Raw genomic sequence first — 52410 nt, 5'->3', positions numbered from 1 at the left:
AGCAAGTAACTTGGACCAGTGTTGATCATTTAGCATTGTTCGAGGCATAGCGAGTGTAAAATTGGGTTTGGCGATTTAATTTTACTATCTCGCTATTTTTTTAATCAACAAATGTCAACAGACCCTACTATTAATGTTGAAAATATTAAAAATCATGCAGATGTTATTGCTTCTTGCGGTACTAAAGTCGGTGAAGTTGACCACTTGCAAGGTTCGGATCAAATTAAACTGACTAAACATGGTGACGGCCATCACCACTTAATTCCAGTTTCATGGGTTGGTGAAATTACAGACAATAAAATTGTACTGACTAAAGACTCTCAAGAAGTTAAAGATACTTGGTTGAAGCTTAAAAGCTCAATCCTAAAAAAACCCTCTTAGTGAGGGTTTTTTTAATGTCTTCTGAGAATTGTCATTGGAGGAAGTTAGTCTTTATCTAATGTATGAGGTGTTGTTGTCTCCTCATTTTCATCACTATCTTTTTGCTGGCAACCTACCAGCCCCAATACTAGTACCACGCTTATAATTGCTAACGCTTTCATACTTAGGCCTATATATGTGTTAAAGCTCTACACTAACAAAGCATGAAGGTTACTGTGTATTGAATTAAAAATAAGAAAGCCCTCAATTGAGAGCTTTCTTAAATAGAATGAATTTAGGTGCATCTATAAATATTTAAATCCAAAAACCTATTTTGTACGCTCAATATGAATTACATCAATATCAGTAGGTTTAATACGATGAGTATCAACCTCCCCGACTACATGCACTTGATCACCCACTTTGAGTTTAAGCGGTTTCCATAAATCATCATCAACGTCTATATTGATCGCACCTGTTGAATCACTTAACTCAAAATCATCACCTGCAATATGTTTAGTGATTTTTCCTTTTAGCGTTACACCAGATTCATCTGATAATTTTTTTGCTTGGGCAATTGTTACAACATTTTTTTCAGCTTCTTTTAATAACGCTGCTTGGTTTTAAATCATATCCTCGTTTAAGGTTACCAAACGTGCCTCAAGAATACTTTCAGGCTATCAGCTTCATCGACCATATTCCTACTGGTGAGGTTCACTATCATGAAGCCTTTAATGCAACTGAGTAAAAAATGTCTATATTTTTCCTATATTTTCATGCATAAAAGCCGCTCATTTGGGCGGCTTAGTTTTAAGGGAAATAACAAAAGGCTATATTTTCAGCATAAACATTGTGAGTAAATTCATATTTATCCACTACAATTTATCATTTTCAAATCAAAAAAATAAAATCAACTTCGAACTTTATTTTATGCATATTAGTCACTATATTAAAAATTCATAGAATAAATGAAACAACGTGAAAACTTGAAATTAACCTTTTGAAAAGAAGACGGCGCCCATAATGGAAACAAAGCATTATATTCTCAAATTGGTTGCTAGCTGTATTTGTCTAGCTTCAACATACACATCTGCATCTCCTGTACCTTCCAAGATAAATGAAGGTCAAATCGCCAATATAACAGCCCTTACACCCGGTACAATACTATCTTTACAAGTCCAAACGCATGATCTTTTTAGTAATGCAGCAGAACGATATATCATCAGTTATAGAAGCCGAGGTGTTCATTCAGAACCGATTGTTGCTTCTGGATATGTCCTATTACCTAAGGGTAAAGCCCCTAAGGGCGGCTGGCCAGTTTTGGCTTGGGCACATGGTACAACTGGTGTAGCTGATACCTGCGCTCCTTCGGGTGATTATGCAGATGGACCCGTTCACATATACCAACAAATTGCAGCCAAAGCTTTAAACGCTTGGCTTGCTCGTGGCTATGCAGTCGTTGCGCCGGATTATCAAGGTTTAGGTACACCAGGCGGCCACCCCTATATGAATGCTCAAAGTCAGTTACACACTGTCGTTGATGCAGTCCGTGCGATGCATCAATTAAAATCAGTAAAATTGAGTAAAAACTGGTATGTCATGGGCCACAGTCAAGGCGGTGCCGCGTCCCTAACCGTGGCCGCGTTTGGACAAAAGGATGCTCCTGAACTCAATTTACGCGGAGCAATTGCATTGGCACCGGGCGGCTACCAATATGAAGGGATTGCTGAATATGTCGCAAATCAGTCTAATATTGATCCGAGCGTTGCAGCATTTTTACCTATCGTCCTATTAGGTGCTGAAGCTGCAGAGCCTACACTTTCAGCAAAAGATTTTGTCAGCCCAGAAATGCAGAAAATCCTCAATCAAGCTCGCAATCGCTGCTTATCAGAACTACAAAATGAACTAAAAGTATCGCCAAAAACTGTTTTTAAACCCAATGTAGATTTAACGCCATTGACCCGTTATTTAAAAAAACAGTCGATCGAATTTATGACACCTCAGGTACCTTTACTGTTAGTACAAGGTGATCAAGATCAATTGGTAGATTATCGGGGTGTCCATGCTTATTACCAAAAAGTCTGCAAGGAAAATAAACCCATAGCCTTTCACCCAATTAAAAATGGTGACCATCGTGATTCACTCAAACAAAGCGAATATTTAATCGACAACTTTATTCACTCAATTGAGAATAAGACGTATTTAAATACCTGCCCAATAAACTAATACTTAAAATTTTATATCAATATTTTTGATAGAAAATTCATTATGTAATTTTATTTATTAAGTTTTTTATTCAAACCTAAAGATGTTGGCTGTCAGCCTAGATCAATTTGGATTAATAAAATAAAAATACACAACTAAACAAATCAAAGAAATAGTTGAAATGAATAAATAAGTACCCGTTGTATTAAAGCTTTTTAGAAATTTAAATAAATCCATTATTTCTTCCCCCCATGAAAAAATAAATAAATTATACTCAATAATATCTCGGGGATTAAATAGCCGTTGGTCGAATAGCTAGAGCTATGGATCAAGTGATCATTAAAAAATACATATCCATTTTGAATCTAGACTTATCTAAAGTTTGAATCAGGCAAATACAAAAATACAGTTCCCAACTCAATGAGAACTGTATTATTAATACTACAAATTGATCGAAATTAAACAGCAAGTACTTTCACAATAATGGTTTGCATGTCTTCATTTTCTTCAGCCAAATAAACACGCTTTAACTCTTTACTTTTCACTTTGAATTGATGATTTTGATACTGAATTACAGCCGGAATTTGATCAAAATACAGGCTATCTGCGTCTAATTCTTCTTGAAAAAGTGGCGTGCCCAATTGATAGTCTAGGCTTTTTAATACTACATATTTAACAGTCGTTTTCATTGAAATAAACCTACTTTTGTTACGCTCTTTATTTTAAGTTTTAACATCGTTTTCCTTCCGAAGAAACCTTTATTTCATATTTTCGTACAGCTTCTAAGCAATCACGCTATTTTTTTGAATTCCACAACACCCACAGTACCAACTTAGACTTTAAGTGAAATTACAGGCGAGCGGAATCAATGCTAAAATTTTAAGAATACTAATGATCATTCACCATTCTACTTTGGGGTAAGCACATGCTTAAACAGTGTTGCGATGCTTTAGAACAAAAATCCATGACCATCGCGTTTATCGAGAGTGCAAGCTCTGGTTATTTATGTAGCCAATTTTCAATTTATAAGAATAGTGGTGCAGATATCTTGTTAGGTGGTCTTGTGAGCTATGATCCATCGATCAAACGTGAAATTTTAAAAGTAGATCCTCTACTAATAGAAAAATTTACGGCCGAATCCGCAGAAGTGACTCAAGCGATGGCTGAGCAAGGACAACAACTATTTTTACATGCGGACTTTGTGGTGGCCTGCACTGGATTACTCAAACCCGGTGGCAGTGCAACCGTAGAAAAACCCGAAGGAACATTTTATATTTCAATCTTATATGATGGTCGTATCTATAATTATCATTATTTTATTTTGGGTACGGCTTTAGAACGCTTAGATCAGTTAACTGAAAATGTTGCTCACAGTGTATTAGACATCTTAAATGCAGAATAAAACATACATAATCTTCATATTTAAATATCATTTTGCATCGCATACTGTATTGAGGAATTTACTTATCAGGACAAGAAAATGCAGCTACGTCATTTCAATGCATTCGCAATTAGCACCCTAATTTCCTGCTCTGCTTTCGCGACGGTAGGCGGCCCTCAAACCATTGAGGTTTTAGGTTTTGATAAAAAAGACCAAAAAATCTATTTAATGCGTCATTTTGAAGATGGTCGTGGTCGTTTACCACAATTATATTATTATCAATTAAATAGCCAAAAACCGACGCAATTAATTACAGTGAGATCTTTATATATTAATCCCAAGACAAAACGGATTGATTACGATCAAGACAGCACCCAGTTTGATAAAGAAATCGCGAAAATAAAAAAACGTTTAGTCAAATTAACACCAGTAAATAACAATAATGCTCGAATACAGTTATTAACAACCATGAATGGCACTGCTAAATCATGGTATGACCCCACCGAAACCATTGATAAATGGACCTATCAATATCGTGTTAAAAATTCGCAGTATAAAAGTGCTGTACAAAAGGCTGAGACCTATAAAGAAGGTTTAAAAATCTCTAAAACTTATCGTGTAGTGCAAAAACCTTTTTATTTAGTGACTGTTAAATATTTAGGGATTCCATTTGAAACGGGATATAGCGTTGAAGATCCGGTTTTACTAACCAAATAGATTGTTAACACAAATAACAAATAATAAAAAAGCCTCTTTTGAGGCTTTTTTATTTCACTTTAAAATTATGCCGCAGAACGCTCTGCAATCGGCACCACTTTACGTAATTCAGGGCCCGTATAGTCCGCACTTGGGCGAATAATACGGTTATCCGCACGTTGTTCCATCACATGCGCTGCCCAGCCTGTTACACGTGACATTACAAAGATTGGCGTGAACAATTTGGTTGCAATATCCATGAAGTGATAAGCCGATGCATGGAAGAAGTCTGCATTACAGAACAATTTCTTCTCGCGCCACATCACTTCTTCACAGCGTACTGATACTGGATAAAGCACAGTATCACCGACGTCTTTTGCTAGGCGTTCAGACCAAATTTTGATGATGCCATTACGTGGATCATTGTCTTTATAGATCGCATGACCAAAGCCCATGATCTTTTCTTTACGCTCAAGTTTGCCGAGCATTTCACGTTCAGCTTCTTCTGGAGACGTCCAGTTTTCAATCATTTCCATCGCAGCTTCGTTCGCACCGCCATGTAATGGGCCACGTAGTGAACCAATTGCACCTGTGATGCATGAATGCATATCTGACAATGTTGATGCACATACACGCGCTGTGAATGTAGATGCGTTAAACTCATGCTCTGCATACAAAATCAGTGATACGTTCATCACTTGCTCGTGCAATTCATTTGGTTTTTCGCCACGCAGTAAATGTAGGAATTGAGCGCCGATTGAATCATCATCGGTGTTTTCTTCTACACGTACACCATCATGGCTGAAACGGTACCAGTAGCAAATGATCGCAGGAAGCGTTGCCAAAATACGATCTGCAACATCTTGTTGTTCATCGAATGATTTTTCAGTTTCAAGGTTACCTAACATTGAAACGCCTGTACGCATCACATCCATTGGGTGTGAGTCAGCAGGAATACGTTCTAATACTTCTTTCAATGCTTGCGGCAATTGACGCAATGATTTGAGTTTGGCTTTGTATGCTGCTAGTTGTTCTGTTGTTGGCAATTCACCAAAGAAAATCAGGTACGCAACTTCTTCAAACTGACAGTTTTCTGCCAAGTCTTGAACGTCATAACCACGATAGGTTAAGCCCGCACCACTTTTGCCTACAGTTGACAATGCAGTTTTACCAGCTACTTGTCCGCGCAGTCCTGCGCCCGTGAGTACTTTTCCTTCAGCCATTTTTTATTTTCCTTCAGTGAACAATTTATCTAATGTGTTTTCAAAAGTATGATAATCGAGGAATTGATAGAGTTCTTTTCGTTGTTGCATTTTATCCAGTACATTGACTTGTGTACCGTCATTGCGGATCGCATGCATCACTTCGAGTGCCGCTTTTTGCATTGCACGTGTTGGTGATAATGGGTAGAGCACCATTGAAATGCCTTGCTCACCTAATTCTTCTTTGGTGTAGTAAGGGGTATCACCAAACTCTGTAATGTTTGCCAGTACAGGTACACCCACAGCATCGCAGACTGTTTTATACATGGTAATGTCAGTCATTGCTTCAGCAAAGATCGCATCTGCGCCTGCTTCCACACATGCACATGCACGGTCAATTACAGCTTGTAGACCTTCTTTTTGCAATGCGTCTGTACGTGCCATCACAACAAAGTTTGAATCGGTTTTTGCATCAACAGCCGCTTTAATACGGTCAACCATTTCTTGTTGTGACACGATTTCTTTGTTCGGACGGTGACCACAACGTTTTTGTGCCACTTGGTCTTCGATATGAACCGCTGCTGCACCCGCAGCAATCATTTGTTTCACAGTACGAGCAATGTTAAATGCACCGCCCCAACCTGTATCGATATCGACAAGTAATGGCGTATCTACACGTTCAGTAATACGACGAACATCTTCCAAAACATTGTCTAAACTGGTCATGCCTAAGTCAGGTAAACCATATGAATAGTTCGCAACACCTGCACCAGATAAATATATGGCTTTATAGCCAACTTCTTTTGCCATCATTGCTGCATAGGCATTTACTGTGCCAATGATTTGTAATGGTTTTTCGATTTCCAATGCTTGTCTAAATCTTAAGCCTGCAGACGTTTGTTGTGTCATATTCCTTTCCACGGCATTTACTTTAATTTTCGAAGTTTGAGTATATCCATATTTTTTTCCAACTCTATGGCTTTGTAGAATATTAACTCTAAAACTTTAGTCAAATATTTCACTTGTCACCTATCTGTTGTTATTCTTTAGTCAAAGATCTCTTATTTATGAGCAAAGCAGAAAAGAACTGAATTTTTTGCTATAATTATCGTCAGCTCAGATCTTTTTTTGTTAAATATTATCACTTTATGCAAGATTTAATACACATTGAACCTTTAACGCATGACCAGCCACAAACGCGGCGCGGACATGAACGATGTGTTGCGCTTTTAGAAAGTGCTACGGAGCTTTTTTTAAAACGTGGTTTTGATGCGGTTTCATTAGATGACATCGTGAATCATGCTGGTGGTTCCAAAGCGTCAATCTATAAATATTTTGGTAATAAAGACGGATTATTTAAGGCTATTTGTGACTATCGTCGCTGCTTATTTTTCAAAGATATTTGCCTACCATTTACGGTGAGCCCTGACACCGATATTCGTGCTTATCTTATCAATACTTTAAGTGACTTTCATCAGCATATTGTGATGCCTGAAAATGCTGCATTTATGCGGTTAGTCTTAGAACAAACAGGACGTAATCCTGAAATAGCACGTTATATTCATGAGCAAGGCCCAAAACAAATTCAGAACACCGTTGCAGAAATTTTGTATCAAGCACATCAACACGGTTTGCTGTATTGTGAAAACCCACTGTTTTCGGCTCAATTTTATTTTGGAATTTTGCGAAATTTAGAATGGCGCGTTCTCATGGGCATCAGCATTGACGAAAATGATCAAGAAACCATCAATTATATCAGTTATTGCGTCGATCGTTTCCTAGACGGTCACCAAAAGCGCTAGATTTTTTGCAATTTACCTCTCTTATAGTATATTAATCGATTACTTTTTCTCTAACCAACCAACAACTAATTGTTGTTTTGTTCTTTGATTCAGCAATTATTGTGGAGTAACAATGGCTCTACGTCACTTTCTAACTTTACGCGATTTATCGACTTTAGAACTTAACCAAATTGTACAGCGCGGTATCGAACTCAAGCGCAAACAGCATAACAATGAAGTTTTCCAGCCTTTCGTTGGTAAAGTCATGGGCATGATTTTTGAGAAATCGAGCACCCGTACACGTGTATCGTTTGAAGCAGGAATGAGCCAATTTGGTGGTAGCGCAATTTTCCTTTCATCTCGTGACTCTCAATTAGGTCGTGGTGAGCCAGTAGAAGATTCTGCACGTGTGATTTCAAGCATGCTTGATATTGTGATGATTCGTACTTTTGGTCATGACATTGTTGAACGTTTTGCTTCTTATTCAAAAGTTCCTGTCATCAATGCATTAACAGATGATCACCACCCTTGCCAATTACTTGCCGATGTTCAAACATTCGTTGAACACCGTGGTTCTATTGAAGGTAAAACGGTTGCTTGGATTGGTGATGGCAACAATATGTGTAACTCATATATTGAAGCTGCTCATATGTGGGGCTTTAAATTAAAAATCGCTGCACCTAAGGGCTATGAACCTAAAGCTGAATTTTTATCTGAATTTGCACACTGTGTGGAACTTGTTGATTCTGCCGAAGATGCTGCGGTTAATGCAGATTTAATCGTGACAGATGTTTGGGCAAGTATGGGCCAAGAAGAAGAACAAAAAATTCGTGAAAAAGCGTTTGCTGATTATCAAGTGAATGAACGCCTGATGGATCTTGCTCACGCTGACTGCCTATTTATGCACTGCTTACCTGCGCATCGTGGCGAAGAAATTTCTGAAAATATGCTTGACCACAAAAATGCTGTGGTTTGGGATGAAGCTGAAAATCGCTTACATGCACAAAAAGCACTTGTTGAATTCTTAATTAACGAAAATCTTAAAAAAGACTAAGGTTTTACTTAGATAAATGAAGCACCTTCGGGTGCTTTTTTTGTTTTTGCATGCTTTAATAAAACCATAACTTTTATAAGTGATTAAGATTATGCGTTTAAGAAATATTTGCTTATTGGCTCTTGGATTGAGCTTATCTACTTTTAGCTTTGCTGGTGAACCAAGTGAATTAGATCAATACTTGGTGAAAAATCAGATTTTAGATAGCAATTTTAAAATTAAAAATAAAACAGGTTTAAACGAAATACTGGCTGCCATTAGTGATGAAGATTCACGCACTCTTCCCTATCAAGTTGATCAGAATATGTTGATGGAAAAAATGGAAGTTTCAGCAGATAAAATAGAAATCGAAGGAATTATCACCACACCTGACTTTACACAATTTGCAGAATCGGTCGGCCAACAGCAAGTCAAGCAACTGATCAAAAAGAATTCTCTACAAAATTGTGAATTGCTATTTGAGCATCAATTTCAACGTGTAAATCCATATGTGTTAGAAATGGACTTATCTTCACCTCAACAGAAATACGAAATCAAAATCCACAACGCTGAATGCAAATTTAAATAAACATCTGATGTTACGCACGCCAAAGTAATTTCGTATTTTAAAATGATTTTTAAGTTCATTCGACGGAGTCTTACATCTAGGGTTTGAATGAATGGATTGGCCTTCGGCTGGAGGTACTTTTGTTTCGACAAAAGTACCCAAAACCATTGCCATCCGCAAAACTCGTTCACTAGCACCTACTTATTCAAGGTATCGCAAAAACATTTTTGATTAAAAGTAGTCCTGTCTCAAACAATTGCGGATGACCTTTCCGCGTATTGTTCTTTTTATTTGAATCAGATTGCGCTTCTGATTTCTTACAGTTCTTGGTTTAACTTCTGCAATGTTTACTTAACGAATTAAACCTTGAGGCTGTAATACAATCACAGCTGCGCCCACCAACACAATGACGCCACCTAGCATATCCCAACGTGTTAGAACTACGTGATCGACAAAACGCAACCACAGCAATGCAGAGAAAATGTAGATTCCGCCATAGGCTGCATAGATACGACCCGAAGCTGCTGGATGCAACGTCAATAACCAAACAAATGCAGCCAATGCAAGCGCTGTTGGAATCCATAACCACTGCGATTTTTGCTGATTTAAAATCAAATATGGGAAGTAACAGCCTAAAATTTCCATCAGTGCTGTCAGTGCAAATAAACCAAATGTGGTCAGCACTTTTGTTAATGGTATGTCCATCATTGAGAAACCCAAATCTAGCGTCGAATAAATATAAAAAACCCGTGCAAGCACGGGTTTTTCGTTAATTAAATTACTTAAGCAGGTTCAGCGGTTTGGTCTTCAAACACTTCGAGTTTTAAGCCCACAGCTTTGCCATTTTCTTTCTTCACTGAAACACCAACATTACCGCCATGTTCCGCAAGCTCGCCAAACAAAATCATTTCAGCAAGCGGTTTCTTCAAATGCTCTTGAATTAAACGCTGCATTGGACGAGCGCCCATCAAGCGATCGTATCCTTGCTCTGCCATCCATTCGCGTGCATCTTGGTCAACCTCAAGAACCACTTTTTTGTCATCTAACTGTGCCTGAAGCTCTGTTAAAAACTTATCAACCACACTTTCAATGACAGTTGTTGGCAATGCTTTAAATTGAATAACACCATCTAAGCGGTTACGGAACTCCGGAGAGAAGGCTTTTTTCATCGCGTCTTGGTTATCATTACTGTTATCTTGATCCATGAAACCAATGCTCACACGTGAAATTGATTCTGCACCAATATTGGTAGTCAGCACTAACACGACGTTACGGAAGTCAGACTTACGACCATTGTTATCCGTTAATGAACCATGATCCATAATTTGTAATAACAAATTAAAGACATCTGGATGCGCTTTCTCAATTTCGTCTAGTAAAAGTACGCAATGCGGATTTTTATGAATCGCGTCGGTCAACAAACCACCTTGATCAAAACCTACATAACCCGGAGGCGCACCAATTAAACGAGATACGGCATGACGTTCCATGTATTCCGACATATCGAAACGTACAAGTTCAACACCTAACAATTTCGCCAATTGCTTAGTGACTTCAGTTTTACCCACACCTGTAGGACCCGCAAAGACAAAATTACCCACTGGCTTATCTGGTGCTTTTAGACCTGCACGAGATAATTTAATCGCAGATGCAAGCGCTTCAATCGCTTCATCCTGACCGAACACCACACGTTTCAGATCACGCTCAAGATTTTCAAGGACGCTCTTGTCATCTTTAGACACAGTTTTCGGTGGAATACGGGCAATTTTCGAAACGATATCTTCAATGTTTTCAACTGAAATGACCGTATCATCTTGCTCAGCTTTTAAACGACGCTGCGCACCAGCTTCATCAATCACATCAATGGCTTTATCAGGCAAGAAACGATCATTGATAAATTTTGCAGATAGTTCTACCGCAGAAACCAACGCTTGATCTTCGTATTTCACATGATGGAATTCTTCAAATTTGCCTTTTAAGCCACGCAGAATATCAACCGTTTCTGAAATAGATGGTTCATTGACATCAATTTTTTGGAAACGACGAGATAATGCATGATCTTTTTCAAAAACTTGACGATATTCTTGGAAAGTCGTTGAACCGATACAACGTAAAGTACCATTCGCCAAAGCTGGCTTGATGAGGTTCGATGCATCCATCGTGCTGCCCATACTTGAGCCTGCACCGATGATCATGTGAATTTCATCAATAAATAAAATAGCTTCAGGCTTTTTCTTCAAGGCATTTAGCAGTTGTTTTAAACGCTTTTCAAAATCACCACGGTATTTAGTTCCTGCAACTAAAGCACCAATGTCTAAACTAAATACTTCTGCATTTTCAAGCGGTTTAGGTGCTTTGCCATTTACAATGAGCCAAGCCAAACCTTCAGCAATCGAAGTTTTACCCACACCCGGATCACCCACCAAAAGTGGGTTGTTTTTACGGCGACGGCATAGAATTTGAGCTGTACGTTCAATCTCTTTTTCACGACCAATCAGTGGATCTGTTTTGCCTTTTTGAGCTTCAACATTGAGATTGGTCGTATATAGTTCTAATGGGCCAGAATTTGAAGACGTGGTGCTTTCACCATCGAGCTCTTCGATTTCTTCTTCGGCTTGGACTTCATCTTTACGTGTGCCATGAGACAAATACTGCGTTAATGTCAAACGGTTGATTTGATGGCGTTTAAGTAAATACACCGCAAATGAATCACGCTCTGAATACATCGCAACTAAAATGTCTGCACCTTCTACAGTGCGGTCATTACCACTCGATTGCACATGGAAAATTGCACGCTGCAAAATACGATCAAAACTTTCTGTAGGATGTGGCGCTTGATCGCTATTTTCGCCAAGCTTAGGGGTATGTTGTTCTACGTATTCTTCAAGTTCTTTGCGAAGAACAATAATGTCTGCGCCACATGCTTTCAATGCATTAACAGCGGAATCATTATCCAGTAAAGCCAATAATAAATGTTCTACCGTCAAAAATTCATGTCTCTTTTGACGAGCCATGCTGACAGCCAAACGTAGTGATACTTCTAATTGACGACTGAGCATGTAATCCCCTTATTAATCTTTTGGCTCAATCTGACAAAGTAATGGATGACTTTGCGACCGAGCGTAATTATTGACCTGATTTGCTTTAGTCTCTGCGATGTCTCGCGGATAAACCCCTGCAACACCCTTTCCTTCATAATGTACAGTTAGCATTACTTGAGTGGCTTGGTCAAGATTCAAAGCAAAGTATTGTTGTAAAATTTCAATTACAAAGTCCATTGGAGTGTAATCATCGTTCATTAAAACGACAGCATACATAGGAGGACGCTTTAACTCAGGTGGCGCAGTCAATACTTGAATGTCTGAATCACCATCATCCTGCATACCTTGGCTGAGAGTCGGGTTTAGATGCCAGTCCACTAAACCAGATTGGTAAAATGAATTTTTAATGTCAGATAAACACGTTTGACGCTTATTGGTTCGCATAGGATTTAGGTTTCACACTTAGTTTGCACTTGCTTCAGTTTGAGGAATTTCTGAAAGGAAGGCAGATTGATTTTCAACAGGCTGACCTTTCGACCAGCTAAAACGGCGAATAACGGGTTTAGAACCGCTTAAACGCACTTCAATAAAGTCTGGACTAAAGCCTTTTGGCATGGTCCAACGTCCAGTGAGTCGCTCACTTTCGCTAAAGTTAAAGTTTTTGTCTTCTAAAGGCACTACAAGTACTTCTGTACCCTTAATTAAACGCAGCTCAACACTTCCAGACACATTACTTTTTGACGGACTTACTTGAACGAGATCAAGTTGGTATTCATACGCATTTTCAGGTAACGGTTTAATCGCTAAATGTTGTACTGCAAGCGGCATACCACCACGTTGACGCAATACTTCACGATACAAAACACCCAAATTACCGGTTAATTCTTGATCATTACGTGCTTTTTTAACAGCCAAATATAAATCATTTGAATTACTTACAGCGACATCACGCTCTTGAATTGCCGCATTTAAACTTTTATTCAGGCCTGCTAATTCAGTTTTTTGCTTTTGCACCACATCAACAAGTTGCTCTGCATCTGCATCATAACCGACCACAGTTAAGCCCTGACGATGACCGATACTATATCCGAGCAAACCGCTGCTCAATGCAAGTACAACTGCACCAATCGCCAGTGGCATATTCGTCTTCATAAAAGGCGTTTTTTCACTGTTTTCAGGTTCTGACTTGAAATTAGATTCTGTATTCGACATCGTCATCTCTTATTTTTAGTTCACTCAAGGCACACATTTAAATCCAGTTTTAAATGTGTGTGAAGTTTTAAATCGTTTCTTATGGTAATAAACCAATGCCTTGAAGTCCTGCATTTTCAGCAAAACTAAACATCAAGTTCATATTTTGTACGGCTTGACCTGCAGCACCTTTCACCAAGTTGTCTTGAGCCACCAAAATCACTAATTTTTTCGGTTGAGGTTTGCAAATCGCAATACGTAATTGGTTCGCACCACGCACAGTACGTGTTTCAGGTGAGCTACCTGCAGGCATCACATCTACAAACTGCTCATTGGCATAGAACTGTTCATATATGCTTTGTAAATCCGCAGAAGCACCTGCGTCAGTCAAATCAATGTAGATTGTGCTGAGCATGCCACGAATCATTGGCACCAAATGAGGTACAAATAAAATTTCGTTAAATACACCTTTTTGACCTGAAATATTTTCGAGTGCTTCTACAATTTCAGGGTGATGACGATGACCCGCTACACCGTATGCTTTAAAGTTATCTGCATTTTCAGAATAGATCATGCCAAGGCTTGCTTTACGACCTGCACCTGAAACCCCAGATTTTGCATCAATAATAATACTTTCAGGTTTCACTAATCCTTCAGCCTTGAGCACAGGTGCTAAACCCAATTGCACTGTAGTTGGATAGCAACCTGGGTTACCAATCACTGAAGCTTGTTGAATTTTTTCACGGTTTAATTCAGACAAACCGTAAACTGAATCTTTTAATAATTCTGGGCAAGCATGGTCGAGGCCATACCATTTCTCAAATTGAGCTAAGTCTTGCAAGCGGAAGTCAGCAGCAAGGTCAATCACTTTAGTATTTGCAGCAACTAACTCTTCTGCGTGTTTCATTGCAACACCGTGCGGCGTCGCAAAGAATACAACGTCACATTGTTTTAGTTCTTCAATATTTAGATCTGAATAGCAAAGGTCTGTATGTGCACGCAAGCTTGGGAACATATCATCCACACGGCGGCCATTTTCAGTACGCGAAGTTAAAACTTTCACTTCTGCATTTGGGTGTCGCAGTAAAATACGCAGTAATTCAACACCTGTGTAACCTGTACCGCCGACAATACCTACTGAAATCACGCTCTTTACCTCTATTCAAAGTATCCATTTGATGACTGCGTAGTATGACAGGAAGTTGAGGATTTCTGAACTGTTTTGCTTGGGTTTAGCTGTTTTTTTAACGTCTTAGAGCATCAGCGCTTTTAATTCTAAAATTATCTGCCACTGGTCTTTAATCATTTGATTTCTTGCATTGATTTGCTATTTTTCATCACAAATAACAAAAAAGATCCCCCTTATGCAAAACGAAATTGATGAAACTTCAACACTTAATGCGCTTAATAGAATGTCTGATGCAGGACTTGATTTAACCCAGCCTCGTCTGTTTGATTTTCTACTTTGGCTGCCTACTCAAGGGGCAGCAATTCAAATCTCACAAGAAATTTTTAATATGGGCTTTAAAGCATCGATATATCAAGATGATGAAGATAGGAGTTGGACATGTGAATGTTCCAAAGTCATTGTTCCATCTTTTGAAAATGTAATAGAAATTGAAAGAAAACTGCATTTTTTGGCGCAAAGTTATGACGGCTATAGTGATGGCTTTGGAACAATGGGTTAAGTTTGTTTATATTTTAAATAAATGATATACTTAGGCTATTTCATCTAAATGTAATTAAACATCTTAATTTGAGGTTAGGAAACACTCCACCACCATGGCATCGGTGTACTTTTTAAAGTTTTCCGATGCTTTTTATAGTTTGCATCATGCTTTTCCACCTCCACCCAAAAATTCAGACTATGATCAAAATGCTTGGTATGCGCCAACTCGTGTACAGCCACATAACGCGTGATTCCCAGTGGGAACAACACCAATCCGCTATTCAGCATAATGTCATGCTTGGCAGAACAGCTCCCCCAGCGAGTTTTGGGCTGACGAATTGAGCAATCACCATATTTCAAGCCTGTTTCACTGCTCACTTGCTTTAAATAAATTGGTAAATACTCTTTGGCATAAGCAATCACAAAGCTTTTTAAATATTGCTCAGGCTGCCGATCACTGATAAATAGCTGATGATTTTCTTCATCTAAGATAAATGAAAGTTTTTGAACTTTATAAACAATGCTTAGAGGCTGTTCTAAATTGAATAGTTTTAATTCTACTGGTAGCGTTTTATCAATCTGCCCTGTTTTTTCCTGCTGCTTCTGCCATGTCTCAATCATCCATTGTTCTGATTGTTTCAGAAAATCTTGAACTTGGCGCTGTGTACAAAACTGGGGAACCGTTAATTTGATTTGAGTTGGTTCTACACGGAGTCTTAGGCGTGTGGCACGTAATTTCCGAGTGATTTGAATTTCAGGAAGGTTTGGTGTCATTTATTCTTTTTAAAAGCTTATTAATAATGCATAAAATTGAATTTTAAATATTTTCAAAAATATATTAGGAGTCCCTTCTCCCTTAGGGAGAAGGTTAGGATGAGGGGACTTTTAAATTGACCTCTCCCTAACCCTCTCCTCAAAGGAGAGGGAACTTCCATTAGAAATTTAATATAAATCGAAACTCAATTTACAATTAAATTTTCTATAGATTAAACCGCAGTACGCTCTTCAATACCATTATCAGTTGCTACAACAGCAATATCTGCTTTGTTCAAAGCAAAAATGCCGTTACACACTACACCCGGAATGTCATTCAATGTCTTTTCAAGCTCTAATGCATTTAAGATATTTAAGTTGTGTACGTCTAAAATTACATTACCGTTATCTGTTACTACGCCTTCACGGTATACAGGGTCGCCGCCTAAAGAAACGATTTTACGTGCCACAGCAGAACGTGCCATTGGAATCACTTCTATAGGAAGCGGAAATTCACGTGCTAACTGATCAACCCATTTAGAATCATCTACGATACATACGAATTTTTTTGCAATTGAAGCAACGATTTTTTCACGAGTCAACGCAGCACCGCCGCCTTTAATCATGTGCATATGACGGTCGATTTCATCAGCGCCATCTACATAGGCATCTAAACCGCCAACGTGGTTCATATCAACCACTTCAATGCCTAATTTTTTCAAACGTTGTGCAGTTGCTTCAGAACTCGCAACCGCAGCTTCGAGTTGAAGCTCTGGCAATAATTCGATGAGGAAGTTCACAGTACTTCCTGTACCAACACCCAAAATACCGCCCTTTGGCAAATGCTTTAACGCAGCTTTTGCAGCAGCTTGTTTCTTTTCATCTTGGGTTGCATACAGACTCATAACTTGGCTCAACTATTTTTTGACATTAGACGCTGATTTTTCAGCCCAAATGTACAGGGGTTTGTTACAATAAACCCCTATTTTAAACTGTTAGATGGAAAATTAACATGCTGTCTCGTTTGGTTCGACAAATATTACAGGCAACGGTCTATGACGTTGCAATCGAAACCCCACTCGAAGCAGCGCCACGAATTAGTGAAAAACTAAACAATAACATTCGCTTTAAACGCGAAGATTTACAACCTGTCTTTTCTTTCAAGCTACGCGGTGCCTACAACCGTATTAGTCAATTACCGAAATCTCAGTTGGAACGTGGCGTTATTACTGCTTCTGCAGGTAACCATGCTCAAGGCGTGGCGTTATCTGGTAAAAAGTTAGGTATTCGCGCCATTATTGTTATGCCTAAAACCACACCAGACATTAAAGTACAAGCGGTTAAACGCTTAGGCGGTGAAGTGGTTCTGCATGGTGATTCTTTTGACGTAGCCAATAAATATGCAATCCAATGTGCAAAAGATGAAGGTATGACCTTTATTCCACCTTATGACGACGAACTCGTTATGGCCGGTCAAGGAACCATTGCCAACGAAATTTTGCGTCAATGGCGCGATGTTGACTACGTATTCGTTGCTGTAGGCGGTGGCGGTCTCATTGCCGGTGTAGCCGCTTATTTAGGCGATGTGGCACCGCATGTTAAAGTCATTCCAGTTGAATATGACGAATCTGCATGTTTAAAAGCAGCCTTTGAAGCCAATGAACGTGTCATTCTTCCATCTGTAGGTTTATTTGCCGACGGTACAGCAGTTGCACAAATTGGTGAAAAACCATTTGAAGTGATTCAGCTACAAAAATCAGATAACTCAGGCCCAATTGTTGAGCGTGAAGTTGTACTGGTAAATACCGATGAAATCTGTGCAGCGATTAAAGATACCTTTGATGAATGCCGCAGCATTGTAGAACCGTCAGGTGCAATGGCGCTTGCAGGTATTAAGAAGTATGTTGCTGAGCATGGTCTAGAAGGCAAAAATATGGTGTCAATTGTATGCGGCGCCAATATGAACTTTGACCGTCTGCGCTACATTGCAGAACGTACCGAACTGGGTGAACGTAAAGAAGCGATCTTTGCTGTGACCATTCCAGAAGAAAAAGGTTCTTTCCTTAAATTCTGCCGTGCACTACAAGGCCGTAACATCACTGAGTTTAACTACCGCGCAAGCTACTCAAGTGCCGCTCAAGTGTTTGTGGGTATTAGTCTCAAAAATGGCGAAAAAGAACGTCAGGAAATTTTTGAAACTTTGAAATTCCAATACGATGTAGACGATCTTTCAGATGATGAAGTGGCTAAACTCCATATCCGTTATTTAATTGGCGGACATGCAGACATTGAAAATGAACGCCTATTCCGCGTGGAATTCCCAGAACGTCCGGGCGCACTACTGACTTTCTTAGAACGTCTAGGCCCAACGCATAACATCACCCTATTCCACTACCGTAACCACGGTGCTGCTGAAGGTCGTGTATTGGTGGGTATGGAAGCAACGGATGCGAAACAAAACCCAGATGGTTTAATTGAAACATTGGAAAATATTACCTATCCATATGTTGAGATTACCAATAACCTCGGTTATCAACGTTTCTTGAAATAAATAAGACTTTTATTCTAAAGCTGGGATCTAGGTTCCAGCTTTTTTATTTGCATCAATTCTTTTCTGCATCAAAATAAATATATTCATCAATTTAATTCATCAACGCTGTCATTGTTGTTAAATTCACCACACCCTATAATCCATTGAAAATAAAACAAAATGGATTTTTAAAATTGAATATTTATGCCTTATTTATGATCGCTATTGTAGGTTTAGGTGGATATTTTTATGCATATCCGGCTTATCAACTTAAGCAAGAGGAAGATAAGATTCGTCAAAGTATGAAACAAATTCCAAATCAGTCCCGTACGCAAAATCTAGAAAATATTTACGGCTATACCGCGCAAGCTGAAATGTTGAATCAATATCCAAATTACATTGTATATATTCGCTTTGATGAGCTAAGTGATCAAACCGCTCCCGAATCTGTTCAAGCCATTATCCGTGAATTTTCATGCGATGGCTTAAACCGTTTAAAGAACAATTCCGAGCTCGTTCGTAAAGCTACCCTAAATGTCATTAAAGAAGATCAGCATCAATTTCAATATATTCTAAAAAACAAACTAGGCTATGAAATTTTTAAATATCAACAAGTTATGGATAATTGCCCCAATATTGCTGAACTTTATGCCTATCAAAACACTGAAGAAATTAAAAATTAGAGCTTTTCGGTTTAGATGGATTATGTAAATTTTCATAGCCGCTCTAGGCTGAACAAGCTAACATCAACATATTCAATAACTTTAGAATAATTTAGGAATACGGCATGGCTCAATTCGCTGTGATTGGCTTAGGAAGTTTTGGCGCAACTGTAGCCACTGAACTCATGGGTTTAAAACACGATGTCATTGGAATCGATAGCAACAAAAAGTATGTTGAAAGTATTTCGGACCAACTGACCCATGCAGTGATTGCTGATGCAACAGATGAGCACGTTTTACAGGAACTCAATATTCAAAACTGTGAAGCCGTCGTTGTTGCGATTGGAGAAGATATTGAAGCCAGCATCTTGTGTGTGCTCCATCTTAAAAACATGGGGATCAACAAAATTTGGGCCAAAGCCAAGTCCAAAGCGCATCACATGATTTTAACCCATTTAGGCATCAGCAAAATCATCCATCCTGAAGAAGATATGGGTGTCCGTGTTGCCCAGTCACTGAGTTATCCAATGGTGAGCCGCTACATGGTGCTCGAAGATGATCATTATTTGGTGAAAGTTGAAATTAAAGAATCACAACAAGGCACGCGTCTAAATCAAATTATGGATCATGTCCCTGAAGTGAAGACGATTCTGCATAAACGTGGCACCGAGCTTCAATATAGTTTAGATCCGAACCTGATTTTACAAACAGGCGATATTTTAGTGGTTGAAGGTTTACTCGAACATTTACGTCGACTGGCTAAACACTTTAAAGCAACTTTGTAATCAGCGTCGAGCTGCTTTTGCACATAATCACGCAAGATGACAGTAAAAAACATGAAACTGCACAATAAACAGCGTAATACCATTAATCTCAGCCCACCCAGTATTTTGGCATTGGGTTTTCTTGGGCTAATTATCATTGGCACCTTGCTGTTAAAGCTCCCATATTCACATCATGGCGATTTAAGTTGGATCAATGCCCTCTTTACAGCGACCTCTGCCGTAACCATTACAGGACTTTCAGTTGTAAATGTCGGCGAAGCCTATACGGTGTTTGGTAAAGTCGTGATTATGGGTTTACTACAATGCGGTGGTCTCGGTTTTATGACCTTTGCGATATTGGCCGCTATGAGTTTGTCCCCTAAAATTGGGCTAAAACAACAGATTATGGCTCAAGAAACCATTGGACAAACCAGTCTTGCCAAAGTGACCATGACTATTAAAGGCGTACTGCTTTATTCGCTATTTTTTGAAATGGTGGGAACGGTTATTTTGACCATCGCTTGGATGCAAGAATACAATTTTAACCAGGCCCTGTTTTATGCTGCCTTTTATAGTGTTTCAGCATTTAATAATGGTGGATTTTCATTATTTCCCAATAGTTTAATGAGCTTCGCTGACCGTTATTTCATTACGTTTACCATCAGTATGCTTTACATTATTGGGGGTATCGGCTTTTTGGTACTGATGGACATTAAGCGCAATAAAAGTTGGAAAAAACTCAGTACCAATAGCAAGCTGATTTTATCGACTATTGCGGGTTTAAATGTCTTTGCCTTCATCACCATTTGGTTATTAGAAGCCAATAATGCTGCTACCTTAGCTACGATGTCACTTGGTGACCAAGCCCTCAACGCGTGGTTCCATGCAACGGTTCCGCGCTCTTCGGGTTTTAACAGCTTACCTATGGAAAGCATGAGCGATGCATCATCACTCGTCACGATGTTACTGATGTTTATTGGAGGTGGTTCTCTCAGTACAGCTGGTGGCATCAAAGTCGGGACGTTTATTATTGTTGTACTCAGTGTGGTCAGTTTTTTAAGACGTGAAGATGAACTGCGTGTGTTTAACCACTCTGTTTCAGAAAAAACCACCTTTAAAGCATTAGCGGTAATTTTCATTACAGTAACGTTGATTTTCATTGGCTTTTTCAGTCTATTGCTTCTCGAACCTGATAAACGCTTTTTAGATTTGTTGTTCGAAGCGGTATCCGCTGCTTGCACCGTTGGTCTATCTCGTGGCATCACCAGCGACTTACAACCCGCCAGTTTAGTTGCCCTGATGTTATTAATGTTCGCAGGTCGACTTGGCCCCTTAACACTGGCCTATCTGATTGCCACACCGAAGAAGAGTCGGTTAAAACACCCACCTTCTGAGATTCAGATTGGTTGATTTGTACATTGTCTCACAGTTATAAAAAAACCACGCCATAGCATGGTTTTTTTATTTACTGATGTTACATAGTAACATCAGTAGCGTAATTTGATTCAAATGAAAGAACGATACGCGGTAAGGTCATCCGCAAGTGTTTGAGACAGGATGACTTCTAATCAAAAATGTTTTTGCGATACTTTAAGTAAATAGACGCTAGAGAGCGAGTTTTGCGGATGACAATGGTTTTGGGTACTTTTGCCTAAACAAAAGTACCTCCAGCCGAAGGCTAATCCCTTTATTCAATCCCTAGATATAAGACTCCGTCGATTAGACTTAAAAGCATCTTAAAAATGCGAAATTACTTTTACGTCCGTAAATTAATTATTGAGCAATCATTAAAACCAATTCATTAATGACACACCGACACCGACATAGGTTGCCCGATGGTTATAGTCAATCAGGCTTTCACCATAGCCATCAAACAATTGAACTGTGCCGCGCAATTTACCATTGATTGGGAAAGTCCAATCAAACTGCACAGCACCATGTGAATCATCACCACCTTTCAATGAATGACGTAACATCAAACTAAAGTCATGATCTTTATGACGATAAAATGCTGTTAAATCCCCACGTCCCACATAATCGGTAATATCTGGGTTGTTATCATCTTTGGTATCTTCTTCGAAACGATACCAAGGACGTAACATCAGTGCAAAATTGTCACGTTCAAATCCTAGATTTAACATAACACGGTTCCAACTCCGCGATAAGGGATCAGAACGCCCATTAGACTGATGGTTAAAAGTTAAGCCCAGCATACGCCAGTTCAAACCCAAGAGTTCATAGTTGGTACGAAAAACCAGACTGGCTTCAGGCTCATAGTTGGTTTCACGGAATGGTCGAGATTCATCTTCGTTGTAGACTTGCCAACGAGAAGACTGGGTATAGCCCAACCAGATATCACCATTATCACCAAATAAGTTTTCAACAGCTTTGGTTTTTAATGACAATTGGAACTTGGCTTCCATCGATTTCAGGTTTTGTTCCTGATCGGCTTGTACCGTGTTGTTTTCATTCGGGCTTGATGGACGTTCATTTTTATCTGAAGTCCAGTATCCCGGCATTAAATACACAGGTTGATAGCCACGAATATTCCACGTCCCTAATTTACTTTCTGGAGAAAGCTCCCAACGACTATCCAATAATGAAAGGTTTGGATTAAGGTTCGGTGCTTCTACAGCGAATAAACGGTCCGTAAACGCATGACTGACTTTTTCTTTGAATGTCAACTTTTCAGTCGGTTCAGGTTTAATTTCTTGTGCGGCTTGACGCTCAGAAACCAACATTTCTTTTTCAGCAGGTTGCACTTTAAACAAAGCGTCATAACACGATAATCGCTCTGCATTTGACTCAAGTGCCACACATGCTTCAGCGGTAGCTGGTTTAACAGCCACTTCCGCATTTTGTGCATTTACAGTACTGACATACATTGAACTGAGCGCAATGAGGCTCAGTTGCAATGTCGTACGCTCAAGAGATTTGAACGCCATAAAAACCCCTTTTTTGTTTTAATTCACTTGTTTTATTTCGAAACCAAGCTCAACCAAAGCCTCTCGCTTCGCCACCGGTGCAACCACAGCTTTTGTCGGTTGTTGTTCAACCAAGTACGCCACAGCAACACGTTTTAGATCATCCAAAGTCACATTCAACAGACGTTCACGTAACATTTGACGGAAAGCTGGCGTGCGTTTATGCAATAAAGCATAACAAGCTGTAATGGCTTCACCCGCTGGTGAACCCGGTTTATCCATGCTGGCAATTAGACCCAAAATCGCTTCTTCTAGCTGATGCGGTTGTTGTTCAGCATTCAGTAGCCACTGCACACTTGCGTCAAAATCTTTAAACGTTTCAGCTAAACGTGGGTCACGATAGCTATAGAAACGGAATGAACATGCATTACCGTCATAGCTTGCACCACCACCATAAGCACCACCTTTTTCACGAATCGCGCTATGCAAGAAGCCATTACGTAAATAAGCCGCCAAAATCATTAAAGGTGCTGCATCTGGATGTGACACTTCCACCGCAGGATATGCTGAAGCGCAGAACTGAACATTGGCTTGAATGAGCCAAGCTTCGTCATTGTTGCTATCTGCAAAATTCACTTGAGTTAAATCATGTGGGTTATCGTCAATCGCCACTTTATCCCAAATGGTTTGAACTTCTTCAACCAATCGGTCTGAATGATGCTCCTCACACACCACCAAGAATTGTTTTGGTGCTTTAAGCAAACGGTTGTGAATTAACTTAAGCTCATCAATCAAGGCATTATAAGCCGTGTCGTCTTGCTCAATTTTGCTGACAAGTTCTGACAGCCAGTTCAGCGCGCCTAGGCCTGTATTATGATAATCACGTAGCGCCAATGCACTATGTTGACGACCTGCAATTTGCATTGCATAACTATGACCAGAACCAGATACACGTGACTGCCAACGTGCTTTACGTTGTTGCAATAACTCTACGATACGATTTTTTTCATCAAAACGTAGCTGTTCAAAAGCCAATTTCAATAAGCGAATGGCTTCAAGATTATTCACCAATGATTTAGTGGTCAACGTTAGCCAAGCACTAATTTGACCTTTATCATCCACTTTTGAACGCAGCGATGCCCCCATACCTAAACCGCCACTCACAGCTGTTTGCAACTGTTGTAGCTCTAAGTAATCGTATTCACCTGCACCAACTTCACCCATCAAAATCGATAAGAGATTGAAATACGGCGATTGCACCACTTCATCAGGAATCTGAATCAAAACTTGTTGGTAGTAAAGACCATTGGTGCCTGCGTGGTAAAGATTTAACGGCGTATCCAAGCCATTACTGATAATTTCGCGTAATTGACCTTGTACAATCTGTAATTGTGCAGGAACGTCTTCTAAACCTACTTTAGGCAATAGGTTCAAATCATCTGGGGTATCTTGACGAATGTTCAGTGCTTCAGTCTGCGCAATAATCTCTGCTTTTTGCGCTTCAGTTAAGTTCGCATCAATTTCTTTTAAACGTGCTTTTTCTGCTGCCGCTTCCAACGCATTTTTTTCAGCATCTGGAACCAAAGTTAATTGCACACGATGTTGATTATCAAGCAAGTAAGTTTTGATTAAGTTAGATAACCACATTGGGTCTTTCAACTCTTCCTTCACTTGTTCAATGGCCGTATCCACATCCCAAACATCCACAGGGTCTGAATGGTGAATCGCACTGCTTAAACCATTCAGAATTAAGCTTAGGCCATATGGTGTACCATCACCATTGATTTCACGCTGATGCAATTCAATTTGATGCAAAATCGCCTCAACTAAAGCCGGGTCAACAGGCTTAGCCGCAACGTCTTCTAATACTTTAAACACGCCATTTTTAAATTGTTCTGCATGCTCAGGGTTTGAACCTTGAATTGCACAGTAGAACGTCATTTCATAGTTTGAGTCATCTACGCCCATGAATGGACCAGTAGACTGTGCATAACCACAGGTTTCTAAGTAATGACGTAATGGCGAAGCAGAATCTTCAAGCAATACCCCCTCAACCAAACGCATACCTAAACGTAATTTAATATTACTTGCTTCAGGCAATAACCAAGAAAGCACATGATAGGTTTTGTCTTTGAGGTCTTCAGCATCAACTGCATACGTTTCAGTTACAGTTACAGGCGCAGTTAAACGACGTTCAGGTTTTGAATACAGCGTTTGACCTTTTTCAAATTTAGACAAAGCAAGCGTTTCAAACTGTTCTTGTAAATTATATGCAGGCTCATTACCAAAGGTCATGAACACCGCATTACTTGGGTGATAATGTGATTTGTAGAAACTTACTAACTCTTCATAGCTTAAGTCAGGAATGTCTTTCGGATCACCGCCTGAGTTGTAATGATAAGTTGTTTCTGGGAATAAATGATGGGCAAGTTGGTGATACAACTGATCTGAAGGTGAACTCATTGCACCTTTCATTTCATTAAATACCACGCCTTTATATACAGCTTCGCCATTTTCTAGCTCAATACGAATCCCTTCTTGCGCAAAATCAAGCGGGTTCAAATTCGCAGCAAAAGCAGCATCCATATAAACTTCTAACAAGTTTTGGAAATCTTTTTTGTTTTGCGTTGCAAATGGATATGCCGTCCAATCCGCTGCGGTAAACGCGTTCATAAACGTATTGAGTGAACGACGAATCATTAAAAAGAATGGGTCACGTACAGGGAACTTTTCTGAGCCACACAGTGCTGTATGCTCAAGAATATGCGCCTCACCTTTTGAATCCATCGGCTGCGTACGGAAGGCAACTAAAAATACGTTTTCGTCATGGTTTGTGGCTAAGTGATAATGCACTGCGCCAGTCACTTTGTGTTTATATTCAGACACTAAAATGTCTAAAGCTTCAACATGATGTTGACGAATCAACTGAAACGCGGGATGTACAGTTTGAGAAATGGTTTCAGTGACATCTACAGTCATGTGTGCTCCTAATCTATTCATTTAAATTAGGCAAAGTATACCTTAAAAAATCACAACTAGATTCACCGAAACGACATTTCCAACTGTTTTAATCAACTTGAACTTTAATTTTAAAAATCACTTGTTTTCGCACTAAAACATTTAGACAGATTTTATGGATTGCCTATCATTTCGTGTTGACCAATAGACGCAAATCACAATCGCCAATAACAATACAAAAGAAGCCATAAAGCGACTTAAATCCAATCCACCTGAACTGATGGGCTTATCTAAAAAATCGCCGACAACTGCGCCCAATGGACGTGTCAAAACAAAAGTAGCCCAAAATAAAATCGTCTTTGAGACCCGACTAAAAAAATACAACAACGCCATCAATACGATTAGACCACCAAATAGCCATATACCACCGCTATAGCCTAATCCTGCACTATCGGAAGTCCAGTCCCCCAAAGCTGTACCTAGCGTTTGAGAAAATGTAATCGTCAACCAATAAAAGATCTGTGTTCGCGGCAAATTCACTACACTTGGATTGATTGACCCTTCGACTCGATACCAACTAAAAAGCGATATGAGCACCAAACTGAGTAACAGAAAACTACCACCCAAGTAGCCAATCCCTAAAGAACGATCTACAAAATCCGCTAAAGTCGTACCTACCGTTGTACTGGCAATAATCGTGGCCCAATATAAATAAGGTTTATAGGCTTTGGACTGTATTTGAAAATACAGCAGACTGATAAATATGCCTGCGAAAATAAAGGTACTGAGTAAATAGCCCAAATTTAAGGACATGGACAGTGCATCACCACTGGTTTCACCAAAAGTGGTCGCAAAAATTTTGGTCAACCAAAACAGCGCGGTAATCTGGGGGACTTTTTTAACGTAGTCTTGTAGTTCATGCACTTGCATATGCATATGCATCACTCAATGCAGTTATTTTGATGCTTATATCTTCGATAACTGAAATGAATTTTTGCTTAAAAATTTGCTTATAATAAGGCACTCTTTTTTTAGAATTGTCACAAGAAAAAAAGCACCCGATATCGGATGCTTCATTTACAGTATTTACTGTCTATTTGTGGATTTAAAACTAAACTAGATATTTAAAATAATTATAATTTGGATGACTTTCGACATAGACATAATTCTGTTTTTGATAGAATTTTGCAGCATTTTTAAGCTCAGTATTTAAGCACAGTGCAGAAAAGTGTTTTTTTGCACCCTTTTCCAATTCCACCAATAGCTGCTTACCCACGCCATGCTGACGGTACTGCGGATGCACATAGAAACGGCGAACTCGTCCAATCCGTTCTTCTACACCAGTATCACCCCATTGCTGATTTAAACCGCCACAAGCAATTAATTTATCGCCATCATAAGCAAGCAATAATTGCTCACCCGTTTGGTCAAAACGATTTTTACCACTTTGATATTCTTCAATTAAACGGTGTATAAATGTATAGCCTTCATGCTGCGCCAAAGCAGCAATATTTTCGATTTGAGCAGGAAGTTGCTCTGCTGGACGAATCGTAATTTCCATATATTCACACTTTTAATCTGTTATCTATTTATGATGACCAAATCATCTTGATTCAGTCTGAACACCCTATAGCTCTATAAAAGTAAAATTTTTCGATTTGCACAATAGCAAAGCTGATTAAAACGGCAACTAATTCAAAAAAAAATGTAAAAATATAATGGATTTGCCCGATTTTTATACACACTTGTCCTTTAATTGAATTTTTTTCAACAAACTACAGCAATCCTGAGCATTCGTGTAAACTTAGCACTTTCATTTTTTTGATGTGAACATACAACATGGCAACTGTTGACCTTTTTGCAATTGGTAATGCACTTATTGACCAAGAATTTAAAGTCTCTGACGAATTCCTAATTCAACACAATCTGCAAAAAGGTACGATGCAACTGACAGATGGCGATACTCAAGCAGCCCTTTATAACAATCTAAAAGCCACTCAAGAATATAAAGGTCAAGCTTCTGGTGGTTCTGCAGCAAATACAACGGTTGCTTTTAGTGCTTTAGGCGGAACTGCATTTTATGGTTGTCGTGTCGGCAATGATGACTTAGGTCAAATTTACCTAAATGGTTTAAACGACGCTGGCATCCAAACTGCAACTCAATCAATCAGTGAAGGTGTAACTGGCACATGTATGGTATTGGTCAGCCCTGATTCTGAACGTACGATGCATACTTACCTCGGTATTACTGCGGAATTGACTGATAGCCAAATTGATTTTGGCAGCTTAAATACTGCGAAATGGTTATATATCGAAGGTTATCTTTCAACATCAGACAGCGCACGCCTTGCGGTAAAACAAGCACGCCAAATCGCCAAAGCCAATGGTGTACAAATTGCATTGACCTTATCTGATCCAGCAATGGTGCAATATGCACGTCAAGGTCTAGATGAATTACTCGATGATGGCGTGGACTTATTGTTCTGTAATGAACAAGAAGCACTGATGTATACAGAAACAGATCATTTAGATGCTGCACTTACGAAATTGCAATCACTAAGCAAACACATTGTCATTACATTAAGTGCCAAAGGTGCCTTAATTCATAATGAAGCCGCAACATTTACCGTGCCAGGTCGTAAAGTTACCGCAATAGATACCAATGGTGCTGGTGATGCTTTTGCTGGTGCTTTCCTATATGCACTGAACGCAGGTCATGACTATCAAACGGCTGCTGAACTTGCCATCTTGATCTCAAGTGAAGTTGTGGCTCAGTTTGGTCCACGCCTAGCAGTTGAAGACTATGCTCAGCTTTTACAATCATTTCAGAAGGAATGTGCTTAATGTTTAAAATTTGCATGACGGATGATGTGCCTGAACGTGAAGCACGATCATTCGAAACGCCTGAAGGTGAAACGATTTTTATCACCCAACGTGATGGCATGTTTTACGCTTATCAAAATAACTGCCCACACTTGCACGTAGAACTTGAGTTTCTAGAAAATCAGTTTCTAGATCGTGATCAAGAATTTATTGAGTGCTCAACACATGGCGCTCTGTTTATGGTTGAATCTGGGGAATGTATTTCTGGTCCATGCCAAGGTCAAGCCCTTGAAAAAGTGAACATTAACGTGCATTCTGATGGTGGAATCTACCTCACAGAAGAATAAACACTGGAATACAACCATGTCCGCATTTTTAACAGACTATAACTTAATACCCTTTCATTTAAGTTTATTGGCCGTACTGTTATTGGGCATGGTTGAAACCATTGGCTACTATATCAATATTAGTCCTAGCCAAGTTTTAAAAAGAGTCGCTCCTCAGCGCATACAAGAGTTGGCATTATTGAATGTCAAATTTTCCAAGACTCTGATTTTGTTCTTTCTACTGATGAATTTTAGCTTTGCAGGCTATGTACTTCAGTTTTGCATCCATGCCAAAGAAGGTCAATTCGTTCCAGCTTATTATTTAATTTTACCTGCGTTGATCATTGCCATATTCTTTACGGTATTTATGATTCATTGTTTGGATCAGGTTGTCCCACCCAAATATAAAAAACAAACGGTTAATTTACTCGGTCGTCTAGCCACCATTTCAAGTGGAAATGCCCGTCCCGGCTTTTCCGCTCAAGCTCGTGTGCGTGATGAGTTTGGTCAACTACATTATGTGCAAGTTGAGCCAGAATTTGGTGAGTTAGAGTTTCAGTCGAAAATCATTTTGATTCGTCAAAAAAAATCACACTATATTGGCAAAAAAATCAGTGTGTCGAACCGTTTATTTAATCCATCCTAGTGACAATCTTAGCGACACATTGTTACCATTTTTCAAGTCATAAAAAGCCAGTGTTCACTGGCTTGTATTCAATCAAATACTTAAAGCGATATTTTGATTAACGCTTCAGGAAACCTGAGACCAAATTCATCACTTGTTGAATATCAGCATTCGCTTCTTGCTGATTGGTTTGTCCAGCTTGTGGCGTCAATGAGTCAATAATTTGCGGCAATACCGTTGAAATTGCGCTATATACATCTTGTTTCTGAGTTTGTGTTTCTTGTGCAACTTGCTCCACTTCGGCATCATCAAATAAATTTTGTACTTGTTGATTAGTCACAGCAGCATTATCACCAGGGCCTGTAGATACCCAATCATCAACCTGACTGCTCAAGCCCTGTCCACGTAATTTATCCAAAGCACCTTGTAGGCCACCTTGTTTTTGAATCCAAGCCAACACTAGAGGTAACACTGCAACTAAAATGGTTGATGCATTACCACCGCTACTACGTTGCTGCGGCTGCGCTGCACCACCCAGTTGGCTCAACACAGAGCCTAGAATTCCACCCAAACCACCCGCTTGGTTTTGAGCATTGGTTTGGGTATTTTGAGTGCCTGCATTTGCACCAAATTGACCCAGCACCGAACCTAAAATACCGCCCAAGCCACCTTGTTGATTTTGATTGTTTGCACCACCAAGGGCCTGCTTTGCTAAAATCTCAACAATATTATTTAAATTTGTCATTTTATTTTTCCCAGTGAAACCTAGATAAACTTAATTACAGCATACGTGGGAAAAGACAGTTTTATCATAAATGTTTGTTAATTTTTGCAATTTCTCGCAGGCTAAGTATTTGTTACCAACGGAATTTATCCCAGTTTTCAGGATTTGCCCAAAATTTAGAGTTAAACCAATCTGGAATGTGTTTATAAGTCAAAATATTAAACTGCCATAAAGCAAAATCACTTTCATGTGTGGTTTTATCAATGAGCTGAGTAAAGCCTAAAGCACGTAATAATTGTTCATCGTGTAATTTACTCACCACCACGATGCGTTTGGCAAATAGGTCACGCAATTTTACCAACATCTGAGTTTTCTGCTGCTGATCCAAACTCAACATCATTTCAGTATCAAGAATCACAAATCCAAGGTCAAAACGCTGGGTAAAAGGCAGATTTAAAAACTCAGTTACGTTAAAATGTTGCCATTGAATTGGATGAAATTGATTGTATTGCTCAAGATCTTGACCAATGCAGATTGCGGTTGAAATGGGCTGCTCTTTTGACAAATCGTCTAGCATAGAAGTGATGACATTTTGTTCAGCCATTGACCGCATCCTTAATAATGAAGTGAGTATTCGTATGGAACTACAAGGCATTTGCCATAAAATGCATGCAGGTCTTAAAGACCTTAGTGTAACTGATCAACATACACACAAGGCAAATGTTGAGTATAAATTTATTCTAGATCGCTCAGAAGTTGATCTACCGTTTAGCCTTGGCCAAGAAATTGAAATTGAAGCCACTGGAAATATCTACTGCATTTCTTGCGGCGCAAAAACGCCTAAATCGTATTCACAAGGTCATTGCTTCAAATGCATGAAGACTAAGGCTGCTTGTGATATGTGCATTATGAAGCCTGAAACCTGTCATTATCATCTCGGGACTTGCCGTGAAGATGATTTTGCCCATGAAGTTTGCTTTCAACCGCATATTGTCTATTTAGCCAATTCGAGTGCCTTAAAAGTGGGGATTACCCGCTTGGGTCAAATGCCTACACGTTGGCTAGACCAAGGTGCGACGCAAGCTTTGCCTATTATGAAAGTTGGTTCACGTCGTTTATCTGGTCAGCTTGAAGTCATGTTTGGTACGCAAGTGGCCGATAAAACCGATTGGCGTAAATTGCTCAAAGGTGAAGCAGAACCGATCAACCTGATCGAAATTCGCGACCAATTAGTGGAAGAATTCGCACCAAAAATTCAGACCATTCGTGAAGAATTTAGCCAAAATTTAGAGTTTAATGAAACCGTTGAACTGCTAGAAGATGAGTTGCCACGCCAATTTATCTACCCGGTAGATGAATATCCTGAAAAAATCAAATCGCATAATTTGGACAAAACACCGATTATTCGAGGAAAATTACAAGGGATTAAAGGTCAGTATCTGATTTTGGATACCGGTGTGATTAATATTCGAAAATACACTGGCTATGAAATTAAAGTACGTACTTAAATCGACTCAAAGTCTAGTTAAGTTTAAAAAAGCGAGATATTTCTCGCTTTTTTACACCTACTCTACCAATCTGATTCATTGAACAGTTGAAAGAAACTTTAAATATGGCAACGCCATTAACTGCTCCGCTTCTAAGATTGGCACTTGCTTCCCCCAGATAATAAACACAGGTGCATCAATGCCTCGTGCAGCCAAAGCAAAGGACTCTGGCGTATACAAGGTGGCCATTTTTTGCAGTTGCTCCACCATTTTATTGGTTTGTTTAGACTGAACGATCATCAACTTTTCTTGCCCAATTTTTAATTCTTGTGGAATAAAAGGCGGAAATTGCATCACGATCTTCATCACGCGATCAAAATCACCAGTTTTTCTGACCACTAGCTCTGCAAGCTTTGCCGTATCTTTTAGATACGCTGTATTGCTCGACTTAAAGACACCTGCTGAATCCACCAACAATAAAGATTTCACTTCTAAGGGATACTGAGCGCTATAGAGCATGGCAATTGCACCACCCATCGAATGCCCTGCGATATGTAAATTTGGATCTAACTTTGCAGCATCTATAAATCGTCGTAATTTTTCAGTTAAATTTGGAATCGATAGATCAAATTGATCTGCAACTAGAGTTTCTCCATGTGCTGGCAGATCAGGAATAATGACATGATAATTTGGCGTTAAATAACGGGCAACGCGGTTCCAATTATCACGCGTGCCTGACAAACCATGCAGCAACAACAGCGTCGGTTTTCGTGGATCTCCTCCTTCACTATATGTCCATTCGATTTCATTATTTTTGACTTTTTTACTGCTCAAGCCCGCCCAAGCTCTTTCCTGCTCTAAAACTTTTTGAAAGTTCAGTTCTGCAGCTTGAATACCACTAGCAACACAAATGGTTAATAGCATCAATATCATGTGCTTAAAATAATGATCTATCCACCGCAATAACGGGTTCTTTAAACGTTTACATTGAGGCATATACAGAGATATCATCCGCTTAATCCTTTGTCGTGATGAGTTATTTTTTCTTCATATTATTTTTTTGAGAACAATAATCTACGATGCTAGAGTCGATATTTCATTTGCCAAATCTTTTAAATAAAAATTATATCTGTCAATTTAAGTCAAAAAAACCAGCTCGGAAGCTGGTTTTTTAAAAGCGGCCTTAATTATTTAATTTTGGCATGATCTTTTAGATAACGTGTGTAGTCATCAAATTCTTGTTGACCACGAAGCTGTTGATAAAGTTTTGTTAACTCATCTAACTGCTCACCCGTTAATGCTGCATCAGATTGTTTATTCACTGCAGTCACTGCAACCACAACCAATTCATTTGGTAGATTTGTGGTCGTAACTGACCAATGACCTGCTTTCGGTGCTTTTACGCTAAATGCAGCACGTTGAATTTCGCGTTTCAATAAGCCATCAGCACGGGTGAATGTACCCGCATTTTCAAAGTTTAAACTGCCTTTCGCAACTGAAGCAGCAGGTTTTGCAGCAAACTCTTTTAAAGTCGCTTGAATCTGTGCTTTTGCAGCATCAGACGCTTTCTTTTCAATCAGCTGAGTTTTCACATGCGCTTTCGCTTCAGCTAAGGTTTGAACACCCGCAGCATGATAGTTACGCACTTTCACCCAAACCACATCACCGTTTTTCAACTGAATGCTAGATGAAACATTACGTTCACCATTTTTAACATCATCGTTAAACAATTTAACTTTGACGTTTGCATCACTTAAAACTGGATGTTGCGATGCTAATGTTAAGCCATTCAATGACTGTACTTTTACGCCTTTCACTTCTTGGCCCACGACATCAAGAGCATCACTGCTTACAACCATGTCATTGAGGCTGTTTACAGTGTCAGAAAAAACATTGGCTTTTTTCGAAGCAGCGACTTCTGCTTGTAGACGTGCCTTTTCCTGTTCAAATGAAGCCACTTTTACAGCTGGCGCCACTTTTTCGATCAAGTGATAACCACTGTCTGTTTTTACTGGAGCAGTCACTTGACCAGCTTGAGCACCTTCAACTGCAGCATCAAACGCATCACCAAACACACCTTTTTCATAAGCAACCAGTTCACCACCTTTTGCTTTAGATTCAGAATCTTCAGAGAATTGCGCAGCAGCTTGGTCAAAGCTTAAACCCGCTTTAATTTTAGCTTGAACACTTTCAGCCAGTTTTTTAGCTTCGGCATCTGAACGATTGTCCGCAGTGATCATGATGTGCTTAACGAGTGGTTTAACTGACTTCTGTGCATTCTCAACAAAGCTGTTATACGCTTCTTTCAATTCAGCATCAGTTGCAGCTTCTACTGGTGCAGTAATATTGGCAGGTGTTAATACGACAAAATCTGCATCAACACTGGTTGCTTGCTTAAATTTGTTTTTATGCTGCTCATAATAAGCCGCAATTTCAGCATCAGATACTTTTACATTTTTCTTGTAATTTTCAAGATTAATGCTGGCCAACTGAATACTACGTTGTTCCGTTTGTAAGTTCGCAATTTGCAAGATATCAAGCTTACTCACCAATGCATATTCCATAAATGTTGTAGACAACATTTTTAAAGCATGGTCTTTACGTAAATTATCAATGAATGTGCGGTTCGTCATACCAATCGATTCGAGGTATCTCCCAAACGCTTCATCTGAAAATTGACCATCGACTTGGAAGCTTGGCTGCTGATGAATCATTTGCACAATTTGTGCATCGCTCAAGCTAATGCCTAATTTATCAGCTTGTTGCAATAACAATTGGCGTGAAACCAAAGTATCCATCGCTTTATTGCTAATGAAATTTTGATTCAATAATGTTTCATCACCCTGAGCATATGCCAGATATTGTTCTTTTAATGAGTTCGTCAGTGCTTCGAGTTCTTTTTGAGAAATTTCAGTACCGTTTACAGTCTTTGCTGCATCTTTAGATCCACCACTAAAATATCCTTCAATACCTACAAGTGCTAAAGGGGTTAAAAACAAAACGAGCAAGACCTTGCCCAGCCAACCCTTAATGACTTTACGAAACGATTCCATAAGTATTCCAATATTTTATTTGCGGTGAATTTTAACCGAAAACCCGAGATGAATGAATGCGATATATCAATTAATCACATTTACCAATAAAAAACGCGCCAAATAATGGCGCGCCTCATGTGCTTAATAAGATTAAGCTACAGAATCTTTCAAGCCTTTACCAGCTTTGAAGCTAGGAACTTTGCTTGCTTTGATTTCTAAAGTCGCACCAGTTTGTGGGTTACGACCAGTACGTGCAGCGCGCTCTTTAACGCTGAAAGTACCGAAACCAACTAAAGTAACTGTATCACCAGCTTTTAATGCATTGGTAACTGCAGCAATTGTAGCATCTAAAGCTTTACCGGCATCGGCCTTAGATAATCCCCCATTTTCGGCAATTGCATCAATTAATTCTGATTTATTCATGAAAATTACGTCCTCTTAATATCGTTTATTTAAGGTTCAAGAATTTGTATAAAACGCCATAACGCCTTTATAGCAATGCTTTAGGGTTAAACGCAATACTCCTCAACCTCTTTTTATAGAATTTTTTAACGAAAAAAACCTTGAAAATTCGATAATAGTAAAAAAGTTAGTGTTTTTTTAGTATTTCGGCCCTCAGTTGGGCATTTTCTTCGGCCAATTGGTCAACTTTAGTATGTAATTGAAGTATAAGCCTTTCTAAGTGCTGTAAATCCTTTACAGTCACCAATCCTAAACGGTTTAAAGAATGATTAACACCATTATCTAAAATTTTTTCTACTTTATCTTTCGTATCGGTTACAGATTCTTTGGCTTTTTCTGAAACTTTTTCGACAGTTTGATCTGCAATATCAATCGTTTTGGACTCAAGCTCCTCTCCAACTTTGACTAAAGAGTCAAAAAGCTTATTTCCTTCACCCTCAGCACGTGAAAAAGCACCTAATCCAGCCAACCAAATCTGTTTGGTATATTTGCGAAAATCCATTTTAGAGCGACGATCAGAATGACTACGTACGCGAGTTTTAGCCGGCTTTTCTGATGTTTCTTGTGCATCGTCAATTATGCTTTCTGTATTTTCCATAATCCGCACTTCTCCTGATTATTTTATGTGCACAACAACATGTGATTCTTCATTTTAACAACATAATAGCAAACATATGACTTGATAGATTGATTAAACTGTTCTACAAAGCTGGTGAATTACCAACTTTTTGGTATATTCTAAGTTCCTCTAGAGCAGGATGCTCAGTTTCCAGTGCTTTCAGATTTTAACAAGGACATTTTTTTTATGAGTGATACGCAACAAACACAAGCTCAACCACATTTGTTGCTTACTATGACCCTGATTGTTTTAGAAACGATTTTTACTTTCATTTTAAAACATGACCGTGTTGTAGCATTACAAGCTAAAAAATTTGTTGATCAAAAAGTCGCACTGAAAATAAATAGCTACATCCCTTATTTTGACTTTTATGTTCAGTTTACTGAACACGGTATTCTGTTCGACACGAAATCTCCAGATAAAGCCATCGACCTTGATGTCCGCACGACATTAATGGATTTGGTGAAAATTTTTGTATTTGGTAATCGTAAAAGCATCAAAACCATGCGGATCGATGGTGATGTGGTTCTAAAAGATGAATTTCGCGATCTGGTTTCATTATTTAGTGTGCCGAAAATTTTATCTGACTGGAAACACTGGCTGTCTGAACCTGTCGAAGAAAACGATATCGTTGCGTCTAAAAAACGTATTGCCCCACTTTTAGAAAAAATTGAACAGCAACGCTCTAAAATCAACACACTGCAAGTTGAAGTTAAACAATACAAAAACCGTATTAAGCGTATCGAACGCCGTCAAAAGCGGATTAATATCGCTTTTAGTCTAATATCTGTTCTTTTAATAACGTTATTAGTGTATAATGTGTGGTTCAAATAAATACATAATTTTTCAGACAAAATAAAACAAATAAACAATCTCAAAAAAACTTGACTATTTTAGTCAGGATTCATAAAATCTGCACATCTAGACTTAACATGTGTATCGAATCATGCGCTTAACAACTCGCGGTCGCTACGCAGTGACTGCTCTACTTGATCTAGCTTTGCAGCCAACTGAACAAACGATCACTCTTGCAGAAATTGCAGCTCGTCAAACCATTTCAGTGGCCTATCTTGAGCAGTTATTTGCAAAATTAAAGCGTCACGGCTTAGTTTCCAGCATCCGTGGAGCAAACGGTGGTTATCACCTAGCTCGTAGTGCTGAAGACATCACTGTTTTGGAAATTATTGAAGCTGTAAATGAAACAGTTGATGCAACCCGTTGTGACCACAAAGGCAACTGCCAAAATGGTGCAATGTGCTTGACTCACGATTTATGGCAGGAACTCTCCCACCACATTGCCGATTATCTTGCAAAAATCACCCTTGCTGACCTTGTAGCACGCGATAACGTTCAAACCGTATCTATTCGTCAAAATTCAGCAAACTTTGATTCAGCCCTTTTATCGGTTACAGGTATTTGACATGAAGCGTCCTATTTATCTTGACTATGCAGCAACTACACCTGTAGACCCTCAAGTCGCAGAACGTATGATGGAATGTCTAACGTTTGACGGTACTTTTGGTAATGCAGCTTCTCGTTCTCATGCTTACGGCTGGCAGGCAGAAGAAAAAGTAGAATATGCACGTGAACAAGTTGCTAATCTAGTAAAAGCTGATCCACGCGAAATCGTTTGGACTTCTGGTGCAACTGAATCTGACAACCTTGCGCTTAAAGGTATTGCTCAGTTCTATGCATCTAAAGGCAAGCACATTATTACAAGTAAAATTGAACATAAAGCAATTCTTGATACTTGCCGCGAGCTTGAAGAAGAAGGCTTCGAAATTACTTATCTTGAGCCAGAAGCAAAAACAGGTTTAATCACACCTGAAATGGTTCAAGCAGCCCTTCGTCCAGATACAATTCTTGTATCTTTGATGATGGTGAACAATGAAATCGGTACAACTACAGATGTAGCTGCAATCGGTGAATTGACTCGTGCAAACAAAACTTATTTCCATGTAGATGCTGCGCAAGCTGCTGGTAAAGTAGAAATTGATCTTTCAACTATGAAAGTTGATTTGATGAGTTTCTCTGGCCACAAAATCTATGGCCCTAAAGGCATTGGTGCTCTTTATGTACGTCGTCAACCACGTGTACGTATTAAAGCGCAAATGCACGGTGGCGGTCATGAACGTGGTATGCGTTCAGGTACGCTAGCGACTCACCAAATCGTGGGTATGGGCGAAGCGTTCGAACTTGCAGGTAAAAACCTTCATGCCGAACAAACTCGTATTCGTGTACTTCGTGACAAACTTTGGAATGGCTTGCAAGGTCTTGAACAAGTCTTCCTGAACGGTCACCCAGAATACAACGTTGCAAACTATCTAAACGTCAGCTTTAACTTTGTTGAAGGTGAATCGTTAATGATGGCACTTAAAGATTGCGCAGTATCTTCTGGTTCTGCATGTACATCAGCAACTTTAGAGCCATCTTATGTACTTCGTGCATTGGGTCTTTCAGATGAATTGGCTCATAGCTCGATTCGTTTCAGCTTTGGTAAATACACCACTGAAGCCGATATTGACCATGTACTTGAAATTACCAAAGCAGCAGTTGAAAAACTACGTGATCTTTCACCGCTTTGGGACATGTACAAAGAAGGTATCGACCTTAATTCTGTAGAATGGGCTGAACACTAATTCATCCCGGTGAGATAGCTTTTATTTTAAGGCTATCTCATTGATTAAAGTAATTTCACCCCCATATTAATCTTAAGGCTGACCCCGAGGTTTGGAGAAGCATCATGGCTTATAGCGAAAAAGTAATTGATCATTACGAAAACCCTCGTAATGTTGGTGTTTTAGACAAAAATGCAGAAAACGTTGGTACAGGTATGGTCGGTGCACCAGCTTGTGGCGATGTTATGCGTCTACAGATCCAAGTTGATGACAACGGCGTAATTGAAGAAGCTCGCTTCAAAACTTACGGTTGTGGTTCAGCAATTGCATCTAGCTCATTAGTAACAGAGTGGCTAAAAGGCAAAACTCTTGATGAAGCTCAAGCAATTAAGAACATTGATATTGCAACTGAACTTGCACTTCCACCAGTAAAAGTACACTGCTCTGTACTTGCTGAAGATGCAATCAAAGCTGCTGTAGAAGACTACCGTAGCAAGAAAGTAAAAGCTTAATTGTTTACGTGTTTTAAAAAAGATTAACGGAGTTTTCATGATTCATTTAACTGAAAATGCTGCAACTCATATCAGCAATTACATCAAGAATCGCGGTAAGGGTGAAGGCATTCGCGTTGGCGTGAAAACTTCTGGCTGTTCTGGTTTAGCTTATGTACTTGAGTTTGTCGATGATATTGACACGCATGACCAAGTATTCGATCAGTTTGGCGTAAAAGTATTCGTTGACCCAAAAAGCTTAGTTTATCTTGAAGGTATGGAGATGGACTATGTGAAAAATGGTTTAAACGAAGGTTTTGAATTTAATAACCCAAATAAAAAAGGTGAATGTGGCTGCGGCGAATCGTTTACGGTTTAAGCCTTTTCCACGCTCCTTTTTCGCATTAAAACAGTGTAAAATTCACTGTTTTAATTGCATTTAAAGCAACACTTTTTGCACCTCTATTGCGGACACCATCTCCCATGAATCATTTTGAGTTGTTTAACTTACCTGTAGCACTCGATATTGATTTAGCAGTTTTAAAATCTGAATTTTTAAAGTTGCAGCAACAATATCATCCAGATAAAGCCGAAGACAAAGATCTAGCCCTGATTAAATCCAGTGAGATTAATCAAGCATTTAAAGCTTTATCCAATGTTGATAGCCGCGCTGCATATCTCTTAAGTCTCAAAAAACAAGATTATCACCTTGATCAATCGATTAGTGATTTTGAGTTCCTACAAGATGCCTTAGAAATTCGTGAACAGTTAGATGAGGCAGGCTCTGCTGATGACCTCACTTCACTTAAAACTGAAGTTCAGCAATGGATTGACGGTTTGGTTCGTGAATTTAAAATTGATTATGACGACGAAGACTGGGCTGAAGCTCGTGATACCGTACGTAAATTACGCTTCTTCCAAAAAGTGATGGCTGACATCGATAAAGCTGAAGATCGCTTCTTAGACGACGATAGCTTTGATTTAGACGATGATTTTTAATTTATTTTTTATATTTGACGTTCAAAGGATGTAACACACATGGCTCTCTTGCAAATTGCAGAACCTGGTCAATCAAGTGCGCCGCATGAACACCGCATTGCAATTGGTATCGATCTTGGGACTACACACTCTTTAGTAGCCACGGTACTTTCAGGTAAAGCGAAAGTGCTTAACGATGAACATGGTCGTGTGTTACTCCCTTCTATTGCACACTATGGCGAATCCACTACGCAATATGGTGCCGATGCAAAGGCATTCTTAACGACTGATCCTAAAAACACCATCGTTTCTGTAAAACGCTTTATGGGTCGCTCTAAAGCAGATATCAAATTTCAACACCCGTACAACTTAGTCGGTGAAGCGAATGAAATGCCTGCTTTTGAAACTGCACAAGGTCGTAAAACACCTGTTGAAATTTCTGCAGAAATTTTAAAACAGCTTAAAGACCTTGCAGAAAGCAGCTTAAATAATCCTGTTAATGGTGCTGTGATTACTGTACCTGCCTATTTTGATGAAGCACAGCGTCAAGCAACGCGTGATGCGGCTCAGCTTGCAGGTTTAAATGTACTACGTCTATTAAATGAACCGACTGCTGCTGCAGTGGCTTATGGCTTAGACCAAGACACCAATCTTGCACATGATCAAAACTATGTGATCTATGATCTGGGTGGTGGTACTTTTGACGTTTCAATTTTACGTTTCTCTCAAGGCGTTTTTGAAGTTCTAGCAACGGGTGGCCACACGGCGCTTGGTGGTGATGACTTAGACCGTCTGATTGTAAAATGGGCAAAAAAACAACTGAATATTGAAACTTTAGATGATGCTGAATATGCACATTTCATCGTTTCTGCTCGTAAAGCAAAAGAAGCTCTAACCGAGGCTGAATCTGTAGAGCTTAAAGTTCTTGATCAATCATTGACTTTAGACCGCCCTACTTTTGAATCCATCATCAAAGTTGCTTTGGATAAAACCATCAGCGTTTGTAAACGTGTCATGCGTGATGCCAAGCTTGAGCTCAGCGATATTCAAAATGTGGTATTGGTCGGTGGTTCTACCCGCTCGTATGCTGTACAAAAAGCTGTTCAAGATGTCTTCAATCAAGAACCGCTCTGTACTATTAACCCTGATGAAGTTGTGGCCATTGGCGCGTCGATTACAGCGAACCAACTTATTGGTAACTCTAAAGATGGTTCACTGCTTTTAGATGTCACACCACTTTCTTTAGGTTTAGAAACCATGGGCGGTTTGGTTGAGCGCCTTATTTCGCGTAATACAGCCATTCCAGTGGCACGTCGCCAAGAATTCACAACCTATCAAGATGGTCAAACAGCGATGTTAATTCATGTTGTACAAGGTGAACGTGATCTGGTTGAACATTGCCGTAGTCTAGGTCGTTTCGTGCTTCGTGGTATTCCACCGATGACTGCGGGTCAAGCGCGTATTGAAGTGACTTTCCAGGTTGACGCAGATGGTTTACTGACGGTGTCTGCCAAAGAAACCACTTCTGGTGTGCATGCTCAAATTGACATCAAACCTTCTTATGGTTTATCTGATGCCGACACTGAACGCTTACTGATTGATGGTTATAAATTTGCTGAAGAAGACAAAAACTTACGTCATCTTCAAGAAACCAAAGTTGAAGCAAAACGTGAACTTGAAGCACTTGATCAAGCACTTAAAGTGGATGCTCAACTCCTCAGCCAAGAGCAACACAGTTCCCTCACTGCTGCACGCACAGTTTTAGATGCTGCACTTGAAACGACAGATATCAAAGCTATTGAACATGCTGTAGAACAGCTTAAAATACATAGCGATGCATTTGCTGCAGCTCGTATGAATCAGCACATTGATGCCGCACTGAAAGGCACAAAACTCGATGACTGGTCAAACTCAAATTAATTTATAGGTCAAGATTATGCCACGTATTAAAGTACTGCCTCACGCAACAATCTGCCCAAACGGCGCTGAGTTTGAAGTCGAATCAAATACTAACCTTTGCGAAAGCATGTTAAAAAACGGCATCAAAATTGAGCATGCATGTGATATGTCTAAAGCGTGCACCACTTGCCATGTGGTTGTACGTAAAGGTTTTGATGGTCTAGATGAAATGGATGATGTCGAAGCAGATCTTCTCGATCGTGCTTGGGGGTTAGAACCAGACTCTCGTCTGTCATGCCAAGTAAAAATTGAAGATGAAGATTTGGAAATTGAAATTCCCAAATACACCATCAACCATGCTTCAGAAAATCATTAATTTATAGATAATTTTCTATAATCAAAAAGCCAGTTCATCGTAACTGGCTTTTTATGCATAAAACTATTCAACAATTCAAAAAAAAGAAGACGTTTTGATAAAAGAATGAATTGAGTTATTTTTACAATTTAAGGCAATACGATTAGATCTAATTTTTATAATGTATATGTGAAATTAAGAGTGAGATTCAGTTTTTTTGACTTCTTCGATCACTTCGTCTTCTAAATTCAGTTTTACGATACCAGCAGAGTTAGTCATTTTTTGCTGTGTTTGTAGGCGTTGAATCATGCGTTCTAAAACATGTATTAGTTCAGGATATTCAAAGTTTTGTACTTCATCTAAGTTCAACAATAGATTAAAGCCTTTATATTCGTAGTCAAACCACCGCTGATAATCTGTTTTCTGAGAGGTGTATTTTTCCATCACTTGCCAAGTACGTACTGGGCTTTTGATGCCTTTTAAGAAGATCGGTGCTTTGGGTGCACATAAATAGTCATTTTTCACTAAATGATGCGTATCGTCTGAAATCAAAATTTCGTCGACTTCGGCAGCACTCTGTAATCTTGCAGCCAAGTTGGCATCACGACCCACGATGGTATAAGCCATACGGTGAGCCGCACCATAGTTCCCAACGTGGCAATACCCTGTAGAAATACCCATACGAATGTGTAGCGGCGGATAACCCATTTTAATCCAGCGTTCACGCAGCAACTTCATTTGCTGACGCATGACCATTGCCATCTCTAAACAGGTTTTTGCGTCTTGCTCTACGCCTTGGCTATGTGGATCACCAAAGAAGATTAGAATTGCATCCCCCATAAATTTATCGACAGTCGCTTCATACTGTTTGGCAATCTCAGTCATATGACTCAAATAGTCATTGAGTAGAAATGCTAAATCGTCTGGGATTAATGTTTCAGAAAGTTCTGTGAACCCTTGAATATCTGAAAAGAAAATCGTGAGTTTTTTACGTTTATATTCGATTTTAGCTTCAGACTCACCTTTCATAATCGATTGCCAAAGTTGCATAGGCGCATAACGACTCAGCTGATTGGCGAATTCCATATAACGATTCATCTGATCATAATAGTGGTTCTTTTTATTACTCAGAGACTGAACTTGGGTGTGTTGATAAAAAGCCCCTACGCTGAAATATGTAATTAAGCACAGAAAGCCAAGAACGGTTAATTCACTGCTGGTTGACTCAAAATACTCTTGAAAACCAAAGACATAAATATTACACAAATAAAATACAGTGACGCCTACAATTCCTGCCAAGGACATCATTAAGAAATTAATTTTGTTATAAATGGTTGTATACAGCAGTGCAAAGACCGCAAGAAAGGTTAAAACGAGGCTTAAATGTACTGCAGACATCAGCACAGCAATAACGATGATATCGATCAGAAAAAGTACATTACGCTTAACTTGATTGCTATATCGATAAATTAGCCAATGGGAAAACTTGGGAACAACTAAAATCAGAAAAAATAAAAATGCAGGAATGTAGATTTGATATTGCGTATCTGGCTGAGTGTAATGATAGACAACAATCACCAAAGACAGCATGATATATCCCATCAAACGATGAAAATATTCAAACTGTTTAGGCTCTTTGCTGATTAAATTGTCTAACGGCACTCGATCGCCCCCATACGGACACTCATTCTTCTACTATCCTGATATTGTCCGTAAATCGGGATTAGTCCATACGCCAATCGAAAGGCATATCGCCTTGACCACGTAGTGCAAGCATTAGTGTTTGGCGCATGTGTGCCAAGACATCATTGTTATAAGGAACTGCTGGCGTACCCCAAACTGGTTTCGGCCAAGCCACATCATTTTGATAACGAACAACATGATGAAAATGTAATTGTGGAACCATATTACCCAATGCAGCTACATTCATTTTGTCTGCACGGAATACACGTGACAATTGGCTTGATAACCAGCTTGATTCACGTAAAAACTGCTCTTGGTCTGCCTGACTTAATTCATAAAGCTCTGTAATTCCCGGAACACGTGGAATCAAAATAAGCCACGGGAATTGCATATCATTCATCAAACGACATGTTGACAGAGGAAAGTCGCCTACATAAAACGTATCTTGAGCAAGTTGTGGATGTAAACTAAACATATCTTTATAAATGATGCAAAATTAGAATGATGGCTAATACTATCACATCCTTATGGGTGTGAATATTCTGTACAGAACGTTTCATTACAAATAAACTGCATTTGAATAAAACGTTGCGTGCTTATGACTCTAATAAATTTTTCAAAAAAATCAAGCGTTTCTTCTATATAAAAAACACTCATGAAAATCTACTCATTCTAAACAAGCAATTTATACGCCAAATCTATTGATTTGGCGCCAATTCCTTCAGCAAACTGTCTAATAAGTCATTTATAAATTGAATGCGTTTGTCATATTCTTCGAGCATGACCATCACTTTTAGACGCTGTCCACCTTCCATTCGGAAGAAAGTCGGATGCTTTTGCATCATTTGAATGATCGATATGGCTTGAACTGGTGTATCTGGTGAGAACTCAATACTGCCGCCATGTGAACTGATATCAATTTTTGTGATACCCAATTGTTCCGCTTTTAAACGCAACTGATGGACAGAGAATAATTGCTTGACTGCTTGCGGCGGCAAGCCAAAACGATCGATCAACTCCATACGAATGTTATCGAGTTTCTCTTGAGTATCCGTATTACTAATGCGTTTATAGAACAATAACCGTTGATGTACATCACCTAAATAATCATCTGGAATTAAGGCTGGCATGTGCATGCTAATTTCAGCCGTTAATGACAATGGAGAGTCAAAGTTAGGCGTTTTACCTTTTTGAATGGCTTTGGTGGCTTTTTCAAGCATTTCCATATACAGGCTATAACCGATGGTTTGCATTGAGCCACTTTGCTGTTCACCCAGCAACTCACCTGCGCCACGAATTTCTAAGTCTTCTGTAGCCAACATGAAGCCCGCACCCAAAGTCGATGCACGAGAAATGGCATCTAGGCGTTTTTCAGCATCACCTTTTAAACCTTTAAGCGAAGGCACAAGTAAATATGCATAGGCTTGATGGTGCGATCGACCGACACGACCACGTAATTGGTGCAACTGCGCCAGCCCCAGTTTATCTGCACGCTCAATCAAAATGGTATTGGCGTTTGGCACGTCAATCCCAGTTTCAATAATGGTTGAACACACCAGCACGTTATATTCTTTGTGATAGAACTGTTGCATGATTTGCTCTAGTTCACGCTCACGCATTTGACCATGAGCAACTGCAACACGTGCTTCAGGGACCAATTCCCGTAAGGTTTCTGCCGTACGTTCAATGGTCTCGACTTCGTTGTGTAAGAAATACACTTGTCCACCACGTAGCAATTCACGCAAGATGGCTTCTTTGATCGAATCTCCAGTATGCTCTTGTACAAAGGTTTTCACAGCAAGTCGACGTGCAGGCGGCGTTGCAATAATAGATAGATCACGCATGCCACTAAAAGCCATATTTAGCGTACGTGGAATAGGCGTTGCAGTTAGCGTTAGCATATCAACATCGGCACGTAAAGCTTTAATTCGCTCTTTATCACGTACACCAAAACGGTGCTCTTCATCCACGATCATGAGACCGAGATTTTTAAATTGCACGCTTTCCTGCAAGATTTTATGTGTGCCAATCACGATATCCACTTTGCCTTCTGCGAGGTCTTCAATGGTTTTGGTATGTGATTTTGATGAACCAAAGCGTGATAGGACTTCAATACGTACAGGCCAGTCCGCAAAACGGTCTTTGAAAGACTCGTAGTGCTGCTGTGCCAACAACGTGGTTGGAACAAGTACAGCCACTTGTTTGTTATTTTGTACTGCCACAAATGCAGCACGCATGGCCACTTCTGTTTTACCAAAACCGACATCACCACAAACCAAGCGATCCATCGGCTTCGCTTGTTGCATGTCATACAGTGTCGCTTCAATAGCATTGGCTTGGTCTAAAGTTTCTTCATAGGCGAAGCCACTGGCAAACTGCATATAGAGGCTCTGATCCAGTTCAAATCCATAACCGGGCTTCGAATGACGACGTGCTTGAATATGTAAAAGTTCTGCCGCCACATCATGGATCTGCTCTAAAGCCTTGCGTTTGGCTTTAGACCATGCATCTGTGCCCAATTTATGTAATGGTGCTAGATCTGGGTCACCACCACTGTATCGGCTAATTAAATGCAGGTTTGTTACAGGGACATACACCTTAGCTGCATCGGCATAGTCTAACTGCAAAAACTCATGGTCTTGGTCATCGATACTCAAGGTAATTAAACCTGCATATCGCCCCACACCATAATCAATATGAACCACAGGTGCGCCAATACTGAGCTCGGTTAAACTACGAACAAGGAACTCTTCTGATACTTCCTGTTGGCGTTTACGACGACGTTGAACCACACGGTGTTCATATAGCTGATTTTCAGAAATTACACTGAGCTTGTCAGTTAACAATAAACCACGATCTAAGGGCGCATTGGTGATCGCAATCGCATGCATAGAATGCATAAAATCATCAAAACTTTCGACCGTCGGGATATCACCCAAACTTGGACGCAATGCATCTTTTAAAGTTTCACGTCGACCTGCGCTTTCAGCCACCAAAAGCACCGGATAATTTGCCGCATCGATATACTGCTTAACCGCAGAAAATGGCTTTTCACGTTTTGGATCGACAGGTAATCGGGGTGGAATCTCAGCTGCAAGATTGATCACGCCATTGCGTTCATCAAAAGCCTCAGGCGAAGCCACGATACGACGACAGAGATTTAATTGTTCTAAGACCTGATTTGGTTGTAGGAAAATCTGCTCTGGCGGCAAAATCGGTTGGTCGACATTATGACGACGGTCTTCATAACGACGCACAATATCCGACCAAAACTGAATCAATGTGTCATCTATGGCTTTGTCTGTAATGACAATGCCATTCTCAGGTAAGTACGAAAACAGGGTACTTTGCTCTCGCATGGCTTGTTCAGAGAAGAACAACGGAAAATAAAACTCAATACCCGGTGAAGCTATACCATCTTGTACATCTTGATAAATTGGGTTTTTCTTTGGATTTGCTGTCGGAAAATTTTCCGCGTATCGATCACGAAACAGTGAACGCGCTTCTTTTAATGGAAATTCTTTTGCAGGTAAAACCGTAAAATGATCTAAGTTTTGGGTGGTTCGCTGCGTTTCATGATCAAAGAATTTGAGGGTATCGATTTCATCATCAAATAAGTCAATACGAATTGGCGAACTTTGCCCCGAAGCGTAAATATCCATGATGCTGCCGCGTACTGCAAATTCACCATGATCATAAACGGTATCCACTAAGTGGTAGCCCGCTTGTACTAATCTTAATTTTTGTTGTTCGATATCAAATTTTTGACCCACTTTAATATCAAAGTGTTCACCTAACACCCAAGATGCCGGTGCAACTCGCTGCGATAAGGTTGTTGCCGAAACCAGCAACACGCCTTGCTGTGGCATATTAGACAAAATCGCCAAGCGTTCAGAAACGATGTCTTGATGTGGCGATAGTCGGTCATAAGGTAAAATTTCCCAATCAGGGAAAATAGTCGGCTTAATTCCGTAAAATTCCAGCTCACTTTCTAACTGCCCGAGATGCTGATTATTACGTGCTACAATTACAAACAACTGTTTCGATTGTTTGCTAATTTCTTTAAATAATAATGCAGCAGATGAGCCTTGTAAGTTTCCGACCCACCGCTTTTCGCCAGCTTTGAGCTGTTTAAGATTGAGTTGTGAAATTTCTTGCTGGAACATGATGTAAATAGCTTTTAATGTTTTAATCACTTAGTGATCATATTAACACGATGCTTTTTACATTCCGAGATTTAAGCAACTATATACAGTGTTTTAACCAATATGGATTTGCGATTGTATTTTCTATTGATGAGTACCATTAACGCACCCATCAAACTCAAACACTGCAGTCCATTCACTTACTTACGATCACGGATGAATTGACGATAATAATCATTCAATAGTTTGACATAGTGTTTAAACTGCAACAGATTTTCTTCAGTATTGCCTAATCGTGCAATAAAGCGTTGACTTGCAATTTCCAAGTCTATTTTTTCATTGATAATCATTGCAGTTGCATAGAGCTGTTTTAAATCATCGAAATTTGTCATTTTTCTATTCGACAGATATTCCATACGTTCAGACAATGTATTTAAAACTATACCTTCAATGATATAGCCCTGAGTTTCATCATATTGAATGTGGTGTTGTTCTAAGTAAAGTTGCTCAGGCGACTCTTTAGCACCTTTGAATAAATCGACTAACTTATTAAACATCTGACTATCTACAACATGATAAAAAACCTATTGTACTTCGATTACATCCTTTTTTGGGCAAGTTAAAGTATTTCTGACTTTATCTATGCGCTAAATTTTTCATCCAAACCTTCATGACTATATATAGAACTATAATTACGATCTTAAGCAAATATAGCGTTTTATTTTCAACCCAATACTTTCTTTTAGAAATTAAGTTACTTTCAGAAATCTAAAACATCACTGCCATCAGATTAGTTTTCTAGATTTACCACTAATTTCTTCAAATAAAAAACGAAGGATTAACCTTCGTCATTTACTCATCATGGAGCTATTTAAAAGTCTTAAATAAGCATTTAACTCACTTGAGCGAGTGGCATACTAAATGGTGTCACTTCAGAAACTAGATTTTCAATCGAGAAAATTTCATCCAATTGACTTTCAGTTAACAGCTCTTGCTCTAAAACCACTTGGCGAATGGTTTTATTTTCGGCAATACATTGCTTACCGATTTCATCACATTTTGCATGACCTAAATATGGATCGAGTAAGGTCACGATTCCTACACTACGCATCACAGCATCAAAACATGCTTGCTCATTTGCCTGAATCCCTTGAATGCATTTGCTGTCTAATGTTTTTACGGCATTCACCAAAAGCTCAATCGATTCATTCATGGACAATGCAATCACCGGCTCCATGACATTTAATTGTAATTGCCCTGCTTCTGCGGCTAAAGTGATGGTTAAATCATTCCCCATTACTCGAAATGCAATTTGGTTGACCACTTCTGGGATCACAGGATTGACCTTTGCAGGCATGATCGACGAACCTGCTTGTAACTCAGGTAATCGAATTTCCGCTAAACCTGTACGTGGCCCAGAACTTAAAAGACGTAAGTCATTACAAATTTTAGAAAGTTTGACAGCTAAACGTTTTAAGCAACTCGATAATAAAATAAATACGCCACAATCGCTGGTTGCTTCGACATAGTCTTCTGCACCTTGCAATTTTAGACCGGTCAAATGAGCTAGATTTTCAACGGCCTTCGCTGCATAACCCGCAGGAGAATTCACGCCAGTGCCAATTGCCGTCGCACCTAAATTAATTTCCAATAGAAGCTGTCGATTTTGCTCAATCAACTTCAAATCTTCTTTTAATAATGTTGCAAATGCTCGGAACTCTTGCCCCAAAGTCATCGGAACAGCATCTTGTAACTGTGTACGCCCCATTTTGATGACATGTTTAAACTCATCGGCTTTAATATGTAAGCTTCCAATTAGCTGATTTAAAACCACAAATAAAGCATCAAAAGCGCTAAATGTTGCTAGACGCAGCGCTGTTGGATAGACATCATTGGTCGATTGTGACTTATTAACATGATCGTTTGGATGAATCCGTTGATAACTGCCTTTAGCATCTCCGAGCAACTCAAGGGCAATATTGGCAATGACTTCATTGGCATTCATGTTAATAGAAGTGCCTGCTCCACCTTGATAAATATCAATTGGAAATGAATCTGCCCATTGTTCAGGATGATCAATCAATGCATCGCACGCCTGCTGAATCGCTTGGCGAATATCATCTTGTATTAAGTTAAATTGATAATTGGTTTCTGCTGACGCTTTTTTTACCTGAGCAATAGCGCGTACAAAGTTTAAATTTTGTCCGACATGCTGCTTTGATATTTGAAAGTTTTCGATGGCACGCAATGTATGTATACCGTAATAACATGACTGCGGGACTGCTTTATCCCCCAATAAATCATGCTCTATTCTCGTTTTTTCCATTTGAACCGTTGTCACTGCGCATTCCCTCTAATTACGCACCAAGACTGTGCATACCTCATATTCGACCTGTTCAAATCATCTCACTACAGATGATGTGATGCACATTTGCAACCAAATATTTCAAATGCACATTTCTTGTTCACCATGTAACATTGTGTAATTTTTACCTAATTTCATTAGTTCTCTTTTTGTGATGAAAAGTCTTAAGTAGATTTACATTTCAAAATTTAAATTCCCTTCTGTACAACATTTCAGCAGCACAATAAAAAATTCGATTTGTAATAAGAAAAAATATCATTTACGCAAAACATACATAAAATATGCTTAAAGGTTACAGAGTGTAATTTTTAAATCGTGCTTGAATCTGCGACTTACGACAGAAGTACAAATTTTCATCTAGGACAGAGATGATTTGCTTTCATTAAGGACGAACCGCCTATGAGCCATTTAAACCCGACATTAGTCACCTTTATTTTTTATATTCTTGCAATGCTTGCCATTGGTTTGTATGCCTACAAAGCTACGCATAACTTTGACGAATACATTTTAGGTGGACGAAGTTTAGGAAGTGTTGTGACTGCACTTTCAGCAGGTGCATCCGACATGAGTGGTTGGCTACTCATGGGTCTCCCTGGTGCAATTTATCTATCTGGTCTTTCCGAAGCTTGGATTGCAATCGGCTTAATTATCGGTGCTTGGTTGAACTGGTTGATCGTTGCTGGTCGCTTGCGTGTTCATACCGAATATCAAAATAATGCCCTGACCCTGCCCGATTATTTCACGAGCCGTTTTGCAGACCGTAAAAAGATTTTACGTATCATTTCAGCTGTAGTGATTTTAGTGTTCTTTGCGATTTACTGTGCTTCTGGCATGGTGGCTGGCGCACGACTTTTCGAAAGTTTATTCGGTTGGAACTACACAACAGCACTGTGGATTGGTGCAATTGCAACCATCAGCTATGTCTGTATTGGTGGATTCTTAGCGATCAGTTGGACCGATACTTTCCAAGCGGGTCTGATGATCTTTGCACTGCTGATCACACCGATCATCGCCTACCTTGCTTTAGGTGATAACAGTCAAAATCTTGCTGCTGTTTTGGAAACAGCTCGCCCACAAGCTTCTAATTTATTTGAAGGTTTAAGTACAATTGCGATTTTATCCAGCATGGCATGGGGCTTAGGCTATTTTGGTCAGCCGCATATTTTGGTTCGCTTTATGGCAGCCGATTCTGTTAAATCCATTCCGAATGCACGACGCATTGGTATGACATGGATGATCCTGTGTCTAGGCGGTGCTGTAGCAGTGGGTTATATCGGTATTGCTTACTTCCAAGTCCACCCAGAACTGGCAAGTGTCGTTAATGCTAACCCTGAAACGATATTTATGGAGTTGACTAAAATTCTATTCAATCCGTGGATTGCAGGGATTATTTTAGCGGCAATTTTAGCTGCGGTGATGAGCACACTTAGCTGTCAGTTATTGGTTTGTTCAACCACCTTGACGGAAGATTTGTACAAAGGTTTTATTCGTAAAAACGCATCGCAAAAAGAATTGGTTTGGATTGGACGTGCGATGGTCTTGGCAATTGCCGTATTTGCAATCACCTTTGCAATGAACCCTGCAAGTAAAGTTTTAGGCTTAGTAGCTTATGCATGGGCAGGTTTCGGAGCTGCATTTGGCCCACTGATTATTCTTTCATTGCTTTGGAAACGTATGACGCTTAACGGAGCAATCATTGGTATGATCGTGGGTGCAGTGACTGTCATCGTGTGGAAAAACTACTTAGGCCACCTTGGTTTATACGAAATCATTCCAGGCTTTATTTTCTCTGCAATCAGTATCGTTGTCGTGAGCTTATTGGGCAAAGCACCTGAGGCTGAAGTTGTTGAACGCTTTGAAAAAGCCGAAGCGCAATATCAAAAAGAAATGTCTGAAATCTAAAATTTTTGACACTAAAAAGGGGCTAAATGCCACTGCTGTCCCATAGTTTGACTTAAATAAAAAACCTGAGTCCAAAATAGTTAAAATGTAAGTGCTAACAAAGACTTCAACTATAAAGGATTCAGGTTTTGTCACATCAGAATACCGTATTTCAT

General features: G+C 39.4%; 50 protein-coding genes and 2 pseudogenes. 26 read left to right on the top strand and 26 right to left on the bottom strand.

The window, feature by feature from the left end; translation table 11 throughout:
* Positions 1-111: 111 nt before the first annotated feature.
* On the top strand, positions 112-381 hold the full coding sequence (locus FTV37_RS13900; RefSeq protein WP_180064137.1) for a DUF2171 domain-containing protein: 270 nt from the start codon (positions 112-114) through the stop codon (positions 379-381).
* A gap of 308 nt (positions 382-689) precedes the next feature.
* Here FTV37_RS13900 and FTV37_RS13895 read toward each other — a convergent pair.
* Positions 690-974: pseudogene (locus FTV37_RS13895) on the bottom strand (NirD/YgiW/YdeI family stress tolerance protein); the annotation flags it as partial.
* Positions 975-979: 5 nt separating this feature from the next.
* Between FTV37_RS13895 and FTV37_RS13890 the strand changes: the two are divergent.
* Both FTV37_RS13890 and FTV37_RS13885 read left to right on the top strand, forming a co-directional pair.
* A pseudogene (locus FTV37_RS13890) lies at positions 980-1108 on the top strand (GNAT family N-acetyltransferase); the annotation flags it as partial.
* A 272-nt stretch (positions 1109-1380) separates the two neighbouring features.
* Positions 1381-2586 carry an alpha/beta fold hydrolase gene (locus FTV37_RS13885; RefSeq protein WP_180064140.1) on the top strand — a complete coding sequence of 402 codons (1206 nt, stop codon included), beginning with the start codon at positions 1381-1383 and terminating at the stop codon, positions 2584-2586.
* Positions 2587-3023: 437 nt separating this feature from the next.
* Here FTV37_RS13885 and FTV37_RS13880 read toward each other — a convergent pair whose 3' ends face one another.
* Positions 3024-3254, bottom strand: coding sequence for a hypothetical protein (locus FTV37_RS13880; protein WP_078190858.1), 231 nt, complete (start codon positions 3252-3254; stop codon positions 3024-3026).
* A 236-nt stretch (positions 3255-3490) separates the two neighbouring features.
* Here FTV37_RS13880 and FTV37_RS13875 point away from each other — a divergent pair, with 236 nt between their 5' ends.
* On the top strand, positions 3491-3967 hold the full coding sequence (locus tag FTV37_RS13875) for a CinA family protein (protein WP_180064136.1): 477 nt from the start codon (positions 3491-3493) through the stop codon (positions 3965-3967).
* A gap of 78 nt (positions 3968-4045) precedes the next feature.
* Positions 4046-4663 carry an aminotransferase gene (locus FTV37_RS13870; protein WP_180064135.1) on the top strand — a complete coding sequence of 206 codons (618 nt, stop codon included), beginning with the start codon at positions 4046-4048 and terminating at the stop codon, positions 4661-4663.
* Positions 4664-4728: 65 nt separating this feature from the next.
* Here the strand turns inward: FTV37_RS13870 and prpC are convergent, their stop codons facing one another.
* Positions 4729-5865 carry a 2-methylcitrate synthase gene (gene prpC / locus FTV37_RS13865; RefSeq protein WP_180005560.1) on the bottom strand — a complete coding sequence of 379 codons (1137 nt, stop codon included), beginning with the start codon at positions 5863-5865 and terminating at the stop codon, positions 4729-4731.
* 3 nt (positions 5866-5868) lie between these two features.
* On the bottom strand, positions 5869-6753 hold the full coding sequence (gene prpB, locus FTV37_RS13860; protein WP_180007805.1) for a methylisocitrate lyase: 885 nt from the start codon (positions 6751-6753) through the stop codon (positions 5869-5871).
* Positions 6754-6992: 239 nt separating this feature from the next.
* Here prpB and FTV37_RS13855 point away from each other — a divergent pair, with 239 nt between their 5' ends.
* The 3 genes from FTV37_RS13855 (at position 6993) to FTV37_RS13845 (ending at position 9247) form a co-directional block, all read left to right on the top strand.
* Positions 6993-7646, top strand: a complete 654-nt coding sequence (locus FTV37_RS13855; protein WP_180005562.1) for a TetR/AcrR family transcriptional regulator — start codon at positions 6993-6995, stop codon at positions 7644-7646.
* A gap of 112 nt (positions 7647-7758) precedes the next feature.
* Positions 7759-8679 carry an ornithine carbamoyltransferase gene (gene argF, locus FTV37_RS13850; protein WP_078193464.1) on the top strand — a complete coding sequence of 307 codons (921 nt, stop codon included), beginning with the start codon at positions 7759-7761 and terminating at the stop codon, positions 8677-8679.
* 91 nt (positions 8680-8770) lie between these two features.
* A complete protein-coding gene (locus tag FTV37_RS13845) occupies positions 8771-9247 on the top strand; it encodes a hypothetical protein (protein ID WP_180064134.1) in 477 nt (158 codons plus the stop codon).
* Between the two features lie 330 nt (positions 9248-9577).
* Here FTV37_RS13845 and FTV37_RS13840 read toward each other — a convergent pair whose 3' ends face one another.
* From FTV37_RS13840 to argC, 5 genes are all read right to left on the bottom strand, one after another.
* A complete protein-coding gene (locus tag FTV37_RS13840; protein WP_111883867.1) occupies positions 9578-9931 on the bottom strand; it encodes a YnfA family protein in 354 nt (117 codons plus the stop codon).
* Between the two features lie 77 nt (positions 9932-10008).
* Entirely contained in the window at positions 10009-12285 is a 2277-nt protein-coding gene (gene clpA, locus FTV37_RS13835; RefSeq protein WP_180064133.1) for an ATP-dependent Clp protease ATP-binding subunit ClpA, read from the bottom strand.
* A gap of 12 nt (positions 12286-12297) precedes the next feature.
* The gene (gene clpS, locus FTV37_RS13830) at positions 12298-12711 is read right to left on the bottom strand and encodes an ATP-dependent Clp protease adapter ClpS (RefSeq protein WP_180051274.1); all 414 of its coding nucleotides are present in this window, start codon (positions 12709-12711) and stop codon (positions 12298-12300) included.
* An 18-nt stretch (positions 12712-12729) separates the two neighbouring features.
* Positions 12730-13479 carry a hypothetical protein gene (locus FTV37_RS13825; RefSeq protein ID WP_180064132.1) on the bottom strand — a complete coding sequence of 250 codons (750 nt, stop codon included), beginning with the start codon at positions 13477-13479 and terminating at the stop codon, positions 12730-12732.
* Positions 13480-13558: 79 nt separating this feature from the next.
* On the bottom strand, positions 13559-14605 hold the full coding sequence (gene argC, locus FTV37_RS13820; RefSeq protein WP_180064131.1) for an N-acetyl-gamma-glutamyl-phosphate reductase: 1047 nt from the start codon (positions 14603-14605) through the stop codon (positions 13559-13561).
* Between the two features lie 217 nt (positions 14606-14822).
* Between argC and FTV37_RS13815 the strand changes: the two genes are divergently transcribed.
* Positions 14823-15146, top strand: a complete 324-nt coding sequence (locus FTV37_RS13815) for a ribonuclease E inhibitor RraB (RefSeq protein WP_180064130.1) — start codon at positions 14823-14825, stop codon at positions 15144-15146.
* 74 nt (positions 15147-15220) lie between these two features.
* Here the strand turns inward: FTV37_RS13815 and FTV37_RS13810 are convergent, their stop codons facing one another.
* Complete coding sequence (locus tag FTV37_RS13810) at positions 15221-15901, bottom strand: SprT family zinc-dependent metalloprotease (protein WP_180064129.1); 681 nt, start codon at positions 15899-15901, stop codon at positions 15221-15223.
* A 212-nt stretch (positions 15902-16113) separates the two neighbouring features.
* Positions 16114-16785, bottom strand: coding sequence for a ribose-5-phosphate isomerase RpiA (rpiA, locus tag FTV37_RS13805; protein ID WP_180064128.1), 672 nt, complete (start codon positions 16783-16785; stop codon positions 16114-16116).
* Between the two features lie 107 nt (positions 16786-16892).
* On the opposite strand from rpiA, the gene ilvA reads away from it, so the two are divergent.
* The 4 genes from ilvA (at position 16893) to FTV37_RS13785 (ending at position 21246) form a co-directional block, all read left to right on the top strand.
* Entirely contained in the window at positions 16893-18431 is a 1539-nt protein-coding gene (gene ilvA / locus FTV37_RS13800) for a threonine ammonia-lyase, biosynthetic (RefSeq protein ID WP_180004662.1), read from the top strand.
* Positions 18432-18625: 194 nt separating this feature from the next.
* Positions 18626-19093, top strand: a complete 468-nt coding sequence (locus tag FTV37_RS13795) for a hypothetical protein (RefSeq protein WP_180064127.1) — start codon at positions 18626-18628, stop codon at positions 19091-19093.
* Between the two features lie 104 nt (positions 19094-19197).
* On the top strand, positions 19198-19857 hold the full coding sequence (locus FTV37_RS13790) for a TrkA family potassium uptake protein (protein WP_180064126.1): 660 nt from the start codon (positions 19198-19200) through the stop codon (positions 19855-19857).
* Between the two features lie 51 nt (positions 19858-19908).
* Positions 19909-21246, top strand: a complete 1338-nt coding sequence (locus FTV37_RS13785; protein WP_168378596.1) for a TrkH family potassium uptake protein — start codon at positions 19909-19911, stop codon at positions 21244-21246.
* Between the two features lie 377 nt (positions 21247-21623).
* Here the strand turns inward: FTV37_RS13785 and FTV37_RS13780 are convergent, their stop codons facing one another.
* The 4 genes from FTV37_RS13780 to FTV37_RS13765 form a co-directional block, all read right to left on the bottom strand.
* Positions 21624-22781, bottom strand: a complete 1158-nt coding sequence (locus tag FTV37_RS13780; RefSeq protein ID WP_180007814.1) for a phospholipase A — start codon at positions 22779-22781, stop codon at positions 21624-21626.
* Positions 22782-22799: 18 nt separating this feature from the next.
* On the bottom strand, positions 22800-25739 hold the full coding sequence (locus FTV37_RS13775; RefSeq protein ID WP_180049666.1) for an insulinase family protein: 2940 nt from the start codon (positions 25737-25739) through the stop codon (positions 22800-22802).
* 141 nt (positions 25740-25880) lie between these two features.
* Positions 25881-26654, bottom strand: a complete 774-nt coding sequence (locus FTV37_RS13770) for a hypothetical protein (RefSeq protein WP_180064125.1) — start codon at positions 26652-26654, stop codon at positions 25881-25883.
* 175 nt (positions 26655-26829) lie between these two features.
* On the bottom strand, positions 26830-27279 hold the full coding sequence (locus tag FTV37_RS13765; protein WP_078188654.1) for a GNAT family N-acetyltransferase: 450 nt from the start codon (positions 27277-27279) through the stop codon (positions 26830-26832).
* 278 nt (positions 27280-27557) lie between these two features.
* Here FTV37_RS13765 and FTV37_RS13760 point away from each other — a divergent pair, with 278 nt between their 5' ends.
* From FTV37_RS13760 to FTV37_RS13750, 3 genes are read left to right on the top strand one after another with little or no spacing between them, the layout of a single operon-like run.
* A complete protein-coding gene (locus tag FTV37_RS13760) occupies positions 27558-28562 on the top strand; it encodes an adenosine kinase (protein ID WP_180064124.1) in 1005 nt (334 codons plus the stop codon).
* Positions 28562-28888, top strand: coding sequence for a Rieske (2Fe-2S) protein (locus FTV37_RS13755; protein ID WP_078188656.1), 327 nt, complete (start codon positions 28562-28564; stop codon positions 28886-28888). Before FTV37_RS13760 ends, FTV37_RS13755 begins: the two co-directional genes overlap by 1 nt.
* Before the next feature lie 16 nt (positions 28889-28904).
* Positions 28905-29513 (top strand): OB-fold-containig protein, encoded by a 609-nt coding sequence (locus tag FTV37_RS13750; RefSeq protein WP_180054377.1) that lies wholly within the window; start codon positions 28905-28907, stop codon positions 29511-29513.
* A 97-nt stretch (positions 29514-29610) separates the two neighbouring features.
* Here FTV37_RS13750 and FTV37_RS13745 read toward each other — a convergent pair whose 3' ends face one another.
* Both FTV37_RS13745 and FTV37_RS13740 read right to left on the bottom strand, forming a co-directional pair.
* On the bottom strand, positions 29611-30237 hold the full coding sequence (locus FTV37_RS13745; RefSeq protein ID WP_180054378.1) for a YidB family protein: 627 nt from the start codon (positions 30235-30237) through the stop codon (positions 29611-29613).
* 112 nt (positions 30238-30349) lie between these two features.
* Positions 30350-30820 carry a DUF6231 family protein gene (locus FTV37_RS13740; RefSeq protein WP_168378602.1) on the bottom strand — a complete coding sequence of 157 codons (471 nt, stop codon included), beginning with the start codon at positions 30818-30820 and terminating at the stop codon, positions 30350-30352.
* A 34-nt stretch (positions 30821-30854) separates the two neighbouring features.
* Here FTV37_RS13740 and FTV37_RS13735 point away from each other — a divergent pair, with 34 nt between their 5' ends.
* A complete protein-coding gene (locus FTV37_RS13735) occupies positions 30855-31724 on the top strand; it encodes a DUF2797 domain-containing protein (RefSeq protein ID WP_180054623.1) in 870 nt (289 codons plus the stop codon).
* Positions 31725-31799: 75 nt separating this feature from the next.
* Here the strand turns inward: FTV37_RS13735 and FTV37_RS13730 are convergent, their stop codons facing one another.
* The 4 genes from FTV37_RS13730 to FTV37_RS13715 form a co-directional block, all read right to left on the bottom strand.
* Positions 31800-32636 carry an alpha/beta hydrolase gene (locus tag FTV37_RS13730; protein ID WP_180064139.1) on the bottom strand — a complete coding sequence of 279 codons (837 nt, stop codon included), beginning with the start codon at positions 32634-32636 and terminating at the stop codon, positions 31800-31802.
* A 254-nt stretch (positions 32637-32890) separates the two neighbouring features.
* Positions 32891-34756: a SurA N-terminal domain-containing protein gene (locus tag FTV37_RS13725; protein ID WP_180064123.1), complete on the bottom strand. Its 1866-nt coding sequence runs from the start codon at positions 34754-34756 to the stop codon at positions 32891-32893.
* A 132-nt stretch (positions 34757-34888) separates the two neighbouring features.
* Complete coding sequence (locus FTV37_RS13720) at positions 34889-35161, bottom strand: HU family DNA-binding protein (RefSeq protein WP_078188662.1); 273 nt, start codon at positions 35159-35161, stop codon at positions 34889-34891.
* 166 nt (positions 35162-35327) lie between these two features.
* Positions 35328-35798 (bottom strand): phasin family protein, encoded by a 471-nt coding sequence (locus FTV37_RS13715; protein ID WP_180007822.1) that lies wholly within the window; start codon positions 35796-35798, stop codon positions 35328-35330.
* A 207-nt stretch (positions 35799-36005) separates the two neighbouring features.
* Between FTV37_RS13715 and FTV37_RS13710 the strand changes: the two genes are divergently transcribed.
* The 8 genes from FTV37_RS13710 to fdx all read left to right on the top strand — a co-directional run bounded on the left by FTV37_RS13710 (position 36006) and on the right by fdx (position 42181).
* Positions 36006-36653 (top strand): hypothetical protein, encoded by a 648-nt coding sequence (locus FTV37_RS13710; RefSeq protein WP_078188664.1) that lies wholly within the window; start codon positions 36006-36008, stop codon positions 36651-36653.
* Positions 36654-36765: 112 nt separating this feature from the next.
* Positions 36766-37239, top strand: a complete 474-nt coding sequence (locus FTV37_RS13705; RefSeq protein WP_078188665.1) for an Rrf2 family transcriptional regulator — start codon at positions 36766-36768, stop codon at positions 37237-37239.
* A 1-nt stretch (position 37240) separates the two neighbouring features.
* On the top strand, positions 37241-38458 hold the full coding sequence (locus FTV37_RS13700; RefSeq protein ID WP_078188666.1) for an IscS subfamily cysteine desulfurase: 1218 nt from the start codon (positions 37241-37243) through the stop codon (positions 38456-38458).
* 104 nt (positions 38459-38562) lie between these two features.
* Entirely contained in the window at positions 38563-38949 is a 387-nt protein-coding gene (iscU, locus tag FTV37_RS13695) for a Fe-S cluster assembly scaffold IscU (protein ID WP_078188667.1), read from the top strand.
* Positions 38950-38986: 37 nt separating this feature from the next.
* Positions 38987-39307 (top strand): iron-sulfur cluster assembly protein IscA, encoded by a 321-nt coding sequence (iscA, locus tag FTV37_RS13690; protein WP_078188668.1) that lies wholly within the window; start codon positions 38987-38989, stop codon positions 39305-39307.
* A gap of 104 nt (positions 39308-39411) precedes the next feature.
* Complete coding sequence (hscB, locus tag FTV37_RS13685) at positions 39412-39927, top strand: Fe-S protein assembly co-chaperone HscB (protein WP_078188669.1); 516 nt, start codon at positions 39412-39414, stop codon at positions 39925-39927.
* Between the two features lie 39 nt (positions 39928-39966).
* Positions 39967-41826 carry a Fe-S protein assembly chaperone HscA gene (gene hscA, locus FTV37_RS13680; protein WP_180064122.1) on the top strand — a complete coding sequence of 620 codons (1860 nt, stop codon included), beginning with the start codon at positions 39967-39969 and terminating at the stop codon, positions 41824-41826.
* 16 nt (positions 41827-41842) lie between these two features.
* The gene (gene fdx / locus FTV37_RS13675) at positions 41843-42181 is read left to right on the top strand and encodes an ISC system 2Fe-2S type ferredoxin (protein ID WP_180064121.1); all 339 of its coding nucleotides are present in this window, start codon (positions 41843-41845) and stop codon (positions 42179-42181) included.
* Positions 42182-42355: 174 nt separating this feature from the next.
* Here fdx and FTV37_RS13670 read toward each other — a convergent pair whose 3' ends face one another.
* The 5 genes from FTV37_RS13670 to aspA all read right to left on the bottom strand — a co-directional run bounded on the left by FTV37_RS13670 (position 42356) and on the right by aspA (position 50329).
* Positions 42356-43822 carry an adenylate/guanylate cyclase domain-containing protein gene (locus tag FTV37_RS13670; protein WP_180064120.1) on the bottom strand — a complete coding sequence of 489 codons (1467 nt, stop codon included), beginning with the start codon at positions 43820-43822 and terminating at the stop codon, positions 42356-42358.
* Positions 43823-43883: 61 nt separating this feature from the next.
* Positions 43884-44318, bottom strand: coding sequence for an HIT domain-containing protein (locus FTV37_RS13665; RefSeq protein ID WP_067762788.1), 435 nt, complete (start codon positions 44316-44318; stop codon positions 43884-43886).
* A gap of 223 nt (positions 44319-44541) precedes the next feature.
* Complete coding sequence (gene mfd, locus FTV37_RS13660; RefSeq protein ID WP_180064138.1) at positions 44542-48009, bottom strand: transcription-repair coupling factor; 3468 nt, start codon at positions 48007-48009, stop codon at positions 44542-44544.
* A 179-nt stretch (positions 48010-48188) separates the two neighbouring features.
* Positions 48189-48545: a hypothetical protein gene (locus FTV37_RS13655; RefSeq protein WP_180064119.1), complete on the bottom strand. Its 357-nt coding sequence runs from the start codon at positions 48543-48545 to the stop codon at positions 48189-48191.
* Positions 48546-48880: 335 nt separating this feature from the next.
* A complete protein-coding gene (gene aspA / locus FTV37_RS13650; protein ID WP_180064118.1) occupies positions 48881-50329 on the bottom strand; it encodes an aspartate ammonia-lyase in 1449 nt (482 codons plus the stop codon).
* Between the two features lie 423 nt (positions 50330-50752).
* Between aspA and putP the strand changes: the two genes are divergently transcribed.
* Positions 50753-52255: a sodium/proline symporter PutP gene (gene putP / locus FTV37_RS13645; protein WP_180064117.1), complete on the top strand. Its 1503-nt coding sequence runs from the start codon at positions 50753-50755 to the stop codon at positions 52253-52255.
* Positions 52256-52410: the final 155 nt, after the last annotated feature.

Source organism: Acinetobacter sp. YH16042, from assembly GCF_013417245.1.
GTDB classification, from domain to species: domain Bacteria; phylum Pseudomonadota; class Gammaproteobacteria; order Pseudomonadales; family Moraxellaceae; genus Acinetobacter; species Acinetobacter amyesii.
Note: the sequence above shows the minus strand (reverse complement) of the source record. Positions and strands in the feature narration are given on the sequence as shown.

Bases quoted from the DNA above. Each gene is read 5' to 3' on its own strand.
- clpA (WP_180064133.1), bottom strand. From the start codon at position 12,285: ATGCTCAGTCGTCAATTAGAAGTATCACTACGTTTGGCTGTCAGCATG.
- FTV37_RS13775 (WP_180049666.1), bottom strand. From the start codon at position 25,739: ATGACTGTAGATGTCACTGAAACCATTTCTCAAACTGTACATCCCGCG.
- FTV37_RS13790 (WP_180064126.1), top strand. From the start codon at position 19,198: ATGGCTCAATTCGCTGTGATTGGCTTAGGAAGTTTTGGCGCAACTGTA.
- FTV37_RS13710 (WP_078188664.1), top strand. From the start codon at position 36,006: ATGAGTGATACGCAACAAACACAAGCTCAACCACATTTGTTGCTTACT.
- FTV37_RS13855 (WP_180005562.1), top strand. From the start codon at position 6,993: ATGCAAGATTTAATACACATTGAACCTTTAACGCATGACCAGCCACAA.
- FTV37_RS13730 (WP_180064139.1), bottom strand. From the start codon at position 32,636: ATGATATTGATGCTATTAACCATTTGTGTTGCTAGTGGTATTCAAGCT.
- FTV37_RS13665 (WP_067762788.1), bottom strand. From the start codon at position 44,318: ATGTTTAGTTTACATCCACAACTTGCTCAAGATACGTTTTATGTAGGC.
- rpiA (WP_180064128.1), bottom strand. From the start codon at position 16,785: ATGAGTCTGTATGCAACCCAAGATGAAAAGAAACAAGCTGCTGCAAAA.
- iscA (WP_078188668.1), top strand. From the start codon at position 38,987: ATGATTCATTTAACTGAAAATGCTGCAACTCATATCAGCAATTACATC.
- FTV37_RS13870 (WP_180064135.1), top strand. From the start codon at position 4,046: ATGCAGCTACGTCATTTCAATGCATTCGCAATTAGCACCCTAATTTCC.
- FTV37_RS13780 (WP_180007814.1), bottom strand. From the start codon at position 22,781: ATGGCGTTCAAATCTCTTGAGCGTACGACATTGCAACTGAGCCTCATT.
- hscB (WP_078188669.1), top strand. From the start codon at position 39,412: ATGAATCATTTTGAGTTGTTTAACTTACCTGTAGCACTCGATATTGAT.
- FTV37_RS13770 (WP_180064125.1), bottom strand. From the start codon at position 26,654: ATGCATATGCAAGTGCATGAACTACAAGACTACGTTAAAAAAGTCCCC.
- mfd (WP_180064138.1), bottom strand. From the start codon at position 48,009: ATGTTCCAGCAAGAAATTTCACAACTCAATCTTAAACAGCTCAAAGCT.
- argF (WP_078193464.1), top strand. From the start codon at position 7,759: ATGGCTCTACGTCACTTTCTAACTTTACGCGATTTATCGACTTTAGAA.
- hscA (WP_180064122.1), top strand. From the start codon at position 39,967: ATGGCTCTCTTGCAAATTGCAGAACCTGGTCAATCAAGTGCGCCGCAT.
- FTV37_RS13840 (WP_111883867.1), bottom strand. From the start codon at position 9,931: ATGGACATACCATTAACAAAAGTGCTGACCACATTTGGTTTATTTGCA.
- FTV37_RS13700 (WP_078188666.1), top strand. From the start codon at position 37,241: ATGAAGCGTCCTATTTATCTTGACTATGCAGCAACTACACCTGTAGAC.
- FTV37_RS13875 (WP_180064136.1), top strand. From the start codon at position 3,491: ATGCTTAAACAGTGTTGCGATGCTTTAGAACAAAAATCCATGACCATC.
- putP (WP_180064117.1), top strand. From the start codon at position 50,753: ATGAGCCATTTAAACCCGACATTAGTCACCTTTATTTTTTATATTCTT.
- FTV37_RS13760 (WP_180064124.1), top strand. From the start codon at position 27,558: ATGGCAACTGTTGACCTTTTTGCAATTGGTAATGCACTTATTGACCAA.
- FTV37_RS13880 (WP_078190858.1), bottom strand. From the start codon at position 3,254: ATGAAAACGACTGTTAAATATGTAGTATTAAAAAGCCTAGACTATCAA.
- prpC (WP_180005560.1), bottom strand. From the start codon at position 5,865: ATGGCTGAAGGAAAAGTACTCACGGGCGCAGGACTGCGCGGACAAGTA.
- FTV37_RS13715 (WP_180007822.1), bottom strand. From the start codon at position 35,798: ATGGAAAATACAGAAAGCATAATTGACGATGCACAAGAAACATCAGAA.
- iscU (WP_078188667.1), top strand. From the start codon at position 38,563: ATGGCTTATAGCGAAAAAGTAATTGATCATTACGAAAACCCTCGTAAT.
- FTV37_RS13755 (WP_078188656.1), top strand. From the start codon at position 28,562: ATGTTTAAAATTTGCATGACGGATGATGTGCCTGAACGTGAAGCACGA.
- FTV37_RS13900 (WP_180064137.1), top strand. From the start codon at position 112: ATGTCAACAGACCCTACTATTAATGTTGAAAATATTAAAAATCATGCA.
- ilvA (WP_180004662.1), top strand. From the start codon at position 16,893: ATGCTGTCTCGTTTGGTTCGACAAATATTACAGGCAACGGTCTATGAC.
- FTV37_RS13745 (WP_180054378.1), bottom strand. From the start codon at position 30,237: ATGACAAATTTAAATAATATTGTTGAGATTTTAGCAAAGCAGGCCCTT.
- FTV37_RS13765 (WP_078188654.1), bottom strand. From the start codon at position 27,279: ATGGAAATTACGATTCGTCCAGCAGAGCAACTTCCTGCTCAAATCGAA.
- FTV37_RS13825 (WP_180064132.1), bottom strand. From the start codon at position 13,479: ATGTCGAATACAGAATCTAATTTCAAGTCAGAACCTGAAAACAGTGAA.
- FTV37_RS13795 (WP_180064127.1), top strand. From the start codon at position 18,626: ATGATCGCTATTGTAGGTTTAGGTGGATATTTTTATGCATATCCGGCT.
- FTV37_RS13750 (WP_180054377.1), top strand. From the start codon at position 28,905: ATGTCCGCATTTTTAACAGACTATAACTTAATACCCTTTCATTTAAGT.
- prpB (WP_180007805.1), bottom strand. From the start codon at position 6,753: ATGACACAACAAACGTCTGCAGGCTTAAGATTTAGACAAGCATTGGAA.
- FTV37_RS13725 (WP_180064123.1), bottom strand. From the start codon at position 34,756: ATGGAATCGTTTCGTAAAGTCATTAAGGGTTGGCTGGGCAAGGTCTTG.
- FTV37_RS13845 (WP_180064134.1), top strand. From the start codon at position 8,771: ATGCGTTTAAGAAATATTTGCTTATTGGCTCTTGGATTGAGCTTATCT.
- clpS (WP_180051274.1), bottom strand. From the start codon at position 12,711: ATGCGAACCAATAAGCGTCAAACGTGTTTATCTGACATTAAAAATTCA.
- FTV37_RS13705 (WP_078188665.1), top strand. From the start codon at position 36,766: ATGCGCTTAACAACTCGCGGTCGCTACGCAGTGACTGCTCTACTTGAT.
- fdx (WP_180064121.1), top strand. From the start codon at position 41,843: ATGCCACGTATTAAAGTACTGCCTCACGCAACAATCTGCCCAAACGGC.
- FTV37_RS13720 (WP_078188662.1), bottom strand. From the start codon at position 35,161: ATGAATAAATCAGAATTAATTGATGCAATTGCCGAAAATGGGGGATTA.
- FTV37_RS13655 (WP_180064119.1), bottom strand. From the start codon at position 48,545: ATGTTTAATAAGTTAGTCGATTTATTCAAAGGTGCTAAAGAGTCGCCT.
- FTV37_RS13740 (WP_168378602.1), bottom strand. From the start codon at position 30,820: ATGGCTGAACAAAATGTCATCACTTCTATGCTAGACGATTTGTCAAAA.
- FTV37_RS13815 (WP_180064130.1), top strand. From the start codon at position 14,823: ATGCAAAACGAAATTGATGAAACTTCAACACTTAATGCGCTTAATAGA.
- FTV37_RS13785 (WP_168378596.1), top strand. From the start codon at position 19,909: ATGAAACTGCACAATAAACAGCGTAATACCATTAATCTCAGCCCACCC.
- FTV37_RS13810 (WP_180064129.1), bottom strand. From the start codon at position 15,901: ATGACACCAAACCTTCCTGAAATTCAAATCACTCGGAAATTACGTGCC.
- FTV37_RS13735 (WP_180054623.1), top strand. From the start codon at position 30,855: ATGGAACTACAAGGCATTTGCCATAAAATGCATGCAGGTCTTAAAGAC.